This is a genomic window from Pelagibacterium sp. (genome assembly GCF_048264985.1).
In the GTDB taxonomy this organism is placed as follows: Bacteria; Pseudomonadota; Alphaproteobacteria; order Rhizobiales; family Devosiaceae; genus Pelagibacterium.
Map to the genome: position 1 here is coordinate 226,937 of NZ_JBLXCL010000002.1, position 55,794 is coordinate 282,730.

Sequence of the window (55,794 nt, forward strand, 5' to 3'; positions counted from 1 at the left end):
CGATGGATCAAATCAAGACCCTTGACGTCAAACTCGACAGGCTCACGCGTTGGCACCGTCCCGGCTTTTTGTGCATCGGCGATGCCGCCCACGCCATGTCGCCAGCCGGCGGCGTTGGCATCAATCTCGCCATCCAGGATGCAGTTGCCGCCGCCCGCATCCTTCGCAACCCTCTGCGCGCGGGCATCGTGTCTGAAAATGACCTCGCGGCAGTACAACGCCGCCGCATGATGCCCACCCGGATAATCCAGGCCATGCAGCGTGTTCTCCATCGGGTCATTTTTCAGAAGGGATTTCAATCGGGTCGTGCCGGGCCACCACGCTTTTTATTGTTTCTTGCCCGGCATGTTCCGGGGTTCCGAAAACTTCCCGCCCACTTCGTCGCGTTTGGCCCCCGTCCCGAACACGCACCGGATTTTGCTAGACGTCCCCGCTGACGTCCTCACTACAGACCGAAAATTGCCCAGCTGGGGGTTGAAAACACCGGCGCGTCGTTTGGCCGGCCATCTTCGGCTCATGGTTCGGGCACCTGAAAACAAATGAAGCCCGATAGATACCAAAAAAAGCGCCGACCCGCGGATAGCGGACCGGCGCAAACTTTGTCGCAGAGAGCTGATAGGCCCTAGTTGCGAGCCTTGTCGACCAGCGCACCAGCCTTGATCCACGGCATCATGTCACGGAGCTTGGTACCAACCTCCTCGATCTGATGCGCGTCGTTGTTGCGGCGAATGCCTTTGAAGCGAGCCCCACCGGACTTATGTTCCTGCATCCACTCGGACGTGAACTTGCCCGATTGAATGTCGGCGAGAACGCGCTTCATTTCAGCCTTCGTTTCCGAGGTGATGATGCGCGGGCCGGTCACGTATTCGCCCCACTCTGCAGTGTTGGAGATCGAATAGTTCATGTTGGCGATGCCGCCCTGGTAGATCAGGTCGACGATCAGCTTCACTTCGTGCAGGCACTCGAAATAGGCCATTTCCGGCGCATAACCGGCTTCGACCAGCGTTTCAAATCCAGCGCGGATCAACTCTACGACGCCACCGCACAAAACGGCCTGCTCACCAAACAGATCGGTTTCGCACTCTTCCTTGAAGGTGGTTTCGATGATGCCAGAACGGCCACCGCCGACACCCGAAGCATAGGCCAAGCCGAGATCATGGGCATTTCCGGTCGCATCGTGATGGATGGCGATCAGGCACGGAACCCCGCCACCCTGCTCATATTCGCCACGCACAGTGTGGCCCGGCCCCTTGGGCGCAATCATCAGAACGTCGACGGTATCTTTGGGCTCGATCAGGCCGAAATGCACATTGAGACCGTGTGCGAACGCCAGCGCGGCGCCATCACGGATATTGGGCGCAATATCGTCGCGATAGATGTCGGCCTGCAGTTCATCGGGCGTCGCCATCATCATCATGTCGGCCCAGGCCGCAGCCTCGGCGACGCTCATGACCTTTAGGCCGTCGGCCTCCACCTTCTTGGCGGTCGCAGAACCCGGCCGCAGACCCACAGCGATGTCGGTAACGCCCGAATCCTTGAGGTTCAGCGCGTGCGCGCGGCCTTGGCTGCCATAGCCGATGATGGCGACCTTCTTGGCCTTCAAAAGATTGATATCGGCATCCCGATCGTAATAAACGCGCATTGGTCTCTCCCCATGTCGCTGGTCGTTGTTGATGTTTTACGCCCCGTAGAGCGTAAAGAACTGTTCGCGGGCCCGGCGTGCCTGGCCCGCAATCTTCTCTTCACTCGGCCGCCTTTGTTCACCGAGCAGCATGCGGATCTGGGTGTCTCTGACCACCAGACCGAAATATGTGCGAAACGCCTGATCGGCATCGTCGAAATCGAGAAGCCCTGCTTCCTTGCCTGCTTCGAGCAGTGGTTTGCAGCGCCGTGCCATACCGATAGGACCGTTTTCCAGGACGATAGCGCCCAGATTGCGCTTTTCCTGACCCGCGTGGGAAACCGCAAGACGGTTGAGTGCAACGGAAATGTCGCCGGTCAGAACCGTCAGCCAGTCGCGCCCGAATTTTTCCAGCGCAATGCCCAGCGTTCGCTTGTCCAGCGTTTCTCGATCGACAGGCACAACGCGCACTTTCGACGCCTGCCACTGGACCGTGGCCGTCAAAAGCCCGTCCCGATCTCCAAACCACTTGTAAAGCGTTTCCTTCGAGCAGCTTGCCCGGCGGGCCACCCCGGTCATGGTCAGCCCATCGCCGCCATCCACCAGCAGTCCCAGCGCCGCGTCCAGAACATCTTTCTGGCGGCCGGTGAGCGCATCGTCGCTTATGGTCAAAGTTGGCGGGGTCAAGCGTGACTCATTATGTGATATCGATTATCATCGCCGCAAAGCAGCGCTCGATTGGAGAAAAATCGCCCCTTCGAGCGAGGCGTACCGTACGGTACGGTTCGGTTGTTTTCAAGAGAGATTTTCCCCTTTTTGCCAACCACAGTTTGGGCCAATCTGCCATACAGACTGATGCACGTCCCAAGGCAAGGATTCACCCAAATGCATCGCCAGGTTCTTTCAGCCCTCGCCCTCGCTATAGCGCTGCTGTCGGCAGCGCCCGCCCTATCCCAGGAGGCTGAAGGCATGACGTCGGCGCCGATGATCGGAGCGTCCCTCACTGAAAAATTCTGGGTCGAGGCCGAAGAGGACGCAGGACTGCCCGGCGCCATGGTTCTGTTTCTGTCCGAGGGCACAATGCTCCAAGTTTCGTGCTGGGAAACCTATCGCCTGTCCAGTTGGAAGATGACCGGTGACGAATCGCTGAGCTGGGAAGAAGACGCAATGACCATCGAAGCAGACATCGTTGAACTCAACGAGGCAGAACTCGTGCTCGCATTGCACCTTGTTGGCGATGAGGTGGTGGAAAAACGCTACACTGTCTCCCCGGTCCCCTATCTTTGCCCGGACATGCCGCGCTGAAGCAATCGAAACTAGTTTGAAAAGTCGCAGATGTACTGCTGTGCACCGCCAAAAGTGCCGTAGACTGCGCTGGCGCCTACAAGATTGTCAGGATCCGCCTTCATAATGGCGTCCGAATGCCCTGCCAGTGGTGCAAATCCGCTATCGAGCCCTTCCTGACCGGCAGCGAAGATCACGCCAATCGACGAATAGCCATTGTCGATGCCCGCGATAACCGAGATCGCAGCAACATCATGCCCCATCCAAACGCCCTGCACTGGCACGCGGAGCTCCCGGTGGTCCTCGCGCACTGCAATCTGGGCCGATGAGAAGTATTTACCGGCATCGGCGGGTACGATAAGCGCACCATCGGCAACGATCTGCTCCCAGAATACGCCAAGATCACTCGATATCTGACACCCTTGGGTCAGTCCGGCAAGAAATCCATCCATCTGATAGCGTGTGGGTTCGTCCGGTCCCAAGCCCACGACCGAGAGTGTGGAGATTGCGGTTCCCATCAAAAAGTCGCCGGCAGTTTCAAACCAGTCCAACATCCCGTTCCCCTGTGTCGGATCGCTGCCAGTAGGATCTAGGCACCCTCCATGGCCAAATGGCGGCACCGCGGCCATCGACAAAAAAAAAAGGGCCGCCCGTTCGGGCAGCCCTCTTGTCGATAGTGCAACAATATCTATTCGGCGGCGATGGCTTCAACCTTACCGTCGCGCGCTGCCTTGGTTGCGTTGGTCCACCAGGCAAGATTTTCGAACATGTCGTTCAGGCTCGGGCCAACTGCGGGCTCGATGGCATCCATTGGCTCGTTCTTGCCGCCGCCCCACACTGTGAAGAACTCCGAACCGCCGATGTGAACACCGTGCCGAACGGGTACCATCTGCAGTTCAACGTTGATCAGGCGAAGCTGCTCGATGGCACGGGCTGCACCGACCGAACCATAACCGACATAGGCTGCCGGCTTCTTGGTCCATTCGACATAGGCCTGATCGAGTGCGTTCTTGAGCGCTGCGGTGATCGAGCGATTATATTCTGCCACCAGGAAGATGTAGCCATCGAATTCGCCGACTTTCTTCTGCCACGCAATAGCTTTCGGATCTTCGCTGGGCGCCCACATGTTGGAAGCCACTTCGTCAAAGAAGGGCAGATCGAAGTCGCGCAGGTCGACGAGTTCAACGTCAAACTCAGTGCGCTCCTGAGCCTTGGCCAGCAGCCACTGGGCCGGCTTGTCTGCAAAACGGCTTTCACGGGTCGAAGAAATGATGATTGCGATTTTAGGCTTGGACATGATGATTCCCTACACTTAGTTACGAACAGTAAGTAGGGCTGCATATGTGCCTTTTAGGTCGACACTCAAGTAGGCACACGCGTGTTCGCAAGGCATATTCTTTTTCCTAGCGATCTAGTCGACAATGTCAAGCCACTGAAAAACATATGAAAATAGGGAGAAATTCCATAATACTTTGATTGTTCGACGTTACCGAACAAACAAACAACCAAGCTGAAACGACAAAATGGCTGACCTGTTGGATTTGGCTAACGCCCCAGAGCTCCGATATATTTTCGGACAGCCTCGGCAAATCCGATCAACAGCGCATCGGCGGTGATGCCATGGCCAATCGAAACTTCGTCGACGAAAGGTACGATGCTCTGGAATGTGGGCAAATTGGCCAATGTGAGATCATGGCCGGCATTGATACCCAGACCGAGCGCATGCGCGGCATGGGCGGTTTCGGCGAGATCGGTCAGTGCAGAAACCGCAGCTTCGGAGTTATCAAAGCACGCCCCATAGGGACCGGTATAGAGTTCGATACGGTCAGCTCCCGCAGCCTTGGCTGCTTCGAGCGCCTCAGAGCTTGCGTCGGGGTCGCAGAACATAGCAATCCGCCGCTTCGGTGCTGAAAGTTGGCTCACGGCATCGGCAAGCAAATTCTGATGAGCAACAAAATCCCATCCATGATCTGACGTTGCCTGATCGGGCGCATCGGGCACCAGCGTAACCTGATGAGGGTTTGCCGCAGCTACCAGTTCGAGAAATTCCGATGTCGGATAGCCTTCGATATTGAATTCAGCCTGCGGGTATTCGCAGCGCAGCAGGTTGACAAGATCGAATACGTCAGAGCGCCGGATATGGCGCTCGTCGGGACGGGGATGCACAGTGATCCCCACGGCGCCGGCATCGAGAACGACGCGCGCGACTCCCGTAACGCTCGGCCAGGGCAAATCCCGGCGATTGCGCAGTTGCGCCACTGCATTGAGGTTGACGGAGAGTTTTGTCATGGCGGCAGTCTGAAAAAATAAGGGCCGTACGAAATGTACGGCCCTCGTCTATCGCGAAATGATCTTCAGGCAAACCTCAACTTTCAACCGAGAGCATGCCCACACGCAGCCTACATGCCTTCGGGGCCACGCGTGATCGCCACCAGGCCCGTGCGCACCACCTCAACAAGCCCAAGCGGGGCCATGAGCGTGATGAACTGATCGATCTTGCCCGGTTTGCCGGTGATCTCGAACACGAAGCTCTCGGTCGAAGCGTCGACAACCTGTGCTCTGAACGCATCGGCCAGCCGCAAGGTCTCAACTCGGTTCTCGCCTTTGCCGGACACCTTGAGCAGTGCCAGTTCGCGTTCCAGCGACCCGCCCTCGGCGGTCAGATCATGCACCTTGTGAACCGGCACAAGCCGCTCGAGCTGCAACTTGATCTGGGAGAGCACTTTCGGCGTCGCCACTGTCACAATGGTAATGCGGGAGCGATGTCTGTCATGTTCGGTCTCGCTGACGGTTAGCGAGTCGATATTGTATCCACGCGCCGAAAAAAGTCCGACCACGCGCGCGAGTACGCCTGGCTCGTTGTCGACAAGAACAGTAAGTGTGTGCCGCTCGGTGGCCTGCGTTTCGGCCGCAAGAAAGTAGGCAGACCCTGTAGGCTTCAGATGTGCGTTCATGATCGTTCCCCGGCGCTCTAAACGAGCTGCCGTCCCTTCTCATCGATGATGGAGCCGATATTGGCGGTATCAGACAGAATAATCTCGTTGTGGGCCTTGCCCGAGGGGATCATCGGCAGGCAATTTTCGTCCTTCTCGACAAGCACGTCAAAGAGCACCGGCCCATCGTAATCGAGCATTTCGGCAATTGCCGCATCGAGGTCGGCCGGAGTATCGCAGCGCACGCCTTTGGCGCCGTAAGCTTCAGCCAGCTTGACGAAATCGGGCAGCGATTCTGAATAGGAATGGGCGTAGCGCGATCCGTGCAGCAGATCCTGCCACTGACGCACCATCCCCATGCGCTCATTGTTGAGGATGAAGATTTTGACAGGCAGGCGATACTGCACTGCGGTCGAAATCTCCTGCATGGTCATCTGCACACTCGCCTCACCAGCGATGTCGATGACCAGTGCATCGGGATGTGCAACCTGCACGCCAACGGCGGCCGGCAAGCCATACCCCATCGTGCCAAGCCCGCCCGATGTCATCCAGCGGTTGGGCTTGTCGAAATGAAAGTGTTGCGCCGCCCACATCTGATGCTGGCCGACTTCGGTCGTTATGAAAACGTCCTTATCCTGCGCTTTGGACGCCGCATAGAGGCGCTCGATGGCGTATTGCGGTTTGATTGTGGTTTCGGAATTCTTGTAGCCGAGTGAATTGACCTCACGCCACATCTTGATCTGCGCCCACCACGGCGCGATTGCCTCGCTGCGCGGCTGGTTGGTCTTGCTGCGATAGATTCGGATCATTTCCGAAAGCACCCGCGCGCAATCGCCGATGATCGGGATATCGACATTGACCACCTTGTTGATCGACGAAGGATCGATATCGACATGGATCTTGCGGCTGCCAGGTGAGAATGCATCGATACGGCCCGTGATCCGGTCATCGAACCGCGCTCCGATATTGATCATGACATCGCAATCATGCATGGCCAGATTGGCCTCATAGGTTCCGTGCATGCCCAGCATGCCCAGCCATTGCGGGTTGGATGCAGGAAACGCGCCAAGCCCCATGAGCGTCGATGTCACCGGAAACCCGGTCAGCTCGGCCAACTCGCGCAACAGCTCGGAGGCATCCGGCCCCGCATTGATCACACCGCCCCCGGTATAAAATACCGGACGTTCGGCGCGCAGCATGAGATCGACAGCCGCCTCGATTGCAGCCAGATCCCCATCCATCTGCGGTTTGTAGCTCTGCTGACGCAGGCTTTCGACGTCGGGAGTGTAATAGTCGCCCAAAGCAAATTGAACGTCCTTGGGAATGTCGATGACAACAGGGCCCGGTCGTCCTGTTGTCGCAATCAGGAACGCCTCGTGCAGGATGCGCGGCAAATCCTCAACACGTTTGACGAGGTAGTTGTGTTTGGTGCAGCTGCGCGTAATGCCGACAGTATCGCATTCCTGAAATCCGTCAGTACCGATCAGATTGGTCGGCACCTGGGCCGTGATGCAGACCAGCGGGATTGAATCCATCAAGGCATCGGTCAGCCCTGTCACTGCATTGGTCGCTCCCGGCCCCGAAGTCACCAGAACGACGCCGCATTTCCCGGTCGAGCGGGCATAGCCTTCAGCCATGTGCGTTGCACCCTGCTCATGGCGAACCAGAATATGCTGTACCTTGTCCTGCTGAAATATTGCGTCATAGATCGGCAAAGCAGCGCCGCCAGGATAGCCGAAAATGTGCTCCACCCCGTTGTCGGTCAACGCCTTGATCACCATTTCCGCGCCGGTCATCTGTTCGGCCATTTCAGCCACTCCCTTACGTCCACTCGCCATCAAGCGATTTTAGATAATAAAAAAGGCCCCCGGAGGGACCTGTGTTCGGCGCATCGCATTTCGCACGAGGGTTAAGCCCTCATGTTGCGATGCGCCTGCGTACTACAAGAATAAGTGCCGTATTCACGGTAGAATCTCCAAAATTCGGCGCTATTGGTACCGCCGGGTACGGCTCCGGTCAAGCCAAAAACGATAGGGCCGGAATCAAAAAGAGCCCGCGCTGGGAAAGCGCAGGCTCTCTTGTGGATGCTTTGAACAGCGAATTAGCTGCGCGGGCAAGCGTCCTTGTAAAGCGTTCCGTCCGAAGCGCGGTAGTAGCACTGGTTGGGTTCGCCAGCCACCTGGCCGACCAATGCACCGGCGACACCGCCGACAACACCGCCAACAACAGCGCCCTGCACACTACCGGTGGTCACGCCACCGATGATTGCACCGGCACCAGCGCCGATCGCTGCGGTTTCCTGCGTACGGGTACAGGCCGAAATCGCCATAAGAGAAGTAAGGGCAACGCCGATAATAAATGCTTTTTTCATTTTCCAAGCCTCCTGCGACTTAACTCTAGAGTTCCCTCGCCTTTAATGCGGTTATCCGCTTTTGGTTCCGCAAGCGGGGCCCTTGGCCATACAATTTTCGACATGAAGCGAAGCTGAACGCTGTCGATAATTTCTTAACTTTCTCCATTTTGTGATTTTTTTCAAGTGGTTTAGCACGCCCGAGCCCACCACTTGTCTCATGAGCGGCAAATGGTTCCCGATCAGGAGCACTGACAAACCAGCGATTCGCGTGTATCGGGTTCAGTGGACCCTGCGCCATTAAGTGCGGGGTACGGCTTGGGAAGGCCAACGACTATGAATACGACCGACACTATGCGCACAGCGCCCGGCTGGGCTGCCGAGCTGCGCGCCACATTTCTGCTCGCCTGGCCGTTAGTTGTGGCCCAGGTGGCCCAGAACGCCCTGTTCACGACCGATGTCATCATGATGGGCTGGCTGGGGCCGGAATATTTGGCGGCGGGAACGCTCGCCACGTCATTTTTCACGCCTTTCCTCTTGCTGGGCGGCGGTATTGTTTCCGCAGTCGCGCCGCTTGCCGCTCAGGCTCTGGGCGCACGGCAGATCAAAAATGTTCGCCGCACGGTGCGTCAGGGTTTCTGGGCCGGCATTGTCGTCGCGACCCTGCTTTTCCCGCTGATCTGGCAGATTGAGCATATTCTGCTCGCCGCTGGTCAGGATCCCGAACTTGCGCTCATGGCGGCGCAATACATGCACATTGCCGTACTTGTGCTGTTCCCGGGACTGGGCCTGTTTGCCATTCGCTCATTCTTGTCGGCCCTGGGTTCAACACAGATCATCTTGTACGTAACCCTGGCTGGCGTCTTCGTGAACGCTGCCATCAACTATTGCCTGATCTTTGGCAATCTCGGCTTTCCACGCCTTGAGTTGCAGGGCGCTGCAATCGCAACAGTGCTGACCAACCTGATCATGTTCGGGCTGTTGCTTGCCTTTACGCTCATGCACCGCAAATACCGCCGCTTCCACATCCTCGTGCGGTTCTGGAAACCCGACTGGTTGCGGTTCCGGGAAATCTTCAGGATCGGCACGCCGATCGGCCTGACATTGATGGCTGAAGTGGGAATGTTTGCCGTTGCTGCCATTTTCATGGGCTGGCACGGCACCGATGCCCTCGCAGCTCATGCCGTGGCTTTGCAATGCGCTTCTTTTGCATTCATGGTCCCGCTCGGGCTTTCCATGGCTGCCACGGTCCGCGTCGGACTAGCATTCGGTGCAGGCAGCGATCGGGGCATCGCGCAAGCTGGTTGGGTTGCCTTGGCCATCGGCACAGGATTCATGGCCATCACATGCATATTGTTCCTGACGATCCCGCAGGTCTTTACCCGGCTGTTTCTCGATCCCGCAGATCCCGGAAACCTCGCCGCCCTTGGCATGGCAACAACGTTCCTCGCGGTAGCCGGTCTGTTCCAGCTCGTTGATGGCGCACAAGTGGTGGCCGTCCACGTCCTGCGCGGACTTAACGATACAAAGGTGCCCATGTTCATAGCGCTATTCGGCTATTGGTGCGTGGGCATGCCCATAGCCTGGTATCTTGGATCGCCTGACCGGCTTGCCGGTATCGGAATCTGGCTCGGCCTTGCCGCCGGCCTTGCCTTCTGTGCCGTCATCCTCACCGCCCGCTTCGCAATGCGCGACAGACTGGGCCTCATCGACAAGCGGCGCATGGTGGCAGCGGCCTAAACCACAACGGTGTGCTCAGCCATCTCCGTGTCGCCAAACACCCGCAGGTAGCGGGCGATCTCGTCGGGATCGCCCACAGCCTTGGCCGGATTGTCCGAAAGCTTCACCGCGGGACGCCCATTGGCGCTCGACACCTTTATAACCAGCGAAATCGGCTTGAGCTGAGGGGTATGCATTGGCGCCGTGCCGGCAAAATCATTTGTCAGATTGGTGCCCCAGCCAAAACTCATTCGAACCTTGCCGTCGAAATGCCTGTAGGCGGCGTCGATCGTTTCAATATCGAGCCCGTCCGAGAAGATCAGCAGCTTGTCTTTGGGATCGCGCCCATGGGCTTTCCACCAGGCGATGATTTTTTCACCGCCCTCGATGGCCGGCGCACTGTCGGGACGGAACCCGGTCCAGTCGGCAACCCAATCGGGCGCCTGATCAAGAAATGATGCTGTGCCGAATGCATCGGGTAAAACTATGAGCAGATTGCCGCCGTAATAGCTCTGCCAGTCCTTGAGCACCTGATATGGCGCTGCCTTGAGCGCATTGTCGCCTTCCGCCAGCGCGGCAGCGACCATCGGCAATTCATGGGCATTGGTTCCCAACGCCTCAAGATCTGTGTCCATGGCCAAAAGCACGTTCGACGTCCCAGTCAGCGCCTCCCCAAGTCCTTCCTTGAGCGCTTCCACGCACCAGCGCTGCCACAAAAATGAGTGCCGCCGCCGTGTTCCGAAATCGGAAATCTTGAGGTCGGGCAATTTCTTGAGCCGCTCGACCTTCTCCCAGGTTTTGGCCTTGGCCCGCGCATAAAGCACGTCGAGCGCGAACCGCCCCATCCCACGCATGGCCCTGCGCGAGCGCAGCTCGTTGAGGATCGCCAGAGCCGGGATTTCCCACATGGCCGTTTCGACCCATTTTCCAGGAAAATGCAACTCGAACTGCCCGTCACGTTGGCTCAGTTCGTACTCGGGCAGTTGGAAATCCTGAAGCCAGGCCAGAAACTCCGGCGAAAAGATCTGCTTGGTGCCGTAAAAGCTGTTACCCGCCAGCCAGATCATTTCCTTTTTCGTAAAACGCAAACTCCGCGCATGATCGAGCTGCTCGCGCAATTCGTCGATGTCGACTTCGTCGGCGAGCCGCACGCTTGTCGTGCGGTTGGTCAATGAGAACGTCGCATCGACGTCCCTGTACAGCCCCCAGATCATCTGCAGCATCAACAGCTTGTAGAAGTCCGTATCGAGCAGGGACCGAATGATCGGATCGAGCTTGAACGTATGGTTGAATACGCGCCGCGCTATGTCGGTCTTGGACGACGAGCTCAAATTACATCCACCGCTTTGGCCTTCATTTCACCGATCATGGTCTCCAGCGACCCCATCAAGTCGATCCCCCGGCATGCGTCCAGCAGCACGCGGGCAGAAAATCCCTGCCCCACCGCATCTATTGCGGAATACGCAACGCAAAAATCCGTCGCCAACCCAACGAAGGTCAGATCGTCCAGTCCCCGCTCGCGCAGATAGCCCGTGAGGCCGGTGGGAGTCTTGTGGTCGTTCTCGAAAAAGGCCGAATAGGAATCGATGGGCGTCCGAAAACCCTTGCGAATGATCAGCTCGGCCGGTGCGACGTTCAGCTCAGGGTGAAAATCGGCACCATGACTGCCCTGAATGCAATGGTCGGGCCACAAGCGCTGGCTGCCATACGGCATTTCGATATCGTCGAACGGCACCTTTCCCTGGTGTTGGGAAGCGAAGCTCGAATGATCGGCAGTGTGCCAGTCCTGCGTCAGAATGACATGATTGAACTGGCCCATCAGCTTGTTGACAATTGGCACCACACCATCGCCGCCATCAACTGCCAGCGCCCCTCCGGGACAAAAATCGTTTTGAACATCGATAACGATCAGTGCTTTTCCGGCCATGGGCGCCTCCCCAAATCAAAGTTTCGCGCACTACTGCAAGCCAGAAGCGCCGCGTCAACTCCTCATGGGCCGATGTTCCTGCGAGAGCATGGTCATGATGACACCCGCGGCATCGCGCTCGAGCCCGGCGGCATAGAGCACTTCCAGGGCAAAGCTCGCTGGCGCGGGAGCCGGCGCCGTAATGATCCGCCCATCTCGCACAGCCTGCGGCTGATCGCGATAATTGACGCCGCCGGAATAATTCTTGGCTGCTTGCAGATAGTCAGCGCCATTCGAAGTGTGAGCAACATCGTTCAAGAGCCCTGCGCGCGCCAAAGCCAATGTCCCGCCGCAGATTCCTGCAATCACGCAACCATTGTCATGGGCCTGTTTCAGGCGGTCTTCGACTTCGGGAGGAGAATCGCTCTCGAAGGCTGGCCCTCCACACACAACCACGACTCCATCTTCAGGCGCCACGAACGGATCGAGTGCAGCAAGTTTCAGCCCCGAGAGCGCATTGACAGGACCGCCACCGGGCGCGACGAACCTTATATCCGCTCCGTAAAATGCTCTGCCCGTTCCGGCGAGCAGGCCGATTTCCCAATCCGAATAGCCTTCTGTCAGCACTATGGTGATTGCAAGCATGTCGTTGTCCTTTCAGGCGACAGTGTTTGCCCAATCGTTCGCACGGTGCGATGACAGAAGATGTCAGCAAGACCCTCTTGACGTTCATCAAACGATCAGGCTCCTCTCCTCCCATGATCGAACTCCGTCAATCCGAACTCCGCGTCGTCGCCGATCTTGCCAGCCATGATCTGCCCAATTCCATTGTCGTGCTCGACGAATTGGCAACGACAGCGCCAATGGCTGCGCAGGCCATCGGCATCGACGTCGGCCGTATCGTCAAATCCCTGATCTTTGTGGGCCAGGAGTCAGGGGCGCCGATCATGATCCTTGTTTCGGGCGCCAACCGGGTTCATGAAAAACGAGCCGGACACCAGATCGGGCAGAAACTGGGCCGCGCCGATGCTGATCTTGTGCGCGAAACCACAGGTTTTGCCATCGGCGGCGTTTCGCCACTTGGCCACCTCAAATCCATCCCCATTTATATGGACGAGGATTTGTTTGCGTTCGAAACCGTCTGGGCCGCTGCCGGCAATGCGCGCTCGGTATTTGAAATCACGCCCGACGATCTCGCACGCGTCACCGACGCAACCCGTATCACAGTCACCTGAATTTTTCTGGGAGCCTGCCACATGGTCTATCTCTTGCTCGTCGTGGGCCTGATCCTTTTGGTGGCTGGCGGCGAAGGGTTCGTACGCGGGTCGGTAGCCATTGCCGAAAAACTCGGCATGTCGCCGCTGCTGATCGGGCTGACCCTCGTTGGGTTCGGCACGTCGCTGCCGGAACTGGTGACCTCGGTTCAAGCTGCTCTGGACGGCGCGCCTGGTATCTCGGTTGGCAATGTAATGGGCTCCAACATCGCCAATATTCTGCTCATTTTGGGCATAACGGCGATGATCTACCCAATTGCAGTGGACAAGGCAGTTCTCCGGCGCGATGGCTCGGTTCTAGTATTCGCTTCGCTTGCAGCCCTGGCAATTGTCGTCATCGGTTCGCTGGGCCGCGTCGCTGGGCTGATCCTGGTCGCCCTGTTGATCACCTATCTGACCTATTCCTATTTCGCCGACCGCAAGGCTCAGGCGAGCGCCAATGTAAGGGCCGAGGTCGAAGCGACAGGCGGCAAGCAATCGGTCCTCGTCTCGACCCTATTTGTTATCGGCGGTCTTGCACTCACAGTTCTCGGTGCGCGCCTACTGGTTTCGAGCGCCGTCGAGATCGCCACGGCACTCGGCGTTTCGGAAACCATCATCGGCCTCACCGTCGTAGCCATCGGCACATCGCTGCCCGAATTGGTTACCTCGGTCATCGCCGCCGTTCGCCGCCATACCGATCTGGCGTTGGGCAATATCATCGGCTCCAACATCTTCAACATCTTCTCGATCCTGGGTATTACCGCCCTCATCCAGCCTATACCCGTGCCTGAAGAAATCATCCGCCTCGACATATGGGTTATGCTCGGCGCCACAGCATTGCTTCTCGCCTTCTCCTATACCCAACGCCAGATTGTCCGCTGGGAAGGCGGCGTCCTTCTGGCCCTGTACCTGGGCTATATCGGCTGGCTCGGTCTGGGCGCGCTGGGTTAGAGCGCCCCGCGCAGTTCCCCTGCTCCAGTCCAGTGGAGAGCCTTCCATCCCGCGTGCAGCGCCGCTTGAACATTCACTTCCGTGACATCGACAAGCGCAATTTCATCGGGTCGGAAGCCACTTTGCTCTGCTGCAGCGAGAAAAATGTGGCGTCAGGCTTTCTCGCCCCGATCCGAGCAGAGCAGACAACCCCGTCGACATCGGGCATTAGACAATGCGTCATTTGATCTGCCACTCACAAAGACCACCAGTCTAGTGTGCAAAAGGATCGATAAAGGTCCAGTCACTGAATCGGTTCCGGTACCAAGTCGACTGCCTCTTGGCATATTGGCGCGTGGCGTTCACCGACCTTTCGACTGCAGCTTCGGAGCTGATTTTCCCGTCAATCATGGCCGCAATATCGCCGACACCGATTGCCTTCATGGCCGGCAATGAGGGGTCCAGGTCGCGAGCAAGCAGCGCCTCGACTTCCTCGACAGCCCCCACCTGCATCATTGCTTCAAACCGCTTGGCAATCCGCGCCCGTATCACTGAACGCTCGGGCATCAGGACAATTCGCTCCAGCGTGTAACCACCGAGCAATCCGGGTCCGTTGTTGTCCTGAAACGCGCTTAAAGTCTTCCCTGTGGCCATCAGCACAGATATGGCCCTCACCACCCGTTGTGGATCAGCGACATTGAGCCGCCCTGCGGTTACAGGGTCTTTCTCAGCCAGCAATGCCTTGCGCCCGGCCGCGTCCAGATCTTGAATCAATGTCTCAGCTTGAGCCACAAAACTCGGATCGATAGCCGGAACTTCAGCGAATCCATTTATCAACGCATCGAAATAAAGCCCTGTTCCGCCAACGAAAATAAGTTCCTGATTCTCTGCCTCAGCATCTTGAATCTGTTTACGAGCATCTTCGAGCCACGCTCCGGTGGAGTAACGCACTGAGGGATCGATATGCCCGAACATTTCATGGGGCGCCTGGACAAGCTCCTCTGCATCGGGCCGCGCCGTCAGCCTGTCGAGCACACCATAAACCTGCATGGAATCGGTATTGACGATCCGCGCCCCGGTTTCGCGCGCCCGTGCGATAGCCAACGCCGTCTTGCCGCTGGCAGTCGGACCGGCTATCAAAACCGCACGCTTTCCCACCTCACTTGCCATGGTCGTCTATATGTCCGTCCTCGTTCTGCTCGCCAACCCCAATGAGCCGGTTCTGTCCAGCGCCCTGGTCGAGAGGGTCCAACGTGAAACCCATGGCGAAATCAACTGGCTCGCGCAAGGCATAGCCTGTGAGATCATTTCGCCCAAGGCGCCCGATCCCGTCGCGATTGCCCGTGACGTCATCGACAACCAGCCTATCGACGCGGCCCTTGTGGCACTCGCCAACCGCCGCAAGCAACTGCTGATCGCCGACATGGACTCCACCATGATCGAGCAGGAATGTATCGATGAACTTGCAGACGCTCTGGGGCTGAAGTCCCAAGTTGCCGAAATCACCGAGCGTGCCATGCGCGGCGAACTCGATTTCGAGGCAGCCCTCGATACACGCGTCGCACTGCTCAAGGGCCTCGAACGGAAATTGGTCGAAGATGTCCGCCGCGAGCGCATAACCCTTGCTCCTGGCGGCCGCGCCCTGATCCAGACGATGAACGCTTATGGTGCCTATACGGCACTCGTCTCGGGCGGTTTTACGCTGTTTGCTGATTATTTCGCCAAGCGCATCGGCTTTGACGAAGCTGTCGCCAACGTGCTCCATTTCGATGCCGAAGACCGCCTGACAGGTACTGTCGAAAAGCCCATCGTCGACAAGACCACAAAGCGCAATCGCCTCATGGCGCTGGCGGCGGAAAAGGGGCTGAGTCTCGCCCAGACAATGGCGGTCGGTGATGGCGCAAATGATCTCGACATGCTCCAGGCTGCCGGCCTCGGGGTCGCCATTCATGCCAAGCCCATAGTTTCCGAACAGGCATCGGTCCGCATCGACCATGCAGATCTGACAGCCCTTCTTTATCTCCAGGGCTATTCGGACGACGATGTCGTTCGATGATACTGGAGACCGAGCGCTTGATCCTGCGTCCCTGGCAGGACGCAGACCGTGCCCCCTTCGCGGCCATTGTGGGCGATCCGCATGTCATGCGGTTCTATCCCAATACGCGTGATCGAGCTGCTGCCGACCAATGGATCGACAAGATGATTGCCGGGCTCGATGCAGGCACATCGGCTTTTCTTGCTGCCGAGCACAAATCGGATGGGCAATTGGTTGGCATGATCGGCACCGCCCGGATCGATATGGAGTTGCGCGGCAATCCGCGCGAGGAAATCGGATGGGTGCTCGGCAGTCGATATTGGGGGCGGGGCTATGCGCCCGAAGGCGCCCGCGCCCACATTGATCGAGCCTGGCGCCGCGGGCTGCCCGAGCTTGTCGCTTTCACCTCCGTACTCAACACGCCCTCGCAGCGCGTCATGGAAAAAATCGGCATGTCGCGCGATCAAGAGGGCGACTTCCTCCACCCGCGTGTCGCCGAGGACCACCCTCTGCGCCCGCACGTTCTCTACCGGATTGCCAACCCGGCACGCTCCTGACACATCCTGACTTTGCGCCTCGATAGTGTGTTTCCATCGTCAAACGAGGAGATCGCTAATGACTATTTCGGCAAGCTGCCACTGTGGCGCCACACGGTTCGAGATCGACTTCACCCCCGAAACGGCAACGCGCTGCAATTGCAGCTTTTGCATGAAGAAGGGTGCGCTATGGGCCTATTGTAATCCCGACAAGTTTCGCCTGAACACGCCCATTCGAAATGCCGCGCAATACTCTCCGAGCACGCCCGAAAACAGGCATTATTTCTGTCCCACCTGTGGCTGTGCGACGTTTTCAGATAATCCCGACTATTCGGTCTTTGCCCAAGGCGTCTCTGATGCGGCTCAGGCGGCATTCGATCCTTCAAAACGTCAGATATCGATCAATCTCTGGGTTCTTGACGATTTCGATGTTGAGGCTATGCCCATCGAGCATGTCGACGGTCGCACTCAGTGGTAGCGGGCCGAGCGCTCGCTTAAAGTCGCACCACCGCCAACAGCACCAACCCCACCCCCGCCATACCCAGAGCTGCCAGCCGTAAATGCTGGCTGGGCAGCGCCAGAAGCTGCACAATCATGCGTTTCATCTGATCTGGAAACGCCGCGTAGAGCAGCCCTTCGATGACAATGGCCAATCCAAGCGCGGCAAAAAGGTCGTTCATCAAAAAGCCTCCCCAAAGCAAAAGAGGCGCACCCTTGGGCGCGCCTCGATCCGTTTACAACCAAACCCTTACTGGGCCGGGGCTGTCTCTTCCAGCGCAGGCTCGGCATCTGCGGCCGGAGCAGGATCAACCGGAGCTGCGTCCTGCTCGGCATTGTCGCTGCCCAGGTTCTCGGTCTCAAGCAATTGCTCAAGATCGTTGATCTCCTGCTCCAGATCGACACCTTCACCGGAAACCAGCGAGTCCGTTGCCAGAAGATCGTCGATCTCCGTGGAGTCGATGGGCTCCTCTGTCGGTCCTTCAACCCCGATATCGATCGGTGTCGCTGTCGGCGCCGGGAAGTCGGGCAATGTGCCCCCCGAACCGAAATAGTTGAAGAATGCAGAATCCGGCGAGAGAACCATCGTGGTGTTCCCGTCGTTCAGCGCCGTGCGGTAGGCCTCCATCGAGCGATAGAACTCGAAGAAGGACTGATCTTGGGAATAGGCCTCGGCGAACAGACGGTTCTGTTCGGCGTCACCCTCGCCTCGAATAATCTCCGAGTCACGGTTGGCTGCCGAAACCACCTCGACCGCCTGACGGTCGGCGATGGCGCGCAGGATCTGAGCCTGTTCCTGACCACGCGCGCGGATCAGCGCGGCTTCAGCATTACGCTCGGCCTGCATCCGCTCATAGGTCTGCTGGGACACTTCAGGCGTCAGGTCGGTGACCAAAACGCGCACATCCACAACTTCGATACCCAGTTCGGTCATGTCGGTTGCCACCAGATCACTGGCTTCGCGCATCATTTCCGAACGCTGTTCGGACAGAGCGGCATCGAACTCACGCAGACCGTACACGGCTCGCAGAGCCGATTCCAGACGGGTCGCGATACGCTGTTCGGCAAGCTGAAGGCTGCCAAGCACCGTCTGGCGGAACCGGATGGGATCAACGATACGATAGGTGATGAAGGCATCGACGATGTAGAACTGACCACCCGAAACCTGCAGGCGGATACGTTCGAGATCGTAACGCAGCAGGCGCTTGTCGATGTACTGAACAGTTTCCACGAAATCGGTCGGGACCTTGAAGTAGATACCCGGTTCCTGGATTTCGCGTGTGATTTCACCGAAGCGCATCACGATGGCCTGTTCACGCTCATTGACGATGAACAGGGACGAGAACAGCACGTAGGCGGCGATGACCAGTGCGACGATTGCTATAACGAGTCGGTTCATTACTGGTTACCTCCGTTCTGGAGGGTGGGTCCGGTGCTTCGCAGCTCGGGCAGCGGCAGATAAGGAATGACTCCCGAACCCTGCCCGCCTTCCAGCAGCACCTTCTCGGTTCCGCCCAGTACGTCTTCCATGGTTTCAAGGAAGATGCGCTGACGGGTCACCTCTGGCGCGTTGCGGTATTCGTTGTAAACGGCAACGAAACGCGCGGCCTGACCTTCAGCTTCATTCACAACCCGATCGCGATAGGCGGCGGCGTCTTCGCGGATTGCCGCAGCTTGACCGCGCGCACTACCAAGAAGGGTGTTGGCATATTGCCGGGCTTCTTCCTGGAAGCGGTCTTCGTCCTGCAACGCGCGCTGCACTTCGTCGAACGCATCGGCCACTTCAGCTGGCGGTGCCACGTTTTCGATCGAGATATTGGAGATCGTCACGCCGACGCCATAACTGTCGAGGATCGTCTGGGTGATCTGCTGCACTTCGAGCGCGATGCCGGTACGGTCATCACGGAACACGTCCTGCGCTGTGCGACGGCCAACGACTTCACGCATGGCGCTTTCAGCGGCTTGGCGCACCATTTCGTCTGGATCGCGCACTTCAAACAGGTAGAGCCGCGGATCGGCAATGCGCCACAGAATCGAAAAACTCATGTTGACGATGTTCTGATCGCCCGAAAGCATCAGGCCGTCGTCGCGCGCGTTGGCGCCACCAGATCCCACGCGGGTCTGGTTTTCCGTTGTCGACGCGCGTTCGACGCGCTCGACCGGCCACCAATGGAAGTGAAGCCCCGGATTGGAAAACTCGTCCTTGGGCTGGCCGAACAAGAGTTCGACGCCGACCTCGTTGGGCGCGACGGTATAGATTGCCTGGCTGCCCCAGAAAACCAGAGCAGCAGCGACGACGCCAACCACCAGCCAGCGACCGCCACCCGGAATATTGGCACCACCCCCACCGAACTGCTGCCGGCCGCGTGCCAGAATGTCCTCGAGGTTGGGTGTGTTGTTGCCCCCGCTGGGACGCCGTGGTCCATTACCACCGCCTCCTCCGCCCGGCGCCTGGCCCCATGGACCACCGCTGCGGCTTCGGCGACCGCCCCTATTGTCTTCCCACGGCATTTCGTCCCTTTCGGTTTGTCGTGAAAGTGCTTTTGCTTATTGCTGTTTTATATAGGGAAGGCTGGCCGCCCGATCAATGGAAACCGGGTGCGGCACTAAGCACTTGGGCCAATGGTAAACGCGATTTTGACCGCGCCGTGATCCCCAGCCGGTGCCAAGCGCGTTTCAGCGCCTCTCATAAACCTTCACTGTAAACCCGACACTGTCTTTTTCACCTGGCTCAATATCGGGCAATTCCGCCCCGCTCCAAATCGCCGGATCGATCTCGGGAAAAAACGTATCGCCACGCGGCGCAGCGTCGACATGGGTAATATAGAGCTTTTGCGCCATATCCATTGCGGCAGCATAGATCTGCCCTCCGCCATTGATGAAAATCTCGTCCACCCCATCGCGCTCGGCAATCTCGCGTCCCCGCGCAACCGCCGCGCCAAGATCGGCGAACACTTCAACGCCGTCGTGTGCGAAATTGGCGTTACGCGTAACAACGATATTGGTACGCCCCGGCAGTGGCCTGCCGATGCTCTCGAACGTTTTGCGCCCCATGATCAAAGGCTTGCCCATAGTCGTGCGCTTGTAAAACGCGAAATCTGTCGGCAGCCGCCAGGGCAGGTCGCCTTCAGCCCCGATCGCTCCATTGCGTCCAACAGCAGCGATCATTGCAATCACCACGCTCATGCCTTGCCAGCCAATTCTGTCAGTTCAACACCACTCACCCGGCACACCGTCCACTCATCCTGCATGACTGCGCCCTGAGATTTGTAGAACGCAATCGAAGGCTCGTTCCAGTCGAGCACCCACCATTCGAACCGCCCCAGCCCTTCGTCGACGCAACGGCGGGCCAAAGCGGCCAGCAGCGCCTTGCCGATCCCCATGCCGCGGGCCTCTGGCTCGACAAACAGATCTTCGAGCCAGATACCGTGCTTTCCCTGAAATGTTGAAAACGTATAGAACCACAACGCAAAGCCCAATGGTTTGCCGTCCACCTCGGCGATATCACAAAACACCTTGGGATTATCCCCGAACAGGCTCGCAGCCAGCTGCTCCGGCGTCGTTTCGACTTCATGGCTCAGCTTTTCGTAGGCAGCGAGCTTGGTCACGAATCCATGGATCAACTCTGCGTCCGCCACTGCGGCCTTGCGAATATTTAGTCCCATGAGCCTATTCTCAATTATCGAGACGCTCACTTGCCGCGATTCCAGACCGCCCGGCAACCTGAGCCCCTCGCTCCATGCTTGACATAGTTTGGGCTGCAGGAACTCCGCCCTGCCAAATGCGTTCAGCATCAAACCTCAAGAAAAAGCGACATGACAGCACCTCATACTGGCCTGAACGCTGTGCACCGACCCCGAACCTTACCATCTGCGTCGTCGGGATCATTGCCGTTTTGTGGCTGCTCTATGTTGGATTTCTGGTGTTTTTCGCCTTCGGCGAAGGCGTTGCCGTTCCCGACGCTGGCCAACTCACCAGTGAGCCGGCCCTGGCTGCCCCGATGTCTCCAGCGCGCACGCTTGAAAGCGTGGAAACCAACGGCGCCGCTGAACAATTACATAAGGCGGCAAGCCCCTTTTAACATCTCGTGTCGCACACCAGATAGTCAGTGCGGCCGGCACTTGGACCACCCCAAGGAGTTCACGAAATTGAGCGTCGCTTTTACCAAAGAAGAAAGTGCGGAAACGGCATCAGAAACCCTGCTGCCCGATCTACCGATTTCGACCGAACCCAATCTGGTCACCGAGGCGGGTCTCAAAGCGCTTCATGACAATCTTGAGACCGCGCGAAAGGCCTATGACGCGGCAAGCCTGATCGAAGACGTCAACGACCGGCGCCGCGAGGCCGCCAGCCCCTTGCGTGACCTGCGCTATTACAGCCAGCGCGTACGCACAGCCCAGCTCATGCAACCGCCTGCGCAGAAAAACACTGTTGCTTTCGGCAGCACTGTCACTTTCAGCCGCGACGACGGACGATCCCAGACATATCGCATTGTTGGCGAGGATGAAGCCGATCCCAAATCGGGTTCGATTTCCTACGTCTCGCCTCTTGCGCGCGCACTCATGGGCAAGTCTGTCGATGACATCGCGGTCCTTGGCGAAAAGGAAATCGAAATCACCGACATCGCCTGATCGAAGTGCAAACCAATCTGATCAGCGCAGATAGCGAAACCACTTACGCTCAAGGGCGGCTGCCAGATCGATGCCGTTCTGGTCGGCGAAGATCAAAAGCATCGCCATAACATCGGCAGCTTCGTCTTCAAGCCCCTGCCGCAATTCGTCCTCGGCAACGCCCTCACGCCGACCCCGTCCCGTCGTCTTGAGATAAGCTGCAACCAGTTCTCCGGTTTCCTCACTGAGCTTGAGCGCCGCCCAGTCGCGGTCCCGATCGATATCGCACCGCACTGCATAGGTTTCCGACACCTGCCCTACCGCCTGCGTCAGCGCCGCAATCTGCGCCCGCGCGGCATCACTGTCCGGCCTCAAAACGCTTCCTGCCTCACAACGAAGAGCACCTCGATATCCTGCCAGGGATAAAAGTCTTCCTGCACCATCTCAAATGTCGTCGGCCCTGTCTTTTTTACGCCTTCTCCGCAAAACGAGACGAAATTGTCTTCGCTGCCCTTATCGACGGTCAGCCTGAATGTGCCGATCGAATGCGCCCAATTGGCACCTGAAGAAAGAATGTATGTCAGCCAGCTTTCGGTGAATGGCGCAGACCACGGCTCGTCGGGGCTGGTCAATGTGCGCGCGACCGCATTCACAAGATCGTCTTCAAGACAGTACTTTTCTTCATAGACAGGGCGCTGACCATATTCGGGATCGATGAAGGTCGCAGCAACGGTGCCGCCCAGGCCCGGCGTATAACGATGCTCCACGTCAACGATTTCTCCCGCCGGGAAAACCGCCTCCCAAAGATAGGCCGACCTCAGGGTCCAGGCTGGTGAATAAGAACCGCTTTCATCGTCAAACGGATGCGCGCCGAGCGCACCGATATCGACAAGTGCCTGCCGGTCGCCGGCCGGCAAGGCGTTGATAGCATCCTCGGTGGACAGCAGATGCGGTGCAAGCGGCACACCCAGCTTTTGAAGCTCCTCGGTCCGATCGATCCCCATGGCAAACGCAGATTGATGGAGCTCTGCTTCAACTGGCTCGCCGTTAAAGACAGTCGAAAATCCAAAGACATTTTCTGGGTCATCGGTTGGGAAGCCGGACATCTCGTAGGGCGAACTATCGATGTCGGGCATAGGAAAGGCGATCAGCACATGCTGATCGGCATCTGTCAAATTCTCGAACTCATAGGTAACGCGAACCTCATCCATCGAAAGATAAAGGTCTTCACTGAGCATACGAACACTGTCGTTCTGGGCAAACTGCAGGCCGCCCACGCCGACGGTCACCATCGTGTCATTGCCCTGGGCCGGCAGCGCGAGCCCACCGATAACTGCCCCGATCACCCATGATTTCATACTGACACCTGTGCCTTGATATCCCGATCGGGGCTAACCCCCAAAATTGCGATGTCCTCGATGGCGCAACGCAATCGAATGACCTCGACCATCATGTGCATCTGCAGCACATGGGAGGCAACACACAATCCATTTTCTTTGCGGCAATTGCCGCGCAAAGCGACATCGCAATCCGAAACATACGGGCTGCGAAGCGTACAAAATGCGCCATGCTTGCGCGTGCAAAGCCGCTGGCCAGTCCAGCCGGGCGGGCAACGAAAAGACTGTCAAGATTTCGCCCGCTGGTATCGCGCGTTGCGCCTGAGCGAAGCCGAAAGCATGCTTGATCGATATCCCCGTCAGCTCTCGGGCGGCATGCGCCAACGGGTGGTGATCGCGATCGCGCTGGCCTGCCGCCCCAAGGTTTTGATTGCCGACGAAACGACCACTGCGCTCGACGTAACGATCCAGGCTCAGATTCTGGCTAGTCTCGCTGACATGCAGCGCGAAATGGGCATGGCGATTGTGTTTATCACCCACGATATGGGCGTCGTCGCTGAAATAGCCGACAATGTCGCCGTCATGTAGCGTGGACGCAAGGTTGAGCAAGGTAGCGTAGAGGAAATCTTCTCAGCGCCGAACCACCTGCTGTCACGGCGTGACGAGCCGATGCTTATTCCTCGGTGATTATTGGCGTGGTCGCGCCGGTTTGTCCCGACCATCTGTGATCTTATACCGAGACCTTTGCCTTGATATGCGGCTCGGGATCATACCCCTCGATTGCAAAATCCTCGAACTCAAAGTCGAAAATCGAGCTGCGCTGCTTGACGATCTCCAGCTTCGGCAGCGGCTTTGGCGTGCGCGCCAGTTGCGTCTGCGTCTGCTCGAAATGGTTGTGGTAGATGTGGGCGTCCCCGAAGGTATGGACAAAATCACCAACCCTCAGTCCGGTCACCGCGGCCATCATATGCGTCAGCAGCGCGTAGGAGGCTATGTTGAATGGCACGCCCAGAAATATGTCGGCCGAGCGCTGATAGAGCTGGCATGACAGCTTGCCATCAGCGACATAGAACTGGAACAGGCAATGGCATGGCGGCAGCGCCATATTGTCCACTTCGGCCGGGTTCCAGGCAGAAACGATATGGCGTCGGGAATCGGGCTTGGTGCGGATCTGTTCGACAAGGTTGGTGATCTGGTCGATATGGCGCCCGTCAGGCGCCGGCCAGCTCCGCCACTGGCTGCCATAAACCGGCCCTAGATCGCCGTTCTCGTCAGCCCATTCATCCCAGATCTTGACTCCGCGCTCCTGCAGCCAGCGCACATTGGTATCTCCACGCAGGAACCAGAGCAGCTCATAAACAATAGATCGGATGTGGAGTTTCTTTGTGGTCAGCAGCGGAAACCCGTCTTCAAGGTTAAACCGCATCTGGTAGCCGAAAACCGAGCGCGTGCCTGTCCCGGTCCTGTCGGCCCGGTCCACCCCGTTTTCCATCACATGGCGCAAAAGATCGAGATACTGCTTCATCGTATTGCGATGTCTAGCCCGATTCGCACGTTCACAGCGCACACAACGTCGATGGTGCAAGTTTTTGCACCCATTGTTTATGCCCCCTTTTCATCACGCGCCATGGCCCCTATATTGAACGTGCCGGCAACGGCTATGGCGATAAATTGCCATCGTAATAAACCCATCGGACCCGGGGGCAGTACCCGGCGCCTCCACCAAAACCCTCTTTTCTAAAGTGGCTTATGGGGGCGAAATAGGATCGACGAGGGCGTAAAGGGTGTGTTTTCGCTCGGCATGGTACCACCGTCATCGGACTAAAACTTATAGTTGCAAATGACAACAATAAGGCTCCAGTCGCAATCGCTGCGTAAGCAGTGCTAGCATTGGGAAATTAAGCCCTTCACTCCTAGCCGGGTGAAGGCGGGGTTCGCAGGCACCTGGCAACAGAAGCCTGCATCTTCTCTGGAACGCTTTTTCAAAACAGGCTTTGAAGCGTGCCATGAAATAACCGGCACGGAAATCCGTTTCCATGAAACGTCCAATGTGCCAGCTTGAAACCCGGCGCAAATTCAGGCTGTTATGGGCCGAATGAGAATCGCTTAGGGAGCCGCCATCAATGGCACAAGACCACATCCGCTACGACATTCTAGCTCAGGAAGCCCTGCGCGGCGTCGTACGGAAAGTCCTGAGCGAAGTTGCACGCACCGGGCTGCCCGGTGACCATCACTTCTTTATATCCTTTGTCACCCAAGCACCCGGCGTGCGCGTGAGTCAGAAGCTGATCTCTCAGTACGACAAGGAAATGACGATAGTGCTGCAGAACCAGTATTGGGACTTGAAAGTCTCCGAAACCGGTTTCGAAGTTGGCCTCTCATTCGATGGTGTCAACGAAATGCTTCTTATTCCGTTCTCCGCCATCAAGGGCTTTTTCGACCCCTCGGTCCAGTTCGGCTTGCAGTTCGAAGTTGCAGAAGCTCAGCCCGGACCGCGCATTGTTGCCGATCCCGATGACGTCGATGGCGACGAAAGTTCAGATGTCGTTGAAACCGACGAAACCGTTGCCGAAGATTCCGGCGAAAAGGTCGTTAGCCTCGATTCCTTCCGCAAGAAATAACACGCCTGATGCAAGAGAGTGGGAACCGCTGTTTTGCGCATAAGCCCTCAAAAGCAGGGAGCAGTCGCCGGTGCGCAAACGTTCGCTGACCATTGCCGGCCACCGCACATCCATAGCGCTTGAACCCGCCTTCTGGGATGCGCTCGAAGCCATTGCAGAGAGCCAGGCGGTATCGCTTCCAAATCTCATCGCCGAAATCGATGAAACGCGCGAAGACCCGAACCTCTCGTCCGCAATCCGAGTCTACGTGCTCGATTGGTTTCGCTCACCGCTCCGGGTTTAGCGACTGTAGCTCCAGAGCACCTGGTGGCAGTGTGATGATCGATGGGTTGGGATTGAACGGGGCGGGCTCATCTGGCACCGCCGCTTCAGCGGGCGCCGAAGGCGGCGCGGAGAGCTGATTTTCAAGATCTTGAAGCTGCCGCTGCTGCTCTTCTATCTGCAGCCGATCGGCTTCTTCCTGCTGCTGTTGCAGCAACAATTCGGTCTGGCGCCGTGCCTCTTCTTCCATCATCCGCGCCTGTTCTTCGGCAGCGGCGCGCTGGCGTGCTTCCTGCTCTGCGCGCAGCGCCTCGAGCTCATCAAGTTCGATTTCATATGCCCGCATCTGGATGGCATCCACCATCGGTCCAAGATCGAGACTGCGTACGGGCGCGAACAAACTCCCCCCGATCTCCACGCCGATCCGTCCGGTGGTTTCGGTTATCAGCCCATTGCCTGCCAGGGCGCGCGTCAGCGCCAATGTCCAGTCAGCATCGAGTGCCGCGGTTTCCACATCGAGACTGCCTCCCCCCACGAGACGGGCATCGCCGCCATCAATTGCGATATTGGCAATTCGCGCCACGCCGCCGATCACCCGCACTAGCCCCCCGGCATCGTCCCCTTCGAATGGCCCCGATTGCAGCGCCGTCGCCACAAGGATTTCGAGCGCTTCAGGCTCGATCTCCACGAGATTATCCACATTGGCAGCCGCCTGAAACGCGTCAGCTGACAAGCCCTCGATACGCAAATCCTCAATTGAAAAGCTGCCCTCGCCGTTCAGCGAACCGGCAAAGGCCCGATAGCTGTCCCCGCTTCCCTGAAACTGCAGGCCAAGCGTCAGCGTTCCGCCAAGCACATCGGCAGGCGTCTCGGGCAGAGCCGCATCGATCTCTACCCCATTGAGCGTAAACCGCCCGCTCAGGCTCTTGTCGGCGAGCGCCGAAGCACAACATGCCGTTGCGTCGAGCTGAATTGTGCCGCCGCCGAATTCACCGAAAAGACCGCGCAGCCCAACATCTTCCTCGCCCCAGGCATAATCGAAGGCCAAAGCCTCGATCAGCCGCTGATCGCCCGCCAGCAGCACCGGGGCCGTGATCGCGATCCGCCCCCGTGTGGTTCTCTGGCGCGCACCCAGATCCACCGGGCCGTCCGGCCAGATACCCGCCGATAGGTTGAGCACGCCCGCCGGCCCGGCCAGCATCGCCGCAACTGTCTCTATATCCAGGGCGTCAAATCCCAGAGAGCCCGCCACCAATGCGGTATCCCGCTGCGCCGCATAATTGAGCGTCCCGCTGATCGCGCGTTCGGCGGCAAAAGCTGAAATATTCGATAGCGTCACGCTTTGATCGCCAACGAAACTGATTTCGGCCTGCCCTTCCAGCCCCGGAAACCATGCGCCCTCCGCCCCGGCCAATTCGGCCAGCGCCACACCGTCTGCGAACAGAAATGCACTCTGGCCCTCACCCCGGATCGAGCCGAGATCGCCAAGCTGAAGGCTGCCGGAAAAATCGATCCGCTCCCCGCCGCCTTCGAGCGACAATTCGGCGTCCATATTGCCGCGCGGATTGCCCTCCAGCCGCGCACTGGCGATGGCACCATCCTCACCTGCAATCAACGGCGCCAGCCCGAGTTGGCCGAGCAAGCCACGCCCGCTCTCTGCGGCAGCCTCTAGCGAAACCAGCAGGTTTTCAGTACCCAACCCGACGATTCCGCCGGTCATCTCAAGCCGGCCCGATACCTCACTCACGCCGGCCCGTCCGTCCAGCGTCAGGGTTTGAACGCCATCGCGTCCGGGCATTTCAAGCGCCATATCCAGCTGCGCAGGAAGACTTCCGTAAAGGCTTTGGCGCAACGGATTGCCCTCGCCGGCCAACAGTCCGATAGCCGGCGCACCCGGCACGATATCGATCTGTCCCTGGCCCGAGACCACCGGCGCCGCCAACGTCCCCGACAGCCGCCCGCTCCCCTCGAACCCAACGCCGCCATATGAGGCAAGATCGATGGACTCGAGATCAAGACCTTCCGCGCCCCACGCCGAACGCAGCGATAGCGCTTCAAGCGCCATTCCATCAATCCGTGCCGCTTCGACGCTCAGATCGAGCCGCCCCTGCGGAAAACTCAGCCCAAACGCACCACCTGGTTCGATGGGCGGCAAAAGTGCAATCAGAGCGGTGCTCTGGCGAGCGTTGAGGGCTGAAAGCCCCGCCTCGATCTCCAGCGATGGGGCCTCCCCGAACCGCATGGCCCCCGAAATCGTATGTACAGTCTCGTCGAGCACCAAAAGCCCGTCGCTCAGGCGGAGCCGGTCATTGACCAATTGCACCTGCCCGTTGAGTGAGCCGGCCATGCCAAACAACGGATTGCCTTCTCCGGCCCGCTTCCATAACAGCGAAAGCGCATCAAGACGCGGCGACGACATGGCCAGGGTGCCATCGAAGGCCGGCCAGCCCGCCGCCCTGCCCAATTGTCCAGTCAGTTTGAGCGTCGTATCGCCCGACAACCGACCCGAAAACTCGCCCACATCCCAAATCTCGCCATTGGTCATGGCATCCAGCCGCACGTCGCGAACAGCAACCCCTCGCACCGAGAGCTCGTTGATCGACATGGCAATGCGGCCAGGCAGCGGTGGCGTCCACGGTTCGGGCATCCCGCGCAACAGGCGCACGATTTCAAAGGGCTGCGCTTGGTCTTCGCTCACCGCGCGGGGCTGGAGCGTCACCACCCCGCCCGACACACTGGCGTTGAAGGCCGGATCGGCTCCAAGGCTGAGCGAAGCTTGCCCTGTCAGCCGGGTCGCCGTCTGGTTTTCATCTGGAAGCAGCACAAACTCGGTCAGTTCGATAGCCTGGCTATCGGCAACCAGCGGGCTTTGAAGCACCATGCCCCCGATCACCGCCTCGCCCTGTTCGGCGGGCGGCGCCTGCCGATACGTCAAGGCACCAGTCAGGCTCGGCGCACCTCCGGTTTCCAACAATCCCTCGGCAGCCACCGAAAAGGCGCCGTTCGTCGGACGCACAAAGGCGCTGACCTGCATCTGCCCCGCGCTGTTCATCGCCGACGTCGACATTCGCACGCCAAATGCAGTTCCCGCATGCATGGCCTGCCCCTCAATGGCAAACGGCCCCCGCACGCCAGTCAGCTGCATGTCACCATCGAAACCTTCAGCCAGCCAGCTTTCCCCGCTGCGCAGGTCGGTGATCCGCACCGAGCCGTCGGTCAGGCGCGCATTGGCGATCGACACATTTGTTACAGTCGCAGATTGGGCAAGGGTAATCGGGGTCTGCCACTGTCCGTCTTCGTCAATCACCAGATTGAGTTCAGGTTCAGTCAACCGCAACTGGGTGACGGTAAATCGGTCTCGCAGGAAATCCATAAGCGAGAGATCGGCTTCGACCTGCCGCGCCGATCCGACAGGCGCGTTCGGTGGCCCCAGTCGCGCATTTTCAAAATGCAGTCGGGGTTGGGGCAGCAGGGTGAAGTCCATATCCCCGGCAATCTCGACTTCGACACCGAGCGCTTCGGCAGCCATCTGCTCCATGCGTGGCTTGTAGGCGTTCCAGTCTATGAACCAGGGAGCGACGAATGCACCTCCCATAACCAGGATCGCGATCAGTCCGATGGCGATGTAGATACGATTGGCCAAAGCCGAGGCGTCCTTTTTTCAGTTCGGCGAACATTAGGCATATCATCCCCGCGCGTCACCCGGCTTTAAGGGGTTTTCAGCAAAAACCACCTCGACAACCGCAACAGCTTTAACCGGCGCGGCCTTTGTAATTGCAAGATTTTCACAACCTGTATGGGGCACACTGGCCTTGCGGACCCCGAACTGTCATCCTAAGACGCCCGATGCAGCGCCAGTGCGGGAAACACCATGGTCACGCCGGTAAGAACGGCCAAACAGATCTATTTCGTCACCCAACGCTGGGTGCGCCCGCATCTTGCGAGCTTTTTCGCGTTGCAACAGCCCCGCCTTTGGCTTCTGGCCATCCTTTTGGGCCTCATCGGTGGCACATTGGGCATCGCCTTTCGCCTCGCCATCGGCTTTGTCCAATGGGTCTGGCTCGGCACAACCAGCGAAAAAGTCCTGACGACACTCTCTGCGCTCCCCTGGTGGTGGCCAATGGTCGGTCCGGTCGGCGGCGGCATCATTGTTGGTATCATATTGTATTTCTGGCGCCCGCTCGGCCGCGCTGGCGGCGTTGCCGACGTCATTGAAGCCCGCGTGCGCGAATCATCGGCCTTGACCTTTCGCGGCGCGACGATCGCCACCCTGATTACCGCCATCACACTTGGCTCTGGTGGCAGCGGCGGACGCGAGGGCCCGATCGTCTATTTCGCCGCCGCCGCCTCCAAACTTGGCTTTGCCATCTTCCGCCTGCCGGCTGCCGCGCGCCGGGTCGCGCTCGCCTGCGGCGTGGCCGCCGCAATTTCATCCTCGTTCAACGCTCCGATCGCCGGCGTGCTGTTCGCGCACGAAGTCATTCTCGGCCATTTTGCCATGAGCGCTTTCGTGCCGCTGGTGATTGCCTCGGTCGTTGCCGCCATCATTTCGCGGCTCTGGTTCGGGGAGGCGCCCGCCTTTGTCATCGACCCTGGCGCAATCACAATTTCGTCCTATCTCGAAATCCCGGCCTTTGCCCTGCTCGGCCTGGTTTGCGCGGCTGTAGCGATCCTGTTCCAGACAGCATTGATCGGCGGCGACTGGCTCTCCAAGCGTAGCGGCACCCCTGTATGGATCCGCCCGGCCATCGGTGGGTTAATGGTCGGCCTGATCGCGTTGGTCTTTCCCCATGTTCTTGGCGTTGGATACGAAGCCACCGACATGGCGCTGGCTGGCGGCCTCGATCTCTGGCTTATGCTCGCCCTGATCGTCGCCAAGACCGTCGCCACAACGATAACCTTATCCTCCCGCGCCGGCGGCGGTGTCTTTTCGCCTTCGCTCTATCTTGGCGCGATGACTGGCGGCGCCTTCGGTATCATAGCAACTTCGATCTTCCCCGAAATCGCCTCATCGGTCGGTCTATACGCCCTGATAGGCATGGGCGCCGTCGCCGCAGCCGTTCTCGGCGCGCCGATCTCCACTGCTGTCATGATTTTCGAATTGACCGGAGGTTTTGCCTTTTCCATTGCCCTGCTGCTCGCCGTGGCCATCGCAACCGGACTGTCGCAGGCCGTCATGGGCCGCTCTTATTTCCATTGGCAGCTCTATACGCGCGGCATCATGCTTGAAGAGGGTCCGCACAAGCACGCCGCCCAGTTCATCCGGGTTCGTGATTTCCTCCGTCCGCTCCCCGAAGGGGGAAACGACAGCTTCGACATGGCCTCGGGCGCCCCATGGCTGCGCCCCAGCGAAACCCTCGAATCCGCCCTCAAAGCCTTCGACGCCAGCGAAGCCGCCCGCCTGCCTGTCATCGAAACCAAAACCAACGCCATTATCGGCCACGCCCACCACGTCGACGCCCTCTCCAGCTTCAACAAGGCCCTGGTTGCGCACTCAAGGGAAGAGCACAGCTAGGCAGGAATCAGTATTTATACCGCTCGGGGTTGGTTTGACGGGTGATCAGCGACGGTAGCTGACGGATCGGAATGTGCCGTCGGGGTCCACAACGTTTGTCTCCATGTGAGGGACGATGTCGGTGTTCTGCGCCGACGCGCAGCTCCATTCATCTGCGACCCGGTGAACAACGAATGACAGGATCGTGCGCCGTGTCGCAGGCGGCTCCACCCCGCCCGCGGCGGTCTGGCCCTCAAGACGGAGCTTGGCGTGCACGACCGCGATGTCGTCGGTCAATGACTTGACCTGCACCCGCACCAGATACAGCGTGGAGGCGTTGAAAATACGCTCGAAACCGTACGCGTGAGCCTTCCGGATGGCGTCGCGATCGTGCCACCAAAGCCCGGTGACATTCACGAATTCGGCGTCCTCGTCAAAAAGCGAGGCAAGTTTTCCAGCATCTCGGCGGGTCCACGCCTCGACGAAAACGCGGGCGATGCTCTCAGGCGAGTCGAGTGGGCTGTAGTTCATCGGCATTCCTGTCCAGGGCCAAAGCCACAGTCTATCCGACCGAAAACCTCAAGCAAATCAACCCCACCACAGCCTCGCCGACCAATCCGGTCACCGCTACCCTTTCAAGTGTGCCTCGATGACACGATCGCCCGCGGAATGACCGATTTGGTGTGGAAACCGGACGGGCCGGTTTCGGGCCAAGCGAGCTTAAAAGATGACCTTCGGCGAGGGATTGCCGAACGCCGTTGCTGCCAACGAAAACGCTTACCGATTGGCCTGACGCGAGGCACTGGACTTCCCTACACGCACAGGAATACAGTCATCCCGTTGCAGGTTTGTCGTTCATCCACATTTCTTTCGGCAAACCCGACGCGCCAATCCGACGGCAAAATTCCCGATCTGCCGCCCGCCTTAGCGCAAAGACTTTTGGCATCAATAGAGCACGCGAGGAGGTTATCGATGCGAATGCAACTTATGGCCGCTGCGACGCTGTTGCTGGCAATTCCGGGACTGGCCATCGCCGACGAGCAGGCTGCGATCGATGGGTGTATCGATCAGATTCGAACAGTCGGCGGTCCGGACGGTGCCGGTGGCGAAGTGATCAGCACCGAAGGGTCGGAAGCGGGCTACCTCATCATGCTGCGCGATGGCGGGGGAACGCTCTGGCGGTGCATTGCTTACAATGACGGTTCGGTCGGCGAACTGAGCGTCGAAGAGGCGATGGACGACGGTGAAGGCGCCATGGACGGCGCCGCGGATATGCCCGTGATGGCCGACGAGAGACCGGCTTCGGAGACTGCTGCGCAGGTGCAGTTCGAGCGCGGCACATCGAGCATCACCCTTGAAGGGGCCATTCGCGGCCATGAAAATTTCGACTATAGCCTGGGAGCCTCCGCGGGCCAGACCATGGACGTCGACCTGGTGGTCGACGGCACCAATGGTTACGGCATTATTTACTTCAATATACTGCCGCCCCGGAGCACAGGCAAAGCCATCCATGTGGGTTCGTTGGAAGGCAATTCGGCCAGCGTGCGTTTACCCGAGACGGGCGACTACGTCATCCGGCTCTATTTGATGGGCAATGATCGCGATACAGACAAGACAGTTGGTTACGATTTGAACGTCACCATCCGCTGAAGCCAAACCCCGCGAGTCTTGGCTCCTCCATATGATCCCCGACGAGACGATTGCCGGGGATCGATTGTCAGAACGCTGCAAGCGGTGATTTCAGCAATCGCCAGCCGGTAACATGGTCACGGACGAATACCGACCGTCCGAGGTGACAATTTCCGCACAGGACCCGTTGCTCGTATTGAACCAGTAGGCCGTCAGGCCCTGCGTGCGAACCACCTGATAGCCCATGTCCTGCAGGCCCAATTCTGCCTGGCCAGCGCGAGCCCCGACAAAAGACGACAGATCGCCCACAGGCGCCATCGAAGTTGCCGAGGCTGTTGGTCCGGATGACGCTGTCGGCGAACAGGCAGGGATAGAAAGAACAACTACAGCCAGCAATACCATTTTCATTTTCATTTTCATTTTGGCACCTCGCTTTTTAGAACCTTCATTGATCGACACTCGGAATTTTGGATCGTTTTCCAAGTGTTAATTCTGGCACAATACTCCGGTCCAAATGCTTTGAAAAGCTTGAATGCAGACCGGCATGAAGCATTACTTTTCATTAAAATTTGCTTATATTTATGGCTCTATGAGCCACATCTGCAAAACTTGTTTAAACTGAAATAGATTTCCGAAAATTGCTCTTCTGGATACGAGATTTGTATTCGCGATTGAACTACACGGCCAGCCGAAAAGAGAGGTTTGCCAACGGCTGCGGCGAAAACCGAAATGCCAATGGTTCTTTCGCGGATTTAGGAGTTAGACGACGCGCCCATTGCTTTCAGCCACTTCCGTAGCCGCCCGCGCGCATTGGCGTAGGGCGATGAGGAGTTAAACTGAATCATCCGTCCCATCGTCCATTTGCCATACCACGGGCGGCCATATAAATCGTGATCGCTACGCGCCTCGATTAGCGAGACAATCCGTGCCTTTGCCCTCGCCAGACGCTCGATAAGTTGCGGAAAAGGGACGTCTTCATAGTCGCGATAGAACTTCTGAGCGAGGCGGCCGAGTTCATTCCACTTATAACCGGTTTCCGGTAGATCGAATGGCTCCCCCGCCGCGTCTCGATCGAGCCATTTCAGGACCAGCTCATTCCACCCCACCAGATAGGCGACGAGATTGGCAGCGCTAATTTGGGTCCCTTTCACATGGCCCTCCAAACTGCATTGATCGACCGCCGATAGCGGCACGTCGTGCAGCCCTTTGTTGAGCTTATCGAAGCTTGAATTTATCGCTTCGAGCAGTTCGTCTTTGTTCGTCGGAACAGCCATGCTTTCCTGCCTTGTCGCGGGCAAAGCTGCAGCCCGCTTTGCCAAAGTTCTATGTCAGGTTGGAGATATCGCGATCAAGCGTACGAAGGGGCGAAATGGGGGTCGAATTCCGAACGTCGGCTATCGGTTGATCTTGATCTGAGCCCCGTGGATCGGCAATTGGTTCGCATGTCGCCGGTGTGACGAAGATGAAATCCTTGGGAAGTCGACCAGAGGGGGATGGGAATCGGAATATTGCCAGCCATGCCTGACGTCTTTCGGCCCACCCGCCAAGTTGAACGCCTAGCCAGGCAGCCCTTCGATCCTTTCGAGCGACGCCAAGTCGTCATCCCAATCTGCGCGGCTGGAAAAGCAAATGTGCGCGCTGGGCCGAATGCCGATCTCACCGTCAAGCGACCCAGCCGGTACGACAGTTACGCCGTCGCTCGCTTGAGAAAACGGAAGCGCGGAGCCGCATTCCGTACAAAAGCACTTTACGTGACGTGTTCCGGAAAGCCGGAAGCACTTGATATTGTTCTCACCCGACAACCATGTGATTTGCGCCGCCGACGAAAACAGATTTGCCGAATGAGCCGAACCGCTATCTCTACGGCAGCGCGAGCAGTGGCAAAGAAAGAAGCTTTCAAACGCTCCAGATATGCGGAACTTCACAGCGCCGCAAAGGCACCGACCGGTCGTTGGACTATCCATGCGCATACACCTCGATACTCGACCACACCCTCTTCTAGCGGCCATCCATTTCCGTATGGGCGAACAGAGCTATGGTCAACTCAAGCTCAAGGTGACCATTCTTTGCTCCACAAAAAAGCCGAGCCTCGCGCCGACATGGCCGCGCTGGACAGCAATCCCCTAGCAAATGCCACAAGCTAAGTCGATTTCTGCATTGGCTTCTCCCTGATGCGTAAAGCGATCATGCACCGGTCTTAGGCCCGCACCGCTACACTTGCCTGACAGCCGCATTCCGGCCCGCGCATGTACTTTTGCCACCATCGCCACTATATACTTGCCACCAGAACAAAATGAGATTCGTCAACACCTGATGACCGCTGTCCCGCCCCATCGCCCGCAAGGCCCGATCACCTCCCAGTTCGCCGCGCGCGCGCCGGTGTATCTTGATGGGCTCAATGCCGAACAGCGCGAGGCTGTCGAAACCACAGAGGGACCGCTTCTCGTCCTGGCGGGCGCTGGCACCGGCAAGACCCGCGTTCTGACCACCCGCATCGCCCATATTCTCGCCACGCGAAAAGCCCGCGGCAACCAGATCCTCGCGGTGACCTTCACAAACAAGGCCGCCCGCGAGATGAAGGAGCGGATTGGAAAACTCGTTGGCGCCTCAGTCGAAGGCATGCCGTGGCTGGGAACGTTTCACTCTATCGGCGCGCGCCTGATCCGCCGCCACGCCGAACTCGTCGGCCTGCGCCCCGATTTCACGATCCTCGACACCGACGACCAGATCCGCCTCATCAAGCAATTGCTCGCTGCCGAAAACATCGACGAAAAACGCTGGCCCGCCCGCCAGTTCGCCTCAATGATGGATGGCTGGAAAAACCGCGGCCTGCTTCCCAAGGACATCTCCCCTGCCGATGCCGGGTTCTTCGCCAATGGCAAGGGCCAGAAGATCTACAAGGACTATCAGGCCCGGCTCAAAACCCTCAATGCCGCCGATTTCGGCGACCTCCTGCTCGAAGGCATCCGCCTCCTGCGCGAAAACCCTGAAGTTCTCGCTCAGTATCATGACCGCTTCCGCTACATGCTGGTCGATGAGTACCAGGATTCCAATACCGCCCAATATATGTGGCTGCGCCTGCTCGCCCAGTCGCGCGATGGCGTCAACAGCGCGAACATCTGCGTTGTCGGTGATGACGACCAGTCGATCTATGGCTGGCGCGGCGCCGAGGTCGATAACATCTTGCGCTTTGCCAAGGATTTTCCCGGCGCAAAGACAATAAAGCTCGAGCGCAATTACCGCTCGACCTCCAATATCCTGGCCGCCGCCTCCCATCTGATCGCCAATAACGAATCCCGCCTCGGCAAGACGCTCCAGACCGACGTTGGCGACGAGGGCGAAAAGCTCTCGGTGACCAAGGTATGGAGCGGTGCTGAAGAAGCGCGTGAGATCGGCGAAGAGATCGAGCAATATCAGCGCCAGGGCGATCAGCTCAACGATATGGCCATCCTCGTGCGCGCCTCGTTCCAGATGCGCGAATTCGAAGAGCGATTCATTACGCTCGGCCTCAATTATCGCGTTGTAGGCGGCCTTCGCTTTTATGAGCGTAAGGAGGTCCGTGATGCGCTCGCTTACCTGCGTGTTATCGCCAACCCTAACGACGATCTTGCTTTCGAGCGTATGGTCAACGTACCTAAACGCGGCTTCGGCCCCGCTACAATGCAGATTGTTCATGACATTGCGCGTGCCGCAGATATTCCCCTAACTTCTGCCATTCGCGAACTGGTTGAAACCGAAGAGTTAAAACCAAAGCCGCGCAGCACCTTCCGCGAATTGATCCGTCAAATTGACGACTGGGCCAGCCGCCTCCATACAATTCCTCACTATGAGGTCGCCGAGCAGATGCTCGATGAATCCGGCTATACTGAGATGCTTAAGGCCGATAAATCCGCCGACGCCCCCGGTCGGTTAGAAAACCTCAAGGAACTCACTCGCTCGATGGGGGAATTCGATAATCTAGGCGGCTTTCTGGAGCACATTTCGCTAGTCATGGATCGCGACACCGGCGAGGCCGACGACGCCGTCTCGATAATGACACTGCATTCAGCCAAGGGTCTCGAATTCAACACCGTCTTTCTTCCCGGCTGGGAAGAGGGCATCTTTCCACATCAGCGATCACTAGACGAATCCGGCCTTGCCGGTCTCGAGGAAGAACGGCGCTTGGCCTATGTCGGCATAACCCGCGCCCGAAAGCGCTGCCGTATTTCATTCGCTTCTAATCGTATCATCTACGGTCGTGTTCAAGACGCTTTGCCGTCCCGCTTTCTCGATGAGCTTCCACCGGAAGCGATAGAAGTCACCGACACCGGCTCCTCATACGGCGGCTACACCTATGGCGGCCGCGCCACCACACGGTTCGACGATCGCGACCCGTTCGAAAGCGTTTATGAAACCCCCGGCTGGCAACGCGCCCAGCGCCAGCAATCGGCTCGCAAAGGCCCCGGCCCGGTCACCATTGACGGCGATCTGGTCGCCCGCTCCTCCGGCCCTTCGGCTGCTTATGCAGTGGGCGAACGCGTCTTCCACCTCAAGTTCGGTTACGGAACCGTCACCGCCGCCGAAGGCAACAAGCTCTCCATCGATTTCGAAAAGGCCGGACCTAAAAAGGTCCTCGATAGTTTTGTGAAACGGGGATAAGCAGCGCTCTTGATGGCAGGGCCGCGTCCAGGAAGCGTTCCCAGCGGTAATCAGGATGCGTCCCTCCCCAACGTCATTCAAGATTCAAGGACCATCGCCATGCTCATCACCACAACATCTCTCGTCGAAGGCCGCCCCGTCCGTGAGTATCTCGGCCTCGTCGTCGGCGAAGTCATCATCGGCGCCAATATCTTCCGCGATCTTTTTGCCGGCATTCGCGACATCGTCGGCGGCCGCGCCGGTTCGTATGAAAACGCCATGCGCGGCGCCGGCAAGGAGGCCCTGGCCGAACTCGAAGAGGAAGCTCGCGCGCTCGGCGCAGATGCCGTGGTCGGCGTCGATCTCGATTACGAAGTGGTCGGCGAACGCGGCGGCATGCTTATGGTTTCGATCTCGGGAACGGCCGTAAAGCTGGGCTGAAATCCCACCAATTGCGGCAGCAACAAGATTTCTGTTTGACATCGATCAACAGGGGGAACCGCCCCGGTACGCAAAGTGTTTATCTGCATACACTTTAGCTCAGCGGAGTTCCCCCAATGACCGACATTCATCCCGGTATCGCAACAGCAAACCCAGACGCCTTCCGCATCAACGACCACGAGGATTATCAATCCGGTGAAGGTCCGATGTCCGCCTCCCAGGCTGCCGAACTGCTCTGCCTGTCTCAGCGCGCCGAAGAGCCGGATGCCTATGACGACGACCTGACCAGCCTCGAAGCGACGAACCGTATAAAACTCCTGAAACGCAAGCTCGACGGATAAATCCCTTCTGACGATCGTTGAGCGGAACGGTGGCCCTGCCGGTAGCGCTAAGCCAGCTTATACAGTACCGGCATCGGCGCTGTGTGATTGGCATCGAAATTGGCCAGCACATAACTGCGGAATGAGGGCTTGAACAAAAGGCTGGGCAACACATCGGCCAGCCTGTCCCAACGGCAATGGTTGATCAGCGTAAGCCCGCCCGAATGATCGGCGTCCGGCAGCAACAGCGTCGAATTGTCGAGTCCGGTCTGGTCGGCAAACCATCCGGCGGTATATTCCCACACGGCCAAATTCTGCTCCCGGCCTTCAGCCAGGAAATAATTGAACAGAAACACGCCGTCGCGTCCGTGGTCGACCGGCCCGATGCGGCGGGCGTTCTGGCCAACAATCACTTCGGCGCGTTTTGCGCCCGCCCGTCCCTGGTCTTCCAGCGCGGCAAATTGGGGCGTCGCAAGCAAGGTCCTCGCGCGCTCGGGCGTTCCGGTTTCAATCAGAACGACAACATCGAACCGGGCCTGCGCCACGTCCGGACGCGCCTGTTTGTAGCGCCCTTCGCCGGGCGGCACGACCAGCGCCTTGAACACCACCACCTTATGAACCCCGACAAGCCCTCTTAGCTCGTCCGCCAGCCTTTTGAGGTCCTCCAATAGCCGCGTCTTGCTGGCACTCTGGACAAGAAAGAATGGCAGGCGGCTGTGATCGACTTCAAGCGCTAAGACGATATAACCGTACCCATTGGGTTCGATCAGCTCGATCTTGGGAAACCGACCGGCTTCACCGACGATCGTGAGAGCGCCCGTTTTGACAATCGTATTCATGAGTGCACCTTTGCGTGCTGTCTACATATGGTGTAATATACACACAAATGTTCGACTATCAAGCTGCCACGCCCCATTGGGTCAATCGCCTGTCGTTTCTCATCCGCGCCGAAGTGCAGCAGCGCTTTAAGGCGGCCGGCCACGCCATAACGGCCGAGGAATGGGCAATGCTCATGATGCTATGGGCCCAAGCCCCACAATCAATGGGCCAGCTAGCCGCCACGTCCTTGCGCGATCGCACTACGGTCACCCGGCTCATCGATTCCATGGTTGCCAAGGACCTGCTCCAACGCACCGCCGACCCCAAGGACCGCCGCACGGTCCTGGTCGATCTCGGGCCGAGGGGCCGGGCCCTTCAAGCCCCGCTCACCGCTATCGTCAGCGATTTCATAGCCCAGTCAACAAAAGGGCTTTCGCCCGATGAAATCGCCGTTGCTAACACCGTGCTCAAGAAGATGACGGCAAACATTCTCGGTGAAGACAACGCGCTCGATTAAACGCAACATTTACTCACCGATGCCAAGGTGCAGACTTCGCCGCCCTCAGTTGGGGCCGGTTGTGTCCGGGACCGGAGCCTATGAAGAACATACACTTGCAAGAGACGTTCAGGCCCGCTCCAAGCACCAACGATATCGGCAAACCTGATGCTGCACTGAACCTTTACGATCAGGCCGCATCAATAGTTCCCATGGGTGCCTTCTCATGCGATCTCGCCAGCGAACGGTTAAGCTGGACCGGCGGAGTTCTCGATATTTTTGGCCTGTCGAGCGAACACACGCCCGAACGTCAGGCAACCGTCGAGATGTACACCGAGGCATCGCGCGAAGCGCTCTCACGCAAACGCTCGCACGCCATAGCGTCCCGGTCTGGCTTTTCGCTCGATGCCAGCATCATTCGCCCCGACGGCGCCGAACGCTGGATACGGATCAACGCCGCTGTACGCAGTGTCAATGGCAGGGCGACGACGCTTTATGGCATGAAGCAGGACATAACTGAGGATCGCGCACGTTGGGAAACCCTGCGCGCCCAAGCCGAATGCGATCCACTGACCGGCGTTGCCAATCGTCTGCGCTTCCAGCGTTTCCTGGAGCGCCCCAATGACGAGCCGGTTCTCGAGCGTATTGGCGCACTGATCCTTTTCGATCTCGATGGGTTCAAGCAGATCAATGACCGTTGGGGTCACGCCGCTGGCGATGCGTGCCTGGTTGCCTTTGGAGATCGTCTCAAAACAGCCTTTCCCCAGGCTCGTCTCGTCTCGCGCATCGGCGGCGACGAGTTTGCAGTTCTTCTTCCTCCGCTCGGCGCCCAAGGCAAAGCCGAGCGTGCCGTCCGCTGGATTACCCGCAGCCTGCTCGGCCCTGTCAAATGGAATGGGGAACGCCTGCCAATCAGCGCATCGCTAGGCATGGCATTCGCATCCGAGCACACCGAGTTCAACCCTCAGGCATTGTTCGTCACTGCAGACAGAGCGCTCTACGAAGCCAAAAAAGGCAGATCGACTATCTCCGACTGCGCCTGATTTCAGCATCTGCTCGGAATCACCCTCGCGCCATCAACGCCCTTCTCGCTTCATCCACTCTTTCCCGGTCAGTCAGATCGTGGCACATAGCCCCCATGAGCGCACTGACAACCATCGGCTTTGACGCCGACGACACCCTTTGGGAAAACGAGCATTTTTTCCGGCTCACCGAAGCCCATTTCACCGAATTGCTCTCCGATTATGCCGAGCCTGAACATCTCGCTTCGCGTCTGCTCGATGCAGAAAAGCGCAACCTCGCCCATTACGGTTTCGGGATAAAGGGGTTCACCCTGTCAATGATTGAAACGGCAATCGAGATCACAAATGGCAAGGTGCCTGGCGATATCATTGGTCGCATCGTCTCCGCGGGCCGCGAAATGCTCAGCCACCCCGTCGATACCCTGCCTCACGTTCACGATACGCTCGAAGCGTTGACGGCGGGTCATACGCTCGTCCTCATCACAAAGGGCGATCTCTTTGATCAAGAGCGCAAGCTGGCCCAATCTGGTCTCGGCGATTTCTTCAACGCCGTCGAGATTGTCTCAGACAAATCGGCTGCCACCTATTCGACCGCCTTCGCCCGGCACGGCGATGGCCCTGAACACGCCATGATGGTAGGAAACTCCCTCCGCTCGGACGTCCTCCCCGCCCTTGAGGCGGGCGGATGGGGCACTTACGTCCCCCACGCGCTCACTTGGGACTATGAACGTGCCGAAGAACCCGACAACGCCCCCCGTTTCACCAAAATCGAAACGTTGGCCGAACTGCCGCCCTTGATCGACAGTCTCAAGCGCTAGAGCCAGCCCGCTTTGGCGCGATCTGCCTCCTTTCTCAACCCCTCGCCTTCTGTCATCCCGGACCCGGCCAATCCATTCCAATCACCGGCAGCAGTTGAAGACCTGCGTCTTAGTCCTTGATCGGAATCCAGATTTCCAACCCGCCATGTCCGGTTCTAGGGTCGAACTTTTCGTCATAAAGCTCAAACATCGGCGCATCGCCTTCGGGCGTTTCGGGACTTGCCGGCATATACTGGCTCCAGATGGCATTCATGGTGTGCCGCAAATCCGAGATATGCCCCTTGTGCGAAAAGACGAGATAGGGTCGGGCAGACAGCTTGATGACCTCTAGTTCGCCCGGCACGTCATGCGGCTGCGCCACCGCAACCCCGCAGGTATAGCGAAAGGTCCCCTCGGTCTCGTTGAACCCGTCGCACACCCCATACCAGAGGCCCTTTTGCTCGCCCAGACTGCCCTCGAAGGGCTGAAAATCCACCCATTGCGCAGGGATGCCCCCGACCTCTTGATATTTGTACCGTCGGCTGAGCCCGACGATAGTTAGCGGCCCGCTCTTCACGCGCCGCGGTTCTGCCAGTTCAATTGTCGTCACGTTTGCTCTGTCCATTCTGATGGGCTCCACAAGCAGGGTTTGATCCACCGCGCCTCCATCCCGCACCGTCTCGGGCGTTACACCGAACCGGTCGCGAAAAGCGCGCGTAAAGGCTTCATGGGACCCGTATCCGGCTTCGAGCGCCACATCGAGTATGCTTGGCGCGCCCGCTGCAAGCTGCCGGGCCGCTTCGGTCAGCCGCCGGCCCCGCAGATAGTCGATGACCGGGAATCCTGTTGCAGCCGCAAAGCCGCGGCACATGTGGAATCGCGACACCCCGCAGGTCACCGCGATGTCATCGAGCCCAACCCCTTTGCGGAAATTGCTCTCGATATACCAGATCACCTTGCCCACGAACCGCACGACAGTATCCCTTGATGCCTTTACAGCCCCGACAGTGCGCCAGCGGTCACGCCCCGGCTTGACCGCGCTTGCGCATTTTGCTCGCGGCTGTCGAGACAGCTGTGGTGCCCGACCTCCCCGAGCTTTCCCGGCGAAAGCCGGGGTCCAAGGGGCCGCCAGAGACACCGGTCTTTCGGCTTATGCTGCCGCAACCCACAGGATAGACGGCAACAGCTTCGGCCAGCGCTCAGACTAGTCTACAGCCCGAGCCCACCCACGGGCTCTGTCTCGAACCGGTTGTCGAACCCTGCAATCAACGGTCGCGCCTGGGCAATCGCATCCTGCACCGCCGTCAGGTCCAACGACGCCTTGTGACTTTCAGAATCATCCCAGACCTCGGTCACCCAGATCCCGTCAGGATGTTCCTTGCATCGCGCAACGATATAGCTATGGCACCCTGGCATCCGCCCACCGGCGCTTTCTTTCAGTATAGCCATTAACTCCTCGCGCCGCCCCTCCGTCGCGATCATTCGCCCGATCAATCCGTACATCTTTCCTCCAAACTCCCGGTTGGCGAGATCATGCCCATCATTTCGCCGGGCATACAACACTCGCGCGTCCCGCCCTTGATGGCAATTTTGAACCGGTTTCGAACATTCGCCAATTTAGAACAGAAATGGAACACAACTTCACTCAAGTCCATAGCTTTTACCGCCATTGTTGACTTATTGGCGTGCGCGTTTCACAACCCGCGCCAGTCCAGCGAAAGTGACAGAAATGCCTCAGGATCAGATCTCCACCCCACTCACCAAGGACCAGGCCTACGCTCTGGTTGACGCTGTGATGGATCGCGACGAACTGGCCCTGACAGCGTCGGCTCATGAAAATGAAGACACCGGCGAATGGGTTTTCCAGGCCACCTGTGATAGCCCGCCTGACATGGTGGCTTTTGAAGCGCTCGCCCGCGAGATACTGGGTGGGGAAGTCGGTTTCGCCGTTGATCCAATTGATGAAAATGCCGATTGGGTCGCGCACTCACTGGAGGGCTTAAAGCCGGTGACCGCCGGGGGTTTCTACGTTTATGGGAGCCATGAAACAGGCACACTGCCCCGCGGCGTCATCCCGATCCGCATCGATGCCGCTCAGGCATTTGGCACCGGTCACCATGAAACGACAACGGGTTGTCTTGAAGCGATCGAGCGTGTTCTTAAACGCAAGAAGCCTATCCGCCCGATCGACGTGGGCACCGGCACCGGCATTCTGGCCATAGCCGTCGCCAAGCGCCGCAAACTGCCGGTGATAGCCTCCGACATCGACCCGCTCGCAGTCCGCATTACCAACGAAAACGCCCGCGCCAACGGCGTTTCCCACATGATCGTCGCTGTTGATGCCGCTGGCGTTGATCATACGACCATAAGGGGCAACGCGCCATACGACCTCATCATCGCCAATATCCTGGCCGGGCCGTTGGTAGAACTCTCGCCCGACATCGGCCGCATCGCCGAACGCGGCGCAGCCATTATCCTCTCGGGCCTGCTCAACACACAGGCCCAGCGCGTCATCGCCGCCTACAACAGGCAGGGCATGGTCTTGAAAGACCGTGTTGTTCGCAAGGACTGGACGACGCTAATTCTGGAAAAAGCATAACAAAAAGCCCCGGCGGCAGGGATGCCGTAGGGGCTCATGTCACGGTAATGTCTGGGACAATTCAGCCCCAGGCGACCCTATTCGGCCGAGCCTTTTTTGGACGTGCCGAAGTCACACCCGTAAATCCGCGTATAACGATCAACCTGACGCGCCGCTTCACGGCTGCGGGCTTCGATCATGGCATCGAGTGCCTTGCGGAAGAAGCTCTTGTCTTCAACCATTTCGTCTCTCCTTGATTGGCAGTTTCGGGTAACCTTGCCCTCGAGACAATAGATAGAGCCATTCGCTTCTGTTAGTTAGACCTCAAAATGAGACCCAGCCATGCCGGAAGCGCATGGACGGTTAACGAGAAAGTCCATCATGCCCGAATACGCTGCAATTCCCGACGCCCTATTCCAGTCATTTGACGAGAAATCCGATCCCGCTCAAGTTGCGCCTCGACTGGATGCCTTGCGCACCAGCTTTACCCCACTCGGTATCGACGGATTCCTCATCCCACGCACAGATGTGCATCAGGGAGAGTATGTGCCTGAATGTGAAGCCCGGCTGGCCTATATGACCGGGTTTACAGGCTCGGCGGGCATGGCGCTGGTCACAAAGGACACCGCTGCTCTCTTCGTCGATGGTCGCTACACGCTCCAGGCTCCCGCCCAGACCGACACGAATTTGGTTTCGGTACACGACACCACAACGACGAACCCCGGAGAGTGGATGGCCAGCCATTTGCCCGAAGGCAGCCGTATAGGGTTCGATCCCTGGCTCCACACACCTGGTCGTATCGCAGCACTGCGCGAGGCGCTGAAAGTCAAGATTGAGCTCGTCGCGGTCACAAACCCGATCGATGGCATATGGGAAGATCGCCCCGGCGCACCAACCGGTCCACTTGAAGTGCTGGGAGATAACCGTACTGGAAAGTCGGCTCAGGATAAGCTCGCCGACCTTCGCACTGCCATGACCGTCGAGGGCGCGGATACCGTTATCCTCACCCTCCCGGAATCTATCTGCTGGTTGTTCAACATCCGCGGCCGCGACGTCCCTCACAACCCCTTCGTACTCAGCTTCGCCCTCGTTCCGGCAAAAGGAAAACCGACGCTTTTCCTGGCCGATAACAAGCTTACCGACGAAAATCGAGCCGCGCTGTCCCATGTTGCCGAACTCGCTTCGAAAGACACATTTGAAGGCGCATTGGCCCAGTGCGCGGCTGATAAAAGCAACGTATGGTTCGACCCTGAGACAGCGCCCTTTCAGGTCAAGGCAGTGCTCACGCAAGGCGCCAAGCTGATTGAAAAGCGCGACCCCATTCTTTTGCCAAAAGCCAAGAAGAATGAAGTCGAGTTGGCTGGCATGCGCGAAGCGCAAACGCTCGATGGCATAGCCCTTGCCAAATTTCTGGCGTGGTTCGATGAAGCTGCTCCGCGTGGTGGGCTGACCGAGATCGACATCGTAAAGATGCTGGAAGCCTTCAGACGTGAAGAAAGCACGGCAGTCGATGTGAGTTTTGAGACAATTTCCGGCTCCGGCCCCAACGGCGCCATCGTTCATTATCGGGTGTCAGAAAAGACCAATCGCACACTTGAGCCAGGCGATCTCATGCTTGTGGATTCTGGTGCCCAATATCTCTCTGGCACAACCGATATTACGCGCACAATGGCCACGGGACCGGTTAGCGCGCAGCAGAAAGACCACTTTACACGCGTGCTGAAAGGCATGATTGCCATCACCCGCACACGCTTCCCAAAGGGCGCAAACGGCGCCCATATCGACGCGTTCGCCAGGCAGTTTCTCTGGCAAGCGGGGCTGGACTATAAGCATGGCACCGGCCACGGCGTTGGTGCTTTTCTGTCAGTGCATGAGGGCCCTGCAAACATTTCGCCAAAGGGTAATGTGCCTTTCGAGCCTGGCATGATCCTCTCCAACGAGCCAGGTTTCTACCTCACCGGGCACTACGGCATCCGCATCGAGAACCTGATTGCCGTGCATGAGAGTGAGGTCGCCCCAGGCTTCTACGAATTTGAAACGCTTACGCTCACGCCAATCGATCGACGTCTGATCGATATAGGCTTGCTCGATGCGACCGAACTTGACTGGCTCAATGCCTACCACGCGCGCACCGCTCGCGAGATAGGTCCGCACCTCGACGAGAACACGCGTAACTGGCTCGAGCAGGCCACAGCGCCATTGTGAACAAACCGAGCCGGACCTATCGTGGCTTAATGACTTTTGATGCCAAGACAGCCAGGAACTGGTCCTCGCTCAACCATCAGATGGCGCTTGCTGAGCGGCATTTTGGTCCGGCGGGCGAAGCAATGATTGCCCGCTGGCTATGTAAAGAGATCGAACGGTGTAATGATCCGGAATTTAGTCGGCTGTTTTCCGACTACATAGTATTGGATGGCATTGTGCAGGCCGACTACAATCACCGCTTGGTCAGGTCGCGGCACGGCGAAATGCTGGCGGGAATACGTTTTTACCGGCGCAATGTCGCTCACCCGTTCATCGAAGTCATCGCTCACAGCTTTTCAGATCTTAACGCGCTCAAGGGCGCAGTTGCATCTGAATGGAGTAGCTTCACCCCCGCCCATCTGCGTTTGACTGCTCCTGCACAGAGCCTTCCGACACGTGATGCCCTTTTAGACATATCGATCCATTTTGCCAGCTACGCCGAAATGGCAGAGACAGGTCTAGCGCCAGTTGACCTCGCGCGTTGGGACCAAGTTGAAGCAGCAGCTACAAAGGCAAGGGATGTCTATGATGAGCTTTTCCAAGATAACCCGGAGCTTGACCAAGCAATTGATGCTGCTCAATTTTCCGACCTAGAAAGCTGCCGCCAAGCGGGCGGTCTATACGCAATCTGCCCGGGGCTCGGCGATCTCTTTGCAGGCATACTAGCTGTGCGACCGGCCAGTATCGACTGGATCGAAGGCGACGAGATTGTGGAAGAATTTATTCTGCCCCAATTGCGGGGCAAGGGGCTTGCCGCAAGAGCGCAGCACACGCTCGCTCTGGAACGCCAGGCGCGCAAGACAGCTCTGATAGGTACAATCGATAGGCGTAATGGCGCTTCGAGGCAAACAGCGATCCACGCCGGCAGGCCAGAGCGTTTAAGAAAAGTATTTTTGCCGCTGGATCAACCATGACCTCAGCGAAGCACTTTGACCGGAATTCACTCTTCCGGTCCAGGAGGCATCTGATGCCGACCATCAAAACGAGATATCTCCAGTCTAAATACATCGACACCAATAAGGCAGCGGGCATTGACCGATATCCGGTCTCGGTAACCGGTGCGCACCAACGCTGTACCGCAGGTGGGACAGAAATGATGGCCGCCATCCAAGTCGCGCCATAAATACACAGTCAATCGACGCTTCTGAGTTACCAACCGGACAGACTCCACTGGCACCTTCCAATGGATAAACCCAGACCGCGCGCACGTCGAACAATTGCATTCCAACAGTGTGCCGATCTCGTGATCGACCTCGAGTTCAACGTCACCGCAATGGCAGGAAAGCCTGTGTAGATCCGCCATCTGCCGACTCCCTGTCTCGTGCTAGTTAAACCACGCAGCATAATTCCAGATAGAACCACCAAATACCGTATTTGCAGCATCGAAAGTTTGAGCGTCCGCAATCTCGCCCGACTTCAGATAGGGCAGCGCGTCGCTTCCTGTGAGCAGCAGTACCGCATCGGTCCGCTCCGCAGTCTCAAACCATGCGAGAAGATCGAAACCAAGGTTTTCATAACGCCAATGCGGCAAGAGCAATTCGCCGTTCAAAATGGCTTCGGAAACATCCAATGTTTCACGCCAGGCTTCAACCATTGCTTTGGTCACTGTCATTTGCGGTGCAAGAGGGGTTTGGTAGGGCGAGGGAACGAATTCGAGATGGTCATCGGTTTCCGCAAGGATCGCGTTCCAGTTTTGCCGCGATAGCTCAATTATGCTGACCATGCGATCTTTGACCCCCATCAACCGCTCACGGTCGATAACGGGCCAGTTCAACGTATGGACAATTGCAATGGCATCCGCCAACAACGCATCGCTGTCGCGGTCCATAAAGAGCTGGCCGCCATCGGGATAGGTCTCCATAGGCAACTCAGCACCCGGAAACAGCCGGTGCATCCCAGCGTTGAAGAAATCCTCAAAATCATGAGCCAGGAAAAAATCTGATGGGATCGCAAGGATGTGCGCATACCCGGCCAGCCAGATTGCATCCGAATTATCGAGCGCAAACGTCGTTGCAGGAAGCCCAAGGTCGGGCGCAACGCCCGAGTCCAAGTCCAACCTCTGCCCGGCACTCGATGCCATGGCTAGGAACGCGCCCACCGTTTCTTCGTCATCCGCCTCACCATCCCCATTGATGTCGATGCGTATGCGCGTCACGTCGATCTCTATGGCAAACTCGCCTTCGCTCGCCGTCAACAATGCAGACACCGCCGCATCCATTTGGTTCGAGAACTGGGCCAGATAGCCGCGCAATTGAGCGTAAGTAAGCGGCTCAGGAACTCTCTCCTGATCAGTGTCGTCCCATGCCAATCCGAATAAAGGACCAACCGCGATACCGCGTTCCGGGTTAAACCCATGAGCATAAAGCGGCTGAACCAAACTTTCGATGGCCGAGAAAAAGGTAAGGATGCCGACGCCAAATGCAGCACTGGCGTCATTATCGGCTCTTGCTTCCAGAACGGCCAGCCCTTCGGCCAATCGTCCACTGTAAAGGTGATCGCGCAACATTTCGGCGGAGCCTTCCTGGGCATTGGCGCCTGCGATAGCACCAAAAAACACGAGGCCCGCAAGCCAGACTTTAGCCATCATGCCTGCCCTGTCCTTTCGAACCACTCGTCTTCAGAAATCACCTCAACGCCCAAACTTTCGGCCTGCTTTAGCTTGCTTCCGGCTCCCGGCCCCGCCACGACCAGATCGGTCTTGGCAGACACGGATCCTGACACTTTTGCGCCCATTCGCTCGGCCATGGCCTTGGCCTCCGTGCGTGACATGCGCTCTAGACTACCAGTAAACACCACGACCTTTCCTGCCACCACGCTGTCCTGCGAAACGCTAACCCGATATTCTTTCGGGTTGACCTCCGCCAGCAAGGCTTCGATGGCCTTTTCATTGCGCTCATTTGCAAAAAAGCCGGTCACCGACTGTACAACAGTGTCCCCGATCCCATCGATCCCAAGCAAGGTGTCATAAGCCTCCTCATCGCCCTTTCCAGCACGAAAGGCCATTTCCTGAAAGACCTCAAAACGGGCAAACGTTTTCGCGAAAAGCGTAGCAGTGGTTTCCCCGACATGACGAATACCCAATGCAAAAATAAATCGATCAAGGTCCGGCTCGCGTCTCGCATCGATGGCGGCAAAGAGTTTCTTTGCCGATGTTTCGCCCCAGCCCTCCTGGTCTTTGAGCCTCTTGAGGCTTTGGACATCTCTCGCGGACAGCGTAAAAATATCAGCAGGCTCTTTTATCCTGCCCTCGGCATGGAACGCAGCAATCTGCTTGTCGCCAAGACCATCGATATCAAGCGCATTGCGAGAAACGAAATGCTTTAAGTTTTCCACGGCCTGTGCCGGACAGATCAATTCCCCGGTGCACCGCCGTCGCGCATCGAGCTTGCCGGTTTTTGGATTGACCTCCCGCACCGCCTCGGAGCCGCACTCAGGGCAGACATGGGGAAATTCAAATGGTTTGGAGTCCGCCGGTCGCTTATCGGGCGCCACGGCCACGATCTGCGGTATCACGTCGCCAGCCCGTTGCACGATCACCGTGTCTCCCGCGCGGATGTCGTACCCATCACGTATGGTTGCACCAAAGCTGTCGCGTCCCGCTATATAGTCCTCATTGTGAAGTGTTGCGTTTTCCACAACCACACCGCCCACGGTAACTGGCTGCAATCTTGCGACCGGTGTCAGGGTTCCAGTGCGCCCAACTTGGATATCGATCTTGTGCAGAATGGTTGTTGCCTGTTCGGCTGGAAATTTATGCGCGATCGCCCAGCGTGGCGCCCGTGCGACAAAGCCCCAGCGCTGCTGCAGATCAAGCCTGTCGAGCTTGTACACAACGCCGTCGATGTCATAGCCCAACGTCGACCGTTGCTCCTCTATCGACCTGTAGTGACTGAGCAATTCCTCAATTTCCGTAGCGCGGATCATGAGCGGGTTGATGGCGAAACCCCACTCGCCCAGTCTTTGAACAGCCTCATACTGCGTGTTTGCAATCGGCGCGCTCACCTGCCCCCAGGCATAGGCAAAGAATTTCAGATTACGCTTGGCCGTAACCGAAGCGTCTTTCTGACGTAACGAACCCGCAGCGGTATTGCGCGGATTGACGTAATCCTGACCGCCCTCCTCCGCCGAGCGCCTCTTGAGCGCCGCGAAATCGGCGTGGGTCATATAGACCTCGCCGCGTACCTCGAGCACATCGGGCCAGCCTGAACCGATAAGCTTTTTCGGAATATCGCCAATCGTTTTGAGGTTTTCGGTAATGTCCTCGCCTTCCGAGCCATCGCCCCGCGTTGCACCGCGAACAAACGCGCCATTTTCATAGCGCAGCGAAGCGGAAAGTCCGTCGATTTTCGGCTCCGCCGTAAAAGCCAGCTCAAGATCTTTATCACGCTCGAAGAATTTGCGTCCGCGCTGCACGAAATCTTCAACATCCGCATCATCAAAAGCGTTGCCAAGCGAAAGCATGGGCACAGCGTGCCTTACTTTGGCAAAGCCCTCGACCGGCGCCGCGCCTACACGCTCGGATAACGAATCGGCGCGTCGCAACTCGGGAAATTCTGTTTCGATTTCTACGTAGCGGAGCCGCGCCGCATCATACTCGGCATCGGTCAGCTCCGGGGCATCTTCCTGGTAGTAGGCCCTATCCGCCTTTTCAATCAGCCCATGCAGACGGTCGAGTTCAACCTTGGCAACTTCAAGCGATAAATCTGCAACCGCCACATCGATACTCACTGCATTTGCTCCTAGACGCCGACTTCGCGCATCAATCGCTGCGCCGCCGCGCGCGCTTCTTCGGTGATCGTTGCCCCGGCTAACATCCGCGCGACCTCTTCTCCGCGCGTTGCAATATCGAGCGGTCGCACATGTGTGCGCATGAACGCCCCCTCTTCTATCGCCTGTTTCTCAATCAGCAAATGTGTCTGCGCCCGTGCTGCGACCTGGGGCGCGTGAGTAACTGTCAACACCTGGACTGATTGTGCCAGCCGAGCCAAACGCTTACCGATGGCATCGGCAACGGCGCCGCCCACGCCCGTATCGATTTCGTCGAAGATGAGCACCGGCACCGAGCCCTTATCGGCAAGAACAACCTTGAGTGCCAAAAGAAACCGGGACAGCTCGCCCCCAGAGGCCACCTTCATCATCGGCCCCGGCGTCGTACCTGGATTGGTCTGCACATGAAAGGCTATCTGGTCGATGCCATGCGGCGATACCCTGTCGGAATCCACCTGCCTGTCGACTATGAATTTGGCAGCCCCCAACTTGAGATCGGGCAATTCGGCTTCCACAGCCTCACTCAAAGCACCAGCCGCCTTTTCGCGCATGCGAGAGAGCTTATCCGCATATTTTCGGTAATCGGCATCAGCTGTCCTGAATTCAGCCTCAAGCGCCAACAAGGTCTCAGCGCCCGACTCCAGCGCTTCGATATCGCCTTCATATTTGGCCAAGACCTCGGCCAGTGCATCGGGCTCGACTTGATGCTTACGGGCAGCAGCGCGCAGAGCAAAAAGCCGTTCCTCGACCTGCTCAAGCTCGCGCGGGTCGAACGCCATCTCCCGCCGGATCGATTCCAAAGCCTCACTTGCGGTGTCCAACGCAACAAGCGCCTGATCGACAGCATCGGCCATCGGCGCGAACAATGCAGCCTCGGCGTCAGATTTACGAGTCAGCCGACGCAACAGCATGGCAAGCGTCGGTCCGGGCGCATTGGTGCCGTTGAGTATCTCATCGGCGTCATTGACCTCACTGGCTGCCTTTTCAAGTCCCATCAGCCATTGCCTGCGATCCGAAAGCGTGACTTCCTCTCCAGCCTCTGGTCTAAGAGACGATAACTCTTCAATCACGTGCCGCGCATAGTCTTCTTCGCGTGCTGCCTGCTCAACACGCGCCTGCTGTACGTCGACTGCCTTCTTGGCTGCCATCAGCCGCCCGTGAGCCGCCGCCACCGCGCCAATTTCGGCTTCATAACCTCCGAAGCTATCGAGCAAAACGCGGTGGGTCGCAGCATCGACAAGCGCACGATCGTCATGCTGACCGTGGATCTCGACCAACAGGGCGCCAATAGACTTTAGAAGGCCAGCAGATACCGGTTGATCGTTGATGAAGGCCCGAGTACGCCCGTCAGCATGCTGAACGCGTCGCAGGATGATCTCAGCATCATCCTCAATCTCATTTTCACGCAACAAGACACGCGCCGGGTGGCTCTGCGGCAGTGCGAGAACCGCTACCACCTGCCCGCTCTCGGCACCCTTGCGCACCAGCGCGGCATCGCCCCGCCCCCCGAGCGCAAGTGTGAGAGCATCGAGCAAAATCGATTTGCCGGCGCCAGTCTCGCCGGTCAATACCGTCATTCCCGCCTCGAACGCGAGATCGAGTTGATCGATCAGAACGATGTTGCGGACCGAAAGCGTATTCAGCATCGCTCTCGTCTCTCCCATCCGATTGGTGGTCCTGACTGTTTACCCCGCGAGGTATCCATGCTGCAAACCTTGAACGCGAGTTTCGCACCATAGACAATGCGAACAATACCGGAACAAACGACGACCGACAAGTGGATAAGAAAATGCCCTGGCCTCTGGCCAGGGCATCATTATGAAATAAATTCAGATCGCGCCTTAGCGATTGGCAAGCCAGTTGCCTGTCATCATCTGCGGCTGCAGCCCTTGGTTCTGCAGCAAAGCAAAGCCCCGCTGGTACCAATCCGAGTTCGGGTAGTTTGTTCCCAACACGGCGGTCGCCGTCTGAGCTTCTCCGACAAGGCCGAGCTTGAGGTATGCTTCAGTCAACCGGAACAGAGCCTCTTCGACATGCGTCGAGGTCTGATGGTCCTCGACCACCACCCGGAAACGATTGATCGCCGCAGTAAACTGGCCATTACCAAGATAATAGCGCCCAACGCTCATTTCCTTGCCGGCGACCTGATCACGCGCAATCAGAAGCATCTGACGTGATTCCCGTGCGTAGCGAGAATCAGGATAGCTGGCCTGAAGCTGAGTGAAGGTCTCTATCGTATCCTGGGCGAGTTCCTGATCGCGCGTAATATCGGTGATCTGCTCGTAATAAGCGCTGCCCTTGAGGAACAAGATATACGGCACTTCCGAGGAGCGCGGGTAAAGCGCCAGAAACTGGTCGGCCTGACGCACAGCTTCGGGGAAACGTGCAAGACGGAAATTGGCGAAGACCTGCATGACCTTGGCGCGTTCGTTCACATCAGAAAACGGGTTCTGACGCTCCAGCGTTTCCAGATTTTCAATAGCCGCAATGTAGCGGTTGTTTTCCATGTTCGCGACGGCGCTTGCATAAAGCTCGTTGGCTGGTACCAGTGGCTCTTCGTCCGCGGTCCGCGAAAAAATCGACATGGGTGAACAGGCAGCTAGGATCCCGACCAGGGCTAATGCCGCCGTCATCTTCCAAATCCTGGACGCTTTGCTTGGTCTGGCTATGATATTCACGAAAAACTCCGTCCTCATGGCCCGGGACATGAACCGTGACCCGCGCGTGCCCACAATCCGCTAGCGGGCAATCTGTTCAAAACTGTGACGGGGGTTATCGCCCATTCAACCGATAGAACGCAAGTAGGGCTCGACAGACAGCCTCTCGGGCAGGTCGCCAAGCGCCTCCATTTCGAGCGGCAACGCGTCGGCTTCGACAATTTCATAATTGGCTCCGCTGGCGAACAGCGACTTAAGCACCAATGCGTTCAGCCCATGCCCGCCCTTGTAGGACTTGAAGCGTCCATAAATGGGCAGTCCCGCCAGGGCAAGATCTCCGACAGCGTCGAGCAATTTGTGACGGACGAATTCGTCATCGAACCGAAGCCCGTCCGGATTGACGATTTTTTCTTCTTCAATCGCGATGGAGTTTTCAAGGCTCGATCCAAGAGCATATCCAGCCTGCCGCAATACCTTGGCCTGCGCCACAAAGCCAAATGTGCGCGCCGGCGCAACTTCGAGGGCAAACTTGCGTGGCGACCAATCAAAGATCATACGCTCACGGCCAATCACCTTGCTGTTGAAATCAATCTCAACGTCAAAAGCGCGTCCGTTATAGGCTTCAAGCATCGCGAAGGCGTCATTGTCGCGTACTGTCACAGAGCGCAGTATACGAATAAATTTTTTGCGCTGGGGCTGGACGGAAATACCCGCATCAAGCACAGCATCAACGAACGGTTCGGCGCTTCCATCAATTATTGGGCATTCCTCGCCCCAAACAACGATATCCGCATTGTCGATGCCAAGCCCATTGAGCGCAGCAAGGACATGCTCGACTGTCGCAACGCTGATTGAATTGCCAAGATCGATCACCGTACACAATGAGGTCCGGCTGACCCGAGAGTGGTCAATCCTCACGCTGGCGGTCTGACTGCCATCATCGAGAATGCGGCTCAGTGTGTAGCCAGAATCGGCCGGAGCCGGATTGATAACAAGGCGCGACGGCTTGCCATTATGCACGCCGATGCCGGCAAATTCAGCCGGCCGAGTCAGCGTGCACTGGCGCACGGTGTTATTTTTCATTGGCACTCCGGGCCCTATTGTTAATGAGTGGCCCAATCGCCCTAATAACGAAGTTCGGCCTGACACGGAACCCGTGCCAGACCGATTTAGCATCTAATCTGCAAATTTGATTTAACCGTGGCGTTTTAGAAACGCTGGTATTTCAAGCTGTTCTTTTTGCGGCGCACGCGCCGGAGCACGCCCATGCGCGTCAAGTTGCCCCGCCGCACCTTCAGCCTGCGGACGTGGCGCCGCCGGACGAGATGGCGCTGCTTCAATGGCACTGCGGGCAGCAGCATCGTCGAACTGGGGCTGAACACGCTCGCCAGCCACCTGCGGCTCGGCTTCCCCTCCAAGGCTCAACCCAACATTTGAAGCCAAACGACGGAACAACGCGCGTGCATTGCGAGGCTCTTCGCTTCTCGGCTGCTCCATCTGCTGACGGGCAACAGCGGGCATGTCTTCGGCGCGCGGAATACGACGCTGAAGCTGCGGACGTTCGGCACCTGACGGCACATAGGGCTTGGGCATAGCGGCTTCGGGAGCACGCTGAGCCTCTTCAACCGGCTGACGGACCGTTGCAGCCGGCGTGTAAGGCTCAATGGTTACGCCGCTATCCTCAGCCTGCCGGGCAGCGGTCGCGGCCGCTGCGGCTGCCGAATTGCCGTCCTTTATGGCCTGAGCAACTGCCGCCTCAAACTGGTCATCGCTCATATTGGCGCTAGCCTGCGTTGGCGCTGTCTGCTGAGAAGCGGGCTGCTCTGCGCGAGGCGCCTGGGCTGCGGCAGGTGCGGCAACGGCTTCAGGCACACGCTTAGCCTGCAAGGGCTGACGATTGGCGTTCGGCTTAACCGGATCGAGTGCCTGCACCATAAGCGCATCGGTTCCGGTCGCAACGACCGAGACACGCACTTTACCCTGCAGCGAGTCGTCAAACGTCGCACCAAGAATGAT

At 58.1% G+C, this 55,794-nt stretch carries 58 protein-coding genes, 1 other RNA gene and 1 pseudogene (2 of these 60 only partly in view); 25 read left to right on the forward strand and 35 right to left on the reverse strand.

Features of this window, described 5'->3' with window-relative positions; translation table 11 throughout:
- Window positions 1–437 carry the 3' end of an FAD-dependent oxidoreductase gene (locus ACN0TA_RS10415; RefSeq protein ID WP_417582561.1) on the forward strand. The gene continues 793 nt to the left of window position 1, outside the view, so the window shows 437 of its 1,230 coding nt (coding positions 794–1,230); the start codon falls outside the window, past its left edge; the stop codon is at window positions 435–437.
- Between the two features lie 185 nt (window positions 438–622).
- Here ACN0TA_RS10415 and ilvC read toward each other — a convergent pair whose 3' ends face one another.
- Window positions 623–1,642 carry a ketol-acid reductoisomerase gene (gene ilvC / locus ACN0TA_RS10420; RefSeq protein ID WP_417582563.1) on the reverse strand — a complete coding sequence of 340 codons (1,020 nt, stop codon included), beginning with the start codon at window positions 1,640–1,642 and terminating at the stop codon, window positions 623–625.
- A 36-nt stretch (window positions 1,643–1,678) separates the two neighbouring features.
- Complete coding sequence (locus ACN0TA_RS10425) at window positions 1,679–2,308, reverse strand: TetR/AcrR family transcriptional regulator C-terminal domain-containing protein (protein WP_417582565.1); 630 nt, start codon at window positions 2,306–2,308, stop codon at window positions 1,679–1,681.
- Between the two features lie 198 nt (window positions 2,309–2,506).
- On the opposite strand from ACN0TA_RS10425, the gene ACN0TA_RS10430 reads away from it, so the two are divergent.
- Complete coding sequence (locus ACN0TA_RS10430) at window positions 2,507–2,926, forward strand: hypothetical protein (protein ID WP_417582567.1); 420 nt, start codon at window positions 2,507–2,509, stop codon at window positions 2,924–2,926.
- A gap of 11 nt (window positions 2,927–2,937) precedes the next feature.
- Here the strand turns inward: ACN0TA_RS10430 and ACN0TA_RS10435 are convergent, their stop codons facing one another.
- The 6 genes from ACN0TA_RS10435 to ACN0TA_RS10460 all read right to left on the reverse strand — a co-directional run bounded on the left by ACN0TA_RS10435 (window position 2,938) and on the right by ACN0TA_RS10460 (window position 8,209).
- Window positions 2,938–3,459 (reverse strand): hypothetical protein, encoded by a 522-nt coding sequence (locus ACN0TA_RS10435; protein ID WP_417582569.1) that lies wholly within the window; start codon window positions 3,457–3,459, stop codon window positions 2,938–2,940.
- A 134-nt stretch (window positions 3,460–3,593) separates the two neighbouring features.
- Complete coding sequence (locus tag ACN0TA_RS10440) at window positions 3,594–4,202, reverse strand: NADPH-dependent FMN reductase (RefSeq protein WP_417582571.1); 609 nt, start codon at window positions 4,200–4,202, stop codon at window positions 3,594–3,596.
- Between the two features lie 248 nt (window positions 4,203–4,450).
- Window positions 4,451–5,194 carry a pyridoxine 5'-phosphate synthase gene (locus tag ACN0TA_RS10445; RefSeq protein ID WP_417582573.1) on the reverse strand — a complete coding sequence of 248 codons (744 nt, stop codon included), beginning with the start codon at window positions 5,192–5,194 and terminating at the stop codon, window positions 4,451–4,453.
- Window positions 5,195–5,304: 110 nt separating this feature from the next.
- The gene (gene ilvN, locus ACN0TA_RS10450) at window positions 5,305–5,859 is read right to left on the reverse strand and encodes an acetolactate synthase small subunit (protein WP_417582575.1); all 555 of its coding nucleotides are present in this window, start codon (window positions 5,857–5,859) and stop codon (window positions 5,305–5,307) included.
- A gap of 17 nt (window positions 5,860–5,876) precedes the next feature.
- Window positions 5,877–7,646 carry an acetolactate synthase 3 large subunit gene (locus tag ACN0TA_RS10455; protein ID WP_417582577.1) on the reverse strand — a complete coding sequence of 590 codons (1,770 nt, stop codon included), beginning with the start codon at window positions 7,644–7,646 and terminating at the stop codon, window positions 5,877–5,879.
- 293 nt (window positions 7,647–7,939) lie between these two features.
- A complete protein-coding gene (locus ACN0TA_RS10460; protein ID WP_417582579.1) occupies window positions 7,940–8,209 on the reverse strand; it encodes a glycine zipper domain-containing protein in 270 nt (89 codons plus the stop codon).
- 315 nt (window positions 8,210–8,524) lie between these two features.
- Between ACN0TA_RS10460 and ACN0TA_RS10465 the strand changes: the two genes are divergently transcribed.
- Complete coding sequence (locus tag ACN0TA_RS10465; protein ID WP_417582581.1) at window positions 8,525–9,928, forward strand: MATE family efflux transporter; 1,404 nt, start codon at window positions 8,525–8,527, stop codon at window positions 9,926–9,928.
- Here the strand turns inward: ACN0TA_RS10465 and pncB are convergent.
- Genes pncB through ACN0TA_RS10480 form a run of 3 tightly spaced genes read right to left on the reverse strand, consistent with a single transcriptional unit; the run spans window position 9,925 to window position 12,458 of the window.
- Window positions 9,925–11,238, reverse strand: a complete 1,314-nt coding sequence (gene pncB, locus ACN0TA_RS10470) for a nicotinate phosphoribosyltransferase (protein WP_417582583.1) — start codon at window positions 11,236–11,238, stop codon at window positions 9,925–9,927. The genes ACN0TA_RS10465 and pncB overlap by 4 nt on opposite strands.
- Entirely contained in the window at window positions 11,235–11,834 is a 600-nt protein-coding gene (gene pncA, locus ACN0TA_RS10475; protein WP_417582585.1) for a bifunctional nicotinamidase/pyrazinamidase, read from the reverse strand. Before pncA ends, pncB begins: the two co-directional genes overlap by 4 nt.
- Window positions 11,835–11,888: 54 nt before the next feature.
- Window positions 11,889–12,458 carry a DJ-1/PfpI family protein gene (locus tag ACN0TA_RS10480; protein ID WP_417582587.1) on the reverse strand — a complete coding sequence of 190 codons (570 nt, stop codon included), beginning with the start codon at window positions 12,456–12,458 and terminating at the stop codon, window positions 11,889–11,891.
- 113 nt (window positions 12,459–12,571) lie between these two features.
- On the opposite strand from ACN0TA_RS10480, the gene ACN0TA_RS10485 reads away from it, so the two are divergent.
- Both ACN0TA_RS10485 and ACN0TA_RS10490 read left to right on the forward strand, forming a co-directional pair.
- Window positions 12,572–13,048, forward strand: a complete 477-nt coding sequence (locus ACN0TA_RS10485; protein ID WP_417582589.1) for a YbaK/EbsC family protein — start codon at window positions 12,572–12,574, stop codon at window positions 13,046–13,048.
- A gap of 21 nt (window positions 13,049–13,069) precedes the next feature.
- Complete coding sequence (locus ACN0TA_RS10490) at window positions 13,070–14,020, forward strand: calcium/sodium antiporter (protein ID WP_417582591.1); 951 nt, start codon at window positions 13,070–13,072, stop codon at window positions 14,018–14,020.
- A gap of 252 nt (window positions 14,021–14,272) precedes the next feature.
- Here the strand turns inward: ACN0TA_RS10490 and miaA are convergent, their stop codons facing one another.
- A complete protein-coding gene (gene miaA / locus ACN0TA_RS10495) occupies window positions 14,273–15,169 on the reverse strand; it encodes a tRNA (adenosine(37)-N6)-dimethylallyltransferase MiaA (RefSeq protein ID WP_417582593.1) in 897 nt (298 codons plus the stop codon).
- Between the two features lie 10 nt (window positions 15,170–15,179).
- On the opposite strand from miaA, the gene serB reads away from it, so the two are divergent.
- From serB to ACN0TA_RS10510, 3 genes are read left to right on the forward strand one after another with little or no spacing between them, the layout of a single operon-like run.
- Complete coding sequence (gene serB / locus ACN0TA_RS10500) at window positions 15,180–16,055, forward strand: phosphoserine phosphatase SerB (protein ID WP_417582595.1); 876 nt, start codon at window positions 15,180–15,182, stop codon at window positions 16,053–16,055.
- Window positions 16,052–16,591, forward strand: coding sequence for a GNAT family N-acetyltransferase (locus tag ACN0TA_RS10505; protein WP_417582597.1), 540 nt, complete (start codon window positions 16,052–16,054; stop codon window positions 16,589–16,591). The genes serB and ACN0TA_RS10505 overlap by 4 nt, the downstream gene beginning before the upstream one ends.
- A gap of 58 nt (window positions 16,592–16,649) precedes the next feature.
- The gene (locus tag ACN0TA_RS10510) at window positions 16,650–17,048 is read left to right on the forward strand and encodes a GFA family protein (RefSeq protein WP_417582599.1); all 399 of its coding nucleotides are present in this window, start codon (window positions 16,650–16,652) and stop codon (window positions 17,046–17,048) included.
- Between the two features lie 16 nt (window positions 17,049–17,064).
- Here ACN0TA_RS10510 and ACN0TA_RS10515 read toward each other — a convergent pair whose 3' ends face one another.
- The 5 genes from ACN0TA_RS10515 to ACN0TA_RS10535 form a co-directional block, all read right to left on the reverse strand.
- Window positions 17,065–17,250, reverse strand: coding sequence for a DUF2065 domain-containing protein (locus ACN0TA_RS10515; protein ID WP_417582601.1), 186 nt, complete (start codon window positions 17,248–17,250; stop codon window positions 17,065–17,067).
- Window positions 17,251–17,318: 68 nt separating this feature from the next.
- Window positions 17,319–18,467, reverse strand: coding sequence for a protease modulator HflC (gene hflC / locus ACN0TA_RS10520; RefSeq protein WP_417582603.1), 1,149 nt, complete (start codon window positions 18,465–18,467; stop codon window positions 17,319–17,321).
- Window positions 18,467–19,579 (reverse strand): FtsH protease activity modulator HflK, encoded by a 1,113-nt coding sequence (gene hflK, locus ACN0TA_RS10525; RefSeq protein WP_417582605.1) that lies wholly within the window; start codon window positions 19,577–19,579, stop codon window positions 18,467–18,469. The genes hflC and hflK overlap by 1 nt, the downstream gene beginning before the upstream one ends.
- A 165-nt stretch (window positions 19,580–19,744) precedes the next feature.
- The gene (locus tag ACN0TA_RS10530) at window positions 19,745–20,254 is read right to left on the reverse strand and encodes a dihydrofolate reductase (protein ID WP_417582607.1); all 510 of its coding nucleotides are present in this window, start codon (window positions 20,252–20,254) and stop codon (window positions 19,745–19,747) included.
- On the reverse strand, window positions 20,251–20,733 hold the full coding sequence (locus ACN0TA_RS10535) for a GNAT family N-acetyltransferase (protein WP_417582609.1): 483 nt from the start codon (window positions 20,731–20,733) through the stop codon (window positions 20,251–20,253). The genes ACN0TA_RS10530 and ACN0TA_RS10535 overlap by 4 nt, the downstream gene beginning before the upstream one ends.
- A gap of 116 nt (window positions 20,734–20,849) precedes the next feature.
- On the opposite strand from ACN0TA_RS10535, the gene ACN0TA_RS10540 reads away from it, so the two are divergent.
- Together ACN0TA_RS10540 and greA are read left to right on the forward strand one after the other, a co-directional pair.
- Window positions 20,850–21,149 carry a hypothetical protein gene (locus tag ACN0TA_RS10540; protein WP_417582611.1) on the forward strand — a complete coding sequence of 100 codons (300 nt, stop codon included), beginning with the start codon at window positions 20,850–20,852 and terminating at the stop codon, window positions 21,147–21,149.
- A 67-nt stretch (window positions 21,150–21,216) separates the two neighbouring features.
- Window positions 21,217–21,699, forward strand: a complete 483-nt coding sequence (gene greA / locus ACN0TA_RS10545; protein ID WP_417582613.1) for a transcription elongation factor GreA — start codon at window positions 21,217–21,219, stop codon at window positions 21,697–21,699.
- A gap of 21 nt (window positions 21,700–21,720) precedes the next feature.
- On the opposite strand, the gene ACN0TA_RS10550 is transcribed toward greA, so the two are convergent.
- Both ACN0TA_RS10550 and ACN0TA_RS10555 read right to left on the reverse strand, forming a co-directional pair.
- Complete coding sequence (locus tag ACN0TA_RS10550) at window positions 21,721–22,053, reverse strand: phosphoribosyl-ATP pyrophosphohydrolase (protein WP_417582615.1); 333 nt, start codon at window positions 22,051–22,053, stop codon at window positions 21,721–21,723.
- Complete coding sequence (locus tag ACN0TA_RS10555; RefSeq protein WP_417582617.1) at window positions 22,050–23,036, reverse strand: DUF4424 domain-containing protein; 987 nt, start codon at window positions 23,034–23,036, stop codon at window positions 22,050–22,052. The genes ACN0TA_RS10550 and ACN0TA_RS10555 overlap by 4 nt, the downstream gene beginning before the upstream one ends.
- A gap of 93 nt (window positions 23,037–23,129) precedes the next feature.
- Here ACN0TA_RS10555 and ACN0TA_RS10560 point away from each other — a divergent pair.
- A pseudogene (locus ACN0TA_RS10560) lies at window positions 23,130–23,672 on the forward strand (ATP-binding cassette domain-containing protein); the annotation flags it as partial.
- Between the two features lie 73 nt (window positions 23,673–23,745).
- Here the strand turns inward: ACN0TA_RS10560 and ACN0TA_RS10565 are convergent.
- Window positions 23,746–24,540, reverse strand: coding sequence for a thymidylate synthase (locus ACN0TA_RS10565; RefSeq protein ID WP_417582619.1), 795 nt, complete (start codon window positions 24,538–24,540; stop codon window positions 23,746–23,748).
- 83 nt (window positions 24,541–24,623) lie between these two features.
- On the opposite strand from ACN0TA_RS10565, the gene ssrA reads away from it, so the two are divergent.
- From ssrA to ACN0TA_RS10580, 3 genes are all read left to right on the forward strand, one after another.
- Window positions 24,624–24,980, forward strand: a transfer-messenger RNA (tmRNA) gene (ssrA, locus tag ACN0TA_RS10570).
- Between the two features lie 158 nt (window positions 24,981–25,138).
- Complete coding sequence (locus ACN0TA_RS10575; protein ID WP_417582621.1) at window positions 25,139–25,636, forward strand: SspB family protein; 498 nt, start codon at window positions 25,139–25,141, stop codon at window positions 25,634–25,636.
- 70 nt (window positions 25,637–25,706) lie between these two features.
- Window positions 25,707–25,919, forward strand: coding sequence for a ribbon-helix-helix domain-containing protein (locus ACN0TA_RS10580; RefSeq protein ID WP_417582623.1), 213 nt, complete (start codon window positions 25,707–25,709; stop codon window positions 25,917–25,919).
- Here ACN0TA_RS10580 and ACN0TA_RS10585 read toward each other — a convergent pair.
- On the reverse strand, window positions 25,902–29,540 hold the full coding sequence (locus ACN0TA_RS10585; RefSeq protein ID WP_417582625.1) for an AsmA family protein: 3,639 nt from the start codon (window positions 29,538–29,540) through the stop codon (window positions 25,902–25,904). The two genes, ACN0TA_RS10580 and ACN0TA_RS10585, sit on opposite strands and share 18 nt — an antisense overlap.
- Before the next feature lie 228 nt (window positions 29,541–29,768).
- On the opposite strand from ACN0TA_RS10585, the gene ACN0TA_RS10590 reads away from it, so the two are divergent.
- Window positions 29,769–31,412, forward strand: coding sequence for a chloride channel protein (locus tag ACN0TA_RS10590; protein WP_417582627.1), 1,644 nt, complete (start codon window positions 29,769–29,771; stop codon window positions 31,410–31,412).
- A gap of 45 nt (window positions 31,413–31,457) precedes the next feature.
- Here ACN0TA_RS10590 and ACN0TA_RS10595 read toward each other — a convergent pair whose 3' ends face one another.
- Complete coding sequence (locus ACN0TA_RS10595; protein WP_417582629.1) at window positions 31,458–31,922, reverse strand: YybH family protein; 465 nt, start codon at window positions 31,920–31,922, stop codon at window positions 31,458–31,460.
- 441 nt (window positions 31,923–32,363) lie between these two features.
- Between ACN0TA_RS10595 and ACN0TA_RS10600 the strand changes: the two genes are divergently transcribed.
- Entirely contained in the window at window positions 32,364–33,041 is a 678-nt protein-coding gene (locus ACN0TA_RS10600) for a hypothetical protein (RefSeq protein WP_417582631.1), read from the forward strand.
- A 90-nt stretch (window positions 33,042–33,131) separates the two neighbouring features.
- On the opposite strand, the gene ACN0TA_RS10605 is transcribed toward ACN0TA_RS10600, so the two are convergent.
- The 3 genes from ACN0TA_RS10605 to ACN0TA_RS10615 form a co-directional block, all read right to left on the reverse strand.
- Window positions 33,132–33,503, reverse strand: coding sequence for a hypothetical protein (locus tag ACN0TA_RS10605; protein WP_417582633.1), 372 nt, complete (start codon window positions 33,501–33,503; stop codon window positions 33,132–33,134).
- 269 nt (window positions 33,504–33,772) lie between these two features.
- On the reverse strand, window positions 33,773–34,294 hold the full coding sequence (locus tag ACN0TA_RS10610; protein ID WP_417582635.1) for a ClbS/DfsB family four-helix bundle protein: 522 nt from the start codon (window positions 34,292–34,294) through the stop codon (window positions 33,773–33,775).
- Window positions 34,295–34,576: 282 nt separating this feature from the next.
- On the reverse strand, window positions 34,577–35,029 hold the full coding sequence (locus ACN0TA_RS10615; protein ID WP_417582637.1) for a GFA family protein: 453 nt from the start codon (window positions 35,027–35,029) through the stop codon (window positions 34,577–34,579).
- A 304-nt stretch (window positions 35,030–35,333) separates the two neighbouring features.
- On the opposite strand from ACN0TA_RS10615, the gene ACN0TA_RS10620 reads away from it, so the two are divergent.
- From ACN0TA_RS10620 to ACN0TA_RS10630, 3 genes are all read left to right on the forward strand, one after another.
- On the forward strand, window positions 35,334–37,658 hold the full coding sequence (locus tag ACN0TA_RS10620) for an ATP-dependent helicase (RefSeq protein ID WP_417582639.1): 2,325 nt from the start codon (window positions 35,334–35,336) through the stop codon (window positions 37,656–37,658).
- Window positions 37,659–37,757: 99 nt separating this feature from the next.
- Window positions 37,758–38,078 carry a heavy metal-binding domain-containing protein gene (locus ACN0TA_RS10625; protein ID WP_417582641.1) on the forward strand — a complete coding sequence of 107 codons (321 nt, stop codon included), beginning with the start codon at window positions 37,758–37,760 and terminating at the stop codon, window positions 38,076–38,078.
- A gap of 116 nt (window positions 38,079–38,194) precedes the next feature.
- Window positions 38,195–38,419 (forward strand): DUF3072 domain-containing protein, encoded by a 225-nt coding sequence (locus tag ACN0TA_RS10630; protein WP_417582643.1) that lies wholly within the window; start codon window positions 38,195–38,197, stop codon window positions 38,417–38,419.
- Window positions 38,420–38,466: 47 nt separating this feature from the next.
- Here ACN0TA_RS10630 and ACN0TA_RS10635 read toward each other — a convergent pair whose 3' ends face one another.
- The gene (locus tag ACN0TA_RS10635; protein WP_417582645.1) at window positions 38,467–39,237 is read right to left on the reverse strand and encodes a hypothetical protein; all 771 of its coding nucleotides are present in this window, start codon (window positions 39,235–39,237) and stop codon (window positions 38,467–38,469) included.
- Window positions 39,238–39,284: 47 nt separating this feature from the next.
- Here ACN0TA_RS10635 and ACN0TA_RS10640 point away from each other — a divergent pair, with 47 nt between their 5' ends.
- From ACN0TA_RS10640 to ACN0TA_RS10650, 3 genes are all read left to right on the forward strand, one after another.
- A complete protein-coding gene (locus ACN0TA_RS10640; protein WP_417582647.1) occupies window positions 39,285–39,734 on the forward strand; it encodes a MarR family winged helix-turn-helix transcriptional regulator in 450 nt (149 codons plus the stop codon).
- Window positions 39,735–39,814: 80 nt separating this feature from the next.
- Complete coding sequence (locus ACN0TA_RS10645) at window positions 39,815–40,756, forward strand: GGDEF domain-containing protein (protein ID WP_417582649.1); 942 nt, start codon at window positions 39,815–39,817, stop codon at window positions 40,754–40,756.
- 95 nt (window positions 40,757–40,851) lie between these two features.
- Entirely contained in the window at window positions 40,852–41,553 is a 702-nt protein-coding gene (locus ACN0TA_RS10650; protein WP_417582651.1) for an HAD family hydrolase, read from the forward strand.
- A 109-nt stretch (window positions 41,554–41,662) separates the two neighbouring features.
- Here ACN0TA_RS10650 and ACN0TA_RS10655 read toward each other — a convergent pair whose 3' ends face one another.
- A complete protein-coding gene (locus tag ACN0TA_RS10655; protein WP_417582653.1) occupies window positions 41,663–42,505 on the reverse strand; it encodes an AraC family transcriptional regulator in 843 nt (280 codons plus the stop codon).
- A gap of 236 nt (window positions 42,506–42,741) precedes the next feature.
- Window positions 42,742–43,035 carry a putative quinol monooxygenase gene (locus tag ACN0TA_RS10660; protein ID WP_417582655.1) on the reverse strand — a complete coding sequence of 98 codons (294 nt, stop codon included), beginning with the start codon at window positions 43,033–43,035 and terminating at the stop codon, window positions 42,742–42,744.
- Between the two features lie 226 nt (window positions 43,036–43,261).
- On the opposite strand from ACN0TA_RS10660, the gene ACN0TA_RS10665 reads away from it, so the two are divergent.
- Complete coding sequence (locus ACN0TA_RS10665; protein ID WP_417582657.1) at window positions 43,262–44,131, forward strand: 50S ribosomal protein L11 methyltransferase; 870 nt, start codon at window positions 43,262–43,264, stop codon at window positions 44,129–44,131.
- Window positions 44,132–44,208: 77 nt separating this feature from the next.
- Here the strand turns inward: ACN0TA_RS10665 and ACN0TA_RS10670 are convergent, their stop codons facing one another.
- Window positions 44,209–44,352: a hypothetical protein gene (locus ACN0TA_RS10670; protein ID WP_350056005.1), complete on the reverse strand. Its 144-nt coding sequence runs from the start codon at window positions 44,350–44,352 to the stop codon at window positions 44,209–44,211.
- A gap of 139 nt (window positions 44,353–44,491) precedes the next feature.
- Between ACN0TA_RS10670 and ACN0TA_RS10675 the strand changes: the two genes are divergently transcribed.
- Both ACN0TA_RS10675 and ACN0TA_RS10680 read left to right on the forward strand, forming a co-directional pair.
- Entirely contained in the window at window positions 44,492–46,315 is a 1,824-nt protein-coding gene (locus tag ACN0TA_RS10675) for an aminopeptidase P family protein (protein WP_417582660.1), read from the forward strand.
- Between the two features lie 29 nt (window positions 46,316–46,344).
- Window positions 46,345–47,268, forward strand: coding sequence for a hypothetical protein (locus tag ACN0TA_RS10680; RefSeq protein WP_417582662.1), 924 nt, complete (start codon window positions 46,345–46,347; stop codon window positions 47,266–47,268).
- A 410-nt stretch (window positions 47,269–47,678) separates the two neighbouring features.
- On the opposite strand, the gene ACN0TA_RS10685 is transcribed toward ACN0TA_RS10680, so the two are convergent.
- The 6 genes from ACN0TA_RS10685 to ftsZ all read right to left on the reverse strand — a co-directional run.
- Window positions 47,679–48,941: a hypothetical protein gene (locus tag ACN0TA_RS10685; protein ID WP_417582664.1), complete on the reverse strand. Its 1,263-nt coding sequence runs from the start codon at window positions 48,939–48,941 to the stop codon at window positions 47,679–47,681.
- The gene (gene ligA / locus ACN0TA_RS10690) at window positions 48,938–51,082 is read right to left on the reverse strand and encodes an NAD-dependent DNA ligase LigA (RefSeq protein WP_417582666.1); all 2,145 of its coding nucleotides are present in this window, start codon (window positions 51,080–51,082) and stop codon (window positions 48,938–48,940) included. Before ligA ends, ACN0TA_RS10685 begins: the two co-directional genes overlap by 4 nt.
- 11 nt (window positions 51,083–51,093) lie before the next feature.
- Window positions 51,094–52,767 carry a DNA repair protein RecN gene (gene recN, locus ACN0TA_RS10695; protein ID WP_417582668.1) on the reverse strand — a complete coding sequence of 558 codons (1,674 nt, stop codon included), beginning with the start codon at window positions 52,765–52,767 and terminating at the stop codon, window positions 51,094–51,096.
- 195 nt (window positions 52,768–52,962) lie between these two features.
- Entirely contained in the window at window positions 52,963–53,754 is a 792-nt protein-coding gene (locus tag ACN0TA_RS10700; protein WP_417582670.1) for an outer membrane protein assembly factor BamD, read from the reverse strand.
- 150 nt (window positions 53,755–53,904) lie between these two features.
- On the reverse strand, window positions 53,905–54,861 hold the full coding sequence (gene lpxC, locus ACN0TA_RS10705; RefSeq protein WP_417582672.1) for a UDP-3-O-acyl-N-acetylglucosamine deacetylase: 957 nt from the start codon (window positions 54,859–54,861) through the stop codon (window positions 53,905–53,907).
- A gap of 111 nt (window positions 54,862–54,972) precedes the next feature.
- Window positions 54,973–55,794: the final stretch of a cell division protein FtsZ gene (gene ftsZ, locus ACN0TA_RS10710; protein ID WP_417582674.1), read on the reverse strand. 885 nt of this gene lie beyond the right edge of the window; only the last 822 of its 1,707 coding nucleotides appear in the window; its start codon lies beyond the right edge, outside the window; the stop codon is at window positions 54,973–54,975.

Coding starts and splice junctions, on each gene's coding strand:
- miaA (WP_417582593.1), bottom strand. CDS start 15,169: ATGGCAAGTGAGGTGGGAAAGCGTGCGGTTTTGATAGCCGGTCCGACT.
- ACN0TA_RS10610 (WP_417582635.1), bottom strand. CDS start 34,294: ATGGCTGTTCCGACGAACAAAGACGAACTGCTCGAAGCGATAAATTCA.
- ACN0TA_RS10640 (WP_417582647.1), top strand. CDS start 39,285: ATGTTCGACTATCAAGCTGCCACGCCCCATTGGGTCAATCGCCTGTCG.
- ACN0TA_RS10535 (WP_417582609.1), bottom strand. CDS start 20,733: ATGGGACTAAATATTCGCAAGGCCGCAGTGGCGGACGCAGAGTTGATC.
- ACN0TA_RS10505 (WP_417582597.1), top strand. CDS start 16,052: ATGATACTGGAGACCGAGCGCTTGATCCTGCGTCCCTGGCAGGACGCA.
- ACN0TA_RS10665 (WP_417582657.1), top strand. CDS start 43,262: ATGCCTCAGGATCAGATCTCCACCCCACTCACCAAGGACCAGGCCTAC.
- ACN0TA_RS10510 (WP_417582599.1), top strand. CDS start 16,650: ATGACTATTTCGGCAAGCTGCCACTGTGGCGCCACACGGTTCGAGATC.
- ACN0TA_RS10565 (WP_417582619.1), bottom strand. CDS start 24,540: ATGAAGCAGTATCTCGATCTTTTGCGCCATGTGATGGAAAACGGGGTG.
- ACN0TA_RS10455 (WP_417582577.1), bottom strand. CDS start 7,646: ATGGCCGAACAGATGACCGGCGCGGAAATGGTGATCAAGGCGTTGACC.
- pncA (WP_417582585.1), bottom strand. CDS start 11,834: ATGGCCGGAAAAGCACTGATCGTTATCGATGTTCAAAACGATTTTTGT.
- ACN0TA_RS10660 (WP_417582655.1), bottom strand. CDS start 43,035: ATGTACGGATTGATCGGGCGAATGATCGCGACGGAGGGGCGGCGCGAG.
- ACN0TA_RS10555 (WP_417582617.1), bottom strand. CDS start 23,036: ATGAAATCATGGGTGATCGGGGCAGTTATCGGTGGGCTCGCGCTGCCG.
- ACN0TA_RS10685 (WP_417582664.1), bottom strand. CDS start 48,941: ATGATGGCTAAAGTCTGGCTTGCGGGCCTCGTGTTTTTTGGTGCTATC.
- ACN0TA_RS10480 (WP_417582587.1), bottom strand. CDS start 12,458: ATGCTTGCAATCACCATAGTGCTGACAGAAGGCTATTCGGATTGGGAA.
- ACN0TA_RS10630 (WP_417582643.1), top strand. CDS start 38,195: ATGACCGACATTCATCCCGGTATCGCAACAGCAAACCCAGACGCCTTC.
- ACN0TA_RS10700 (WP_417582670.1), bottom strand. CDS start 53,754: ATGACGGCGGCATTAGCCCTGGTCGGGATCCTAGCTGCCTGTTCACCC.
- ilvC (WP_417582563.1), bottom strand. CDS start 1,642: ATGCGCGTTTATTACGATCGGGATGCCGATATCAATCTTTTGAAGGCC.
- ACN0TA_RS10680 (WP_417582662.1), top strand. CDS start 46,345: ATGACTTTTGATGCCAAGACAGCCAGGAACTGGTCCTCGCTCAACCAT.
- hflC (WP_417582603.1), bottom strand. CDS start 18,467: ATGAACCGACTCGTTATAGCAATCGTCGCACTGGTCATCGCCGCCTAC.
- ACN0TA_RS10515 (WP_417582601.1), bottom strand. CDS start 17,250: ATGAACGACCTTTTTGCCGCGCTTGGATTGGCCATTGTCATCGAAGGG.
- ACN0TA_RS10675 (WP_417582660.1), top strand. CDS start 44,492: ATGCCCGAATACGCTGCAATTCCCGACGCCCTATTCCAGTCATTTGAC.
- ACN0TA_RS10600 (WP_417582631.1), top strand. CDS start 32,364: ATGCGAATGCAACTTATGGCCGCTGCGACGCTGTTGCTGGCAATTCCG.
- ACN0TA_RS10460 (WP_417582579.1), bottom strand. CDS start 8,209: ATGAAAAAAGCATTTATTATCGGCGTTGCCCTTACTTCTCTTATGGCG.
- recN (WP_417582668.1), bottom strand. CDS start 52,767: ATGCTGAATACGCTTTCGGTCCGCAACATCGTTCTGATCGATCAACTC.
- ACN0TA_RS10435 (WP_417582569.1), bottom strand. CDS start 3,459: ATGTTGGACTGGTTTGAAACTGCCGGCGACTTTTTGATGGGAACCGCA.
- ilvN (WP_417582575.1), bottom strand. CDS start 5,859: ATGAACGCACATCTGAAGCCTACAGGGTCTGCCTACTTTCTTGCGGCC.
- ACN0TA_RS10590 (WP_417582627.1), top strand. CDS start 29,769: ATGGTCACGCCGGTAAGAACGGCCAAACAGATCTATTTCGTCACCCAA.
- ACN0TA_RS10635 (WP_417582645.1), bottom strand. CDS start 39,237: ATGAATACGATTGTCAAAACGGGCGCTCTCACGATCGTCGGTGAAGCC.
- serB (WP_417582595.1), top strand. CDS start 15,180: ATGTCCGTCCTCGTTCTGCTCGCCAACCCCAATGAGCCGGTTCTGTCC.
- ACN0TA_RS10465 (WP_417582581.1), top strand. CDS start 8,525: ATGAATACGACCGACACTATGCGCACAGCGCCCGGCTGGGCTGCCGAG.
- ACN0TA_RS10645 (WP_417582649.1), top strand. CDS start 39,815: ATGAAGAACATACACTTGCAAGAGACGTTCAGGCCCGCTCCAAGCACC.
- ACN0TA_RS10620 (WP_417582639.1), top strand. CDS start 35,334: ATGACCGCTGTCCCGCCCCATCGCCCGCAAGGCCCGATCACCTCCCAG.
- ACN0TA_RS10575 (WP_417582621.1), top strand. CDS start 25,139: ATGGCACAAGACCACATCCGCTACGACATTCTAGCTCAGGAAGCCCTG.
- ACN0TA_RS10650 (WP_417582651.1), top strand. CDS start 40,852: ATGAGCGCACTGACAACCATCGGCTTTGACGCCGACGACACCCTTTGG.
- ACN0TA_RS10625 (WP_417582641.1), top strand. CDS start 37,758: ATGCTCATCACCACAACATCTCTCGTCGAAGGCCGCCCCGTCCGTGAG.
- ACN0TA_RS10485 (WP_417582589.1), top strand. CDS start 12,572: ATGATCGAACTCCGTCAATCCGAACTCCGCGTCGTCGCCGATCTTGCC.
- ACN0TA_RS10445 (WP_417582573.1), bottom strand. CDS start 5,194: ATGACAAAACTCTCCGTCAACCTCAATGCAGTGGCGCAACTGCGCAAT.
- ACN0TA_RS10670 (WP_350056005.1), bottom strand. CDS start 44,352: ATGGTTGAAGACAAGAGCTTCTTCCGCAAGGCACTCGATGCCATGATC.
- ACN0TA_RS10615 (WP_417582637.1), bottom strand. CDS start 35,029: ATGGCCGCTAGAAGAGGGTGTGGTCGAGTATCGAGGTGTATGCGCATG.
- ACN0TA_RS10540 (WP_417582611.1), top strand. CDS start 20,850: ATGCGTTCAGCATCAAACCTCAAGAAAAAGCGACATGACAGCACCTCA.
- ACN0TA_RS10595 (WP_417582629.1), bottom strand. CDS start 31,922: ATGAACTACAGCCCACTCGACTCGCCTGAGAGCATCGCCCGCGTTTTC.
- ACN0TA_RS10490 (WP_417582591.1), top strand. CDS start 13,070: ATGGTCTATCTCTTGCTCGTCGTGGGCCTGATCCTTTTGGTGGCTGGC.
- ACN0TA_RS10440 (WP_417582571.1), bottom strand. CDS start 4,202: ATGTCCAAGCCTAAAATCGCAATCATCATTTCTTCGACCCGTGAAAGC.
- hflK (WP_417582605.1), bottom strand. CDS start 19,579: ATGCCGTGGGAAGACAATAGGGGCGGTCGCCGAAGCCGCAGCGGTGGT.
- lpxC (WP_417582672.1), bottom strand. CDS start 54,861: ATGAAAAATAACACCGTGCGCCAGTGCACGCTGACTCGGCCGGCTGAA.
- ACN0TA_RS10430 (WP_417582567.1), top strand. CDS start 2,507: ATGCATCGCCAGGTTCTTTCAGCCCTCGCCCTCGCTATAGCGCTGCTG.
- ACN0TA_RS10530 (WP_417582607.1), bottom strand. CDS start 20,254: ATGAGCGTGGTGATTGCAATGATCGCTGCTGTTGGACGCAATGGAGCG.